The following is a 57671-nucleotide window of genomic DNA, read 5'->3' on the forward strand; positions in this document are numbered from 1 at the left end:
CATGAAACAGTTTGATTCCTCTGTTTACTAAATAATCCAAATCAATTTGATCAAGCCCAGCGCCGGCTCTTCCAATAAATTTCAAATTGACAGCTTTCTCCAACAGGGGTTGATCCATCGGAGTTTTGGATCGGATAATCAACCCATCATATGCAGATACTTGATCTAATATTTCTTCTCTGGTAATTTTTGGAGAATAGGTAACCTGATGACCTTTCTTTTCCAGCATAGAGATGATACTCTTATGCATTTTGTCAATTATCAATATTTTCATGGAATCCTCTTAAATATGTAAAAGAGACATGGCCACTAAAAAATATACGGCAAGTCCCAGTAAATCATTGGCTGTAGTAATAAACGGGCCTGAGGCTAGGGCAGGGTTTATTCCTATTTTATCTAAAAGAATTGGGGTAATCGTCCCCATAAAAGATGACAGTAATACCACTGAAAACAAGGCTATGGAAACGACCAAAGCAAAAGAGACTTCACTTTGATAAAATAAGACTACCACTGCAAAAACAAAGGTGGCCAAAATCAATCCGTTGATGACCGCAACCGAAAGTACCTTAAGAAATCTCTTGGAAAAAGAATCGTCAAATGCAGATTTACTAGCTAAGGATTGAACTACCAAAGAAGAGGATTGGATCCCTACATTCCCTCCTGTAGCAGTGATCAAAGGAATGAAAAATGCCAACGCAGTCACTTTGCTTAATCCTTCCTCAAAAAAACCGATAAACCCGGCACCTAAAAGCCCCCCTACAATCCCGATCAACAACCAAGGAAGTCGGGCTTTAGTCAAACGGATCACGCTATCATATTCATCTACTGTATCCGAAATACCAGTCATAGCCTGAATATCTTCTTCTGCTTCTTCTCGGATAATATCCAAAATATCATCAAAGGTAATTCGACCCACCAGCTTGTTTTTCACGTTTACTACAGGAACAGTTTCCAAATCATACCTACGCATAATTTCCGCTACTTCCTCCTGATCCATGTAAGTGGGTACGGAGATCACTTCATCTTCATAAATATCCTCGATTTTGGTTTGCTCAGATGCAAGGACAATTCTCTTTAATGAAACCCTTCCTAGTAGCTGCTGCTTATTATCAACTACATAAATGGAGAAGATTTTATCTACATTTTCGGCTTGTCTTCTGATTTCATTGATGGTCTGAACCACATTCCAGTTTTTATTAGCTCGAATGTATTCCTTCGCCATAATACCACCGGCTGTATCCTCTTCGTAGCGTAATAGCTCCAGAATTTGCTCTGATTTCTGCCGATCTGTAAAATACCCGATGACTTCTTCCCTCTCCCGAAGAGAAAGCAAGTTTAAAATATCTGCTCCATCATCAGAGTCCATGCATTCAATTAAGCTGGCTATTTCAGGATTTTCCATTTCCTTCAACACCTTGGTCAAGGTATCTTCATCCAGCTCAATAAGAATATCAGCAGAAAACTGATTATCCAGAAGTCGAAGCACATAGATAGATTCCTCCATGGAGAGCTCGTCCAAAATGGCAGCCACGTCAGCCACATTTGCTCCTTCTAAAGAATCTTGGATAAAGGCAATATTCTCCTCCTCTATCCCCAGTCTGAGGCTCTCTAAATATTCTTTCGAAAGTTCAAATTGCTTAATGATTTCCACGGGAAGCTTCTATTTGTTGAGCTATAAAAACAAAATCTGATACGTCCAATTGCTCGGCACGCTTATCCATTAAAGGGTTGGTCTTTAAATCTTCTGGAAGTTGGAAGGATTTCAATGAATTCCTCAACGTTTTCCTTCTATTTCCAAAACCTCCTTTTACCACCTGAAAAAATAATTTTTCATTACAGTCCAGGTTCTTCACTTTATTCCTAACCAATCGGATTACACCTGAGTTCACTCTTGGAGGAGGATCAAATACTTCAGGAGGAACAGAAAAAAGGTATTCTATATCATAATAAGCCTGAAGAAGCACAGACAAAATTCCGTAATCTTTATTCCCTTTTGGAGATGCAATTCTTTCTGCTACCTCTTTTTGGAGCATACAAACCACTTCTGTTACTTGATCTCTCACTTCCAGAACCTTAAAGAAAATCTGTGAAGAAATATTGTATGGAAAGTTTCCTGCTATGGCATATTGATCTGGAATTACTTTTTTAAAATCGTATTTCAAATAATCCCCATAGATAATTCTATCGCCAAGCTCAGGATATTTCTTATTTAAGTACTCTATTGACTCTTTATCAATATCAATAAGGTACAACTCGAGGTCTGATTTTAGTAAATAATCTGTGAGCACACCCATTCCAGGCCCAATTTCCAAGACCTTGGTCACTCCTCCATGCCCTTTGACCGCCAAAGCTATTCGCTCTGCTATACTTAAATCGGTCAAAAAGTGCTGGCCAAGATGTTTTTTGGCTCTGACTTTTTCCATCGGTTAGCTCTGATTATTTTTTATAAATTGCAGCTTCAAAAATAAGAGAATATTCCTAAAGGACTACAGTGTACTTTGGCATGCAATTAAAAGCCAATTATCGCAAAGCCCAAAATTATATGAACATAAGAAAGAGTAAACCCATCATTGGGATAAGTATCGGAGATATTAACGGAGTCGGGATTGAAGTAACGCTCAAGGCTTTATCTGATAATCGTATCTTCAAAAACTTTACCCCTCTCATTTATGGGCATGGCAAAGCAATCTCATTCTATAAGAAGATCCTGAATATTGATGATTTTAATTTTGTTCAGATTAAATCCATGAATGAAATCCAACACAAGCGTGTCAATGTCATCAACGTCATGGAGGAATGTCCAGAAGTGATACCAGGAGTAGAAACGCAAGAAGCTGGAAAAATGGCTATCGAGGCGATTTCTCAAGCTTTGGAGGATCTTAAAAATGGTCATATTCAAGCCTTGGTAACTGCTCCAGTCAATAAAAATAACATCAATTCAGAGGAATTGCATTTTGTGGGACATACTGAATACATCACAGCCTCCGTTGGAGCAAAAGAAAGTTTGATGTTAATGGTTTCGGACTCACTTCGAGTAGGATTGGTAACAGGCCATATTCCTTTGGCACAAGTCGCTCAAGCAGTGACCAAAGAAAAGATCATTCAAAAATCGAATTTGCTATTAAACACCTTGGTAAAGGATTTTGGCATTACCAAACCGAAGATTGCGATCCTAGGATTGAACCCACATGCTGGAGAAGATGGATTACTGGGCAAAGAAGAGGAAGAAATCATCAAACCTGCCATTCGTGAATTGAAAGACCAAAATAAAATGGTGTTTGGACCTTATCCTTCGGATGGATTCTTTGGAATGATGCACCAATCAAAATTTGACGGGGTTTTGGCCATGTACCACGATCAAGGCTTAATCCCTTTCAAATCCATTGCATTCAGTTCTGGAGTGAATTTCACTTCGGGCTTGCCGATCATAAGAACTTCCCCTGATCACGGAACTGCCTATAATATTGCAGGCAAAAATGTGGCGGATGAAGGTTCGATGAGGGCGGCAATTTTCCTTGCATCAGACATTATTTCCCAGCATGAACAGGAAAACCAAGAGAGTTAGATAAAAAATTGGCTAGATTTCCGCAGCTAACCAAATATTATTTTACAATCTATTTTATCCTATTTAAATAATTCCCTAAATTTGCGGTCTTAAATCGAGAGGAGGAATCGTGAAATTCTGGAGAACCTTTGATATTGAGGTAATTAAGTTCGTTGAGGGAAGACACGAAATCGACTTCGAAATCGACGATTCGTTCTTTCAACATTTTGAAGACAATCATCTTGTCGAAAAAGGCAATTTGACCGTACGGGTCAATATGAAAAAAGGTGCCAATTTGATAGAAATGGATTTCCTTATTCAAGGAAAAGTCAGACTGACTTGTGACAGAAGTCTTGAGGAGTATGACCAGCCCTTAGATATTCGTGAAACCATGATCTATAAATATGGTAGTGAAGAAGTAGAAATCAATGAAGATGTCATAATGATTACGAGGGACACTCCTTCAGTCAATGTGGCTCAATTGATCTATGAATTCATTCTGATCAACCTTCCTGCAAAAAAAATCCATCCTGATTACCGTAATGAATTGGATGATGATGATTTTGAAGGAGAAGGTGGAATTGTCTATTTGGATGATGATTTTGACGAAGATGAACTTGAGGACAACTCAGAAGAAGAAACAAAAGAAATTGATCCCCGCTGGGCATCATTAAAAAATTTAAAAAACAAGGAATAATCATAAACCACATATAAAATGGCACATCCTAAACGAAAAATTTCGAAAACCAGAAGAGATAAAAGAAGAACTCATTATAAATTAGAGGCTCCTGGTTTGGCTAAATGCCCAACTACTGGCGAAATGCACTTGCCGCACAGAGCGTTCTGGTTGGACGGTAAATTGTACTACAAAGGACAAGTTATCATTGAAAAAGAAGTACTAGCTTAATAAGCTATTTCAGTAATATTAAAATCCATTCTTGGTTTAAGAATGGATTTTTTGTTTTAATAGGAATTCAATTCCCTGTCTTTCAGTATATTGATAACCGTTGGTAGTTTTTGTTTTGGTGGTCAGAGACAATTATAATATTTTTGGCAATTCCCAAAGGAAGTACACCAACCTTTCATCCCATTTTAAGGAGTTTTATATTTGGGGCTCCTTACTATAACCAAAAAATAATGGACAAAATCAGAGCCATGGTAACCGGAGTTCAAGGATATGTTCCTGAATACCGTTTAACCAATAAAGAACTTGAAACTCTGGTAGATACCAACGACGAGTGGATTTACACAAGAACAGGCATTAAAGAGAGAAGAATCCTTAAAGGTGAAAACCAAGGTACTTCTGTCATGGCAGTAGAAGCAATCAAAGGCTTGCTTGAAAAAACGCAAACCGATCCTCTAGATATTGATTTGATTATTTGTGCTACAGTTACTCCTGACATGCCTTTCCCGGCAACTGCAAATATTATTGCAGACAAAGTCGGTGCAAAAAATAGCTTCAGCTTTGATATTGCAGCTGCTTGTTCTGGCTTCCTGTATGCTATGCAGGTAGGAAGTCAGTTTATCCAAACTGGTCAACACAAAAAGGTAATCGTGGTAGGGGCTGATAAAATGTCTTCTATAGTGAATTACGAAGACAGGACTACCTGTATTCTTTTTGGTGATGGAGCTGGTGCTATTTTATTGGAACCTACCACTGAAGAACTTGGAATAATGGATGCCTTGCTTCACGCTGATGGATCAGGAGCTCCTTATCTCAATATGAAAGCAGGAGGAAGCATGAAACCTGCCACCCATGAAACTGTAGATGCGAGAGAGCATTTCGCAGCCCAAGAAGGGTCTACAGTTTTCAAATTTGCGGTAACCAATATGGCTGATGTTAGTGCTGAAGTAATGGAGAGAAATAACCTTACCAGTGATGATGTTGCTTGGCTGGTACCACATCAAGCAAACAAGAGAATCATTGATGCGACCTCAAGCAGAATGGGCATCGGATCTGACAAAGTGATGATGAACATTGAAAAGTATGGCAATACTACTGCAGCTACACTTCCGCTTTGTCTTTGGGACTACGAAAGCCAATTGAAAAAAGGAGATAATTTGATTCTTGCTGCATTTGGAGGCGGCTTTACTTGGGGTGCACTTTATTTGAAATGGGCTTACGACCCTAAGTAAATTGATTAATAAATATAATAATTGAATATATGGCTAGTACTGCAGATTTTAAAAATGGGCTTTGTCTGGTAATGAACAATGAAATTTATTCCATTGTTGATTTCCAGCACGTAAAACCTGGAAAAGGTGCTGCTTTTGTGAGAACAAAATTGAAAGGATTGACCAATGGTAAAACCTTGGATAAGACTTTTAATGCTGGTGAAAAAGTAGAAACTGCGAGAGTTGAAAAAAGACCTCATCAGTTCTTGTACAAGGATGATATGGGGTACCATTTCATGGATACCAACACCTTCGAGCAAATACCTATTGAGGAGAAATTGATCGAAAGACCAGATTTATTGAAAGATGGACAAATGGTTGATATCCTTATTCATGATGAAACTGAAACTCCTATTTCTGTGGAATTACCTCCTTTCGTAGAATTAATGATTACCTACACAGAACCAGGGATTAAAGGAGATACTGCAACCAACGCGCTTAAACCGGCTACCCTAGAAACTGGAGCAACTGTAATGGTTCCTTTATTTGTAGAACAGGATATCATGATTAAAGTGGATACCAGAGATGGATCCTATTCTGAAAGAGTAAAATAATTAACTTAGCTGAAATCAATACTGATTGAATTCAGCTATTTTTATTTAAACCCAATTCTGAACTGTCCTAGGACATTCTTTAAAAAACGAGACTATGAAACCTAAAGAGATTCAAGAGCTAATCGATTATATCTCAAATTCAGGCTTAGCTGAAGTAAAAATTAAAACAGATGAGTTTGAGTTGTCTATTAAAAAAGATTCATCCAATGTACGTGTAGTGGAAGCTGCTCCAGCTCCTGCACCAGTTGCAGCTGCGCCTACCCCAGCACCAGCTGCTGCACCGGCACCTTCTGCACCGGCACCTGCGCCTACAGAAAACTCTAATTTAGTTGAAATAAAATCACCAATGATTGGTACCTTTTATTTGACTCCTAACCCAGACTCTCCTGCATTTGTTAATGTTGGAGACACTGTGAAACCTGGACAAACAGTTTGTATTATCGAAGCAATGAAACTTTTCAATGAAATTGAATCTGAAGTTTCAGGAAAAATTGTAAAAATCTTGGTTACTAACTCTACTCCTGTAGAGTATGATCAACCTTTATTCCTAGTAGATCCTGCTGGTTAATAATTTTTCCAACTAAACTATAAAACCGTGTTTAACAAGATACTTATTGCCAATAGAGGTGAAATAGCATTACGAGTGATCCGAACTTGCAAGGAAATGGGGATCAAAACGGTTGCTGTTTATTCTACTGCTGACAAAGACAGTCTTCATGTAAGATTCGCTGACGAAGCGGTTTGCATAGGTCCTGCTCCAAGTCGGGATTCTTATTTGAACATACCAAGAATCATTGCTGCTGCAGAAATCACCAATGCAGACGCCATACATCCAGGCTATGGATTCCTTTCAGAAAATGCTGAGTTTTCCAGAATTTGTGAAGAATATGGTATTAAATTCATTGGTGCCAGCCCTGAAATGATTGGCAAAATGGGTGACAAGGCTACTGCCAAAGCTACTATGAGAGAAGCTGGTGTGCCAACTGTCCCAGGTTCTGAAGGACTATTGGAATCCATTGAGCAAGGTATAAAGCTTGCAAATGAAATGGGATACCCTGTAATTCTAAAAGCTACTGCTGGTGGCGGTGGCCGAGGAATGAGAATTGTCAAAGAAGAAAGCGGCTTCAAAAAAGCTTGGGATGATGCAAGAATGGAATCAGGTGCTGCCTTCGGAAATGATGGTCTTTACTTGGAAAAATTCGTAGAAGAACCAAGACATATTGAAATCCAGATCATTGGTGATAAAAATGGAAGAGCTTGTCACCTTTCCGAGAGAGATTGTTCTATTCAAAGAAGACATCAAAAACTGGTAGAAGAAACTCCTTCTCCATTTATCACTGATGAATTAAGAAAAGCCATGGGTGAAGCGGCTATCAAAGGCGCCGAAGCAATAGGCTATGAAGGAGCCGGAACCATTGAGTTTTTAGTGGACAAAAACCGCAACTTCTACTTCATGGAGATGAATACCAGGATTCAGGTAGAACATCCGATTACCGAGGAAGTAACAGATTTTGATTTGATCAAAGAACAAATCAAGGTGGCTGCAGGAGATGTCATTAGTGGCAAAAACTACATTCCTAAACTTTATGCCATGGAATGTCGAATCAATGCAGAAGATCCTGCGAATGGATTCAGACCTAGCCCGGGAAGAATTCAAAACTTACATATCCCTGGAGGTAGAGGAGTCAGAGTGGATTCACATGTTTATGCTGGGTATGTAATCCCTCCTAACTATGATTCCATGATTGCTAAACTTATTGTAAGCGGTCAGTCTAGAGAAGAGGTAATTGTTAGAATGAAAAGAGCCTTGGAGGAGTTTGTCATTGATGGTATCAAAACCACCATTCCTTTCCACTTGGCCCTATTGGAAGACCCTGAGTTCAAAGCAGGGAATTTCACCACCAAATTCCTGGAAACATTTGATTTCTCTGTGATAAAAAAATAAACCAACCTTTTACCAAGTAAAAAGCTGTCCACAGGGCAGCTTTTTTGTTTACTTGATATATTTAAATACCAGAAAAACCCACGTCGAAAGTAATTGTTTTGCTCCAAAGCCAAAGTACTAATGGGACGGAAATCACAGTCAGCAATGTAGCACCCTTATTCAACTTCTTTACTTTTATCATATTGATTTCAGAAATAGGAACACCTGTTTCAATCGGAACTCTTAATCTTTTATTGTTTTTCTGTGTAAATAAACCTTGGATTGAATCATTTCTAACTTCGGAATAGGTAATATCATAACTGACACTATCCTTGGTTAGAACAAACAAGTCATCGCCTTCAGAAATACGTGAGAGTTGTCTTGGCTCAAAATACTTGCTCCTTTCTTCTACGGCTAGATTTGGTTTGATCCAATCTACCTTCTGATAAGTTTTGCATGAGGTTCCAACTAAAAACACCATCAAAAAGAGCCCCATTTGGCATCTAAAAGGGAACAGTCTAAATCGATATTTAGGAAGATTAAATGTCATCTAAATAATCTACTAGATCAGACATACCTTGATTAAATATCACTCCCCAAAAAATAAATAAAGACATCACTGGCACCCCAATACCTACTCCTAAAGTTGTACCCAAATTAAACTTTCTAACTCTTAACTCTTCTATTTCCGAAAATGCAACCCTTCTGGAGCTCGGAAATTCAATAGTTTGATTTTCAAACTTCCAAAATAATCCTTGAATGGAATCATTTACCGATTCAGAATAGATCAAATAGTATTTTTTAGAATTACTGGCTATCACCTTTAAGCTATCTCCTTCCTTGATTCTTGAAATCTGTCTAGGTTCAAAAGACACACTCCTTTCTTCTTTTGGTACCTTGGGTTTGATCCAATCGATATTCTGATACGTCTTGCAATTGGAAAAGCAAAATACCAAAAGAATTGACATACAATATTTTGAAAATATAGGACGCATATTTTTCCTTTGGATAAAGCTCGAAAAATGTCTCAAAAGCTTAAAATTTTTGATTTTAATTTTTTTGTAATTCTTACTAAAATCAAGCTTTTTATTAGGCAAAAACACTAATTTCCAATACATTAGACAATAAAAAAATGAATTCAATTATTCTTTTTTTTATTAAAAATCAACCGACTTTTATAAAAATTTTTTATAACTTAAGGCCGTAAAACTTTCTCAAATGACCATTAAAAAGTCACATATTCTGGCTTTCCTGCCGATTTTCGCACTGTTTTTTTCCTGTCAGGAAAAAAACAAAGAAGCTAGCTCTTTGGCCAAAATCGATCAAGTCAGTTATAATTTTCATGTCCGTCCCATTCTTTCTGATAAGTGTTTTGCTTGCCACGGTCCCGATGCAAACAAAAGGGAGGCAGATTTAAGATTAGATACAGAAGAAGGTGCCTTTGCAGCTTTAAAAGAAAGTCCGGGGAAATTCGCCCTTGTTTCAGGAAAAATTGAAGAATCGGAAGTGTATCACCGGATCACTTCTGAAGATCCTGGTGAACTGATGCCTCCTCCGGAGTCTAATCTAGCATTGACTGAAAATGAAATTGCGCTTATCAAAAGATGGATCGAAGAAGGGGCTCAGTACGAACCTCACTGGGCATTTACAAGGGCGGAAAAACCTGTCGTTCCTAAAGCAACTGAATGGGCCAACAATGAAATAGACCAGTTCATTTATAATAAATTGCTCGAGAAGGGGTTGAAACCGAACCCTAAGGCTCAACCCTATGAATTGATCAAAAGGGCAAGTTTGGATTTGACAGGATTACCTCCTAGTCCAGAAGTATTGGATAGATTTAAGGATTTTTCAGGAGAATATTCTTACGAAGATTTATTAGATGGACTTTTATCAGATCCTTCCTATGGGGAAAAACTAGCCGTACTATGGATGGATATTTCTAGATATGCGGATAGCTATGGGTACCAAGATGATAATATTAGAACCCAATGGCCTTATCGGGATTGGGTGATCCATGCATTTAATGAAAACCTTCCCTATGATGATTTTATCACTTGGCAGCTAGCCGGTGATCTATTGCCCAATGCAAACAAAGAACAAATTCTTGCTACCGCATTTAACCGAAATCATAAATACACAGAAGAAGGTGGTGTGATCGACGAGGAGTATAGAATAGAATACGTGCTAGATAAAACCAATACCTTCAGTAAGGGTATTTTAGGCATTACAATGGAATGTGCCCAGTGCCATGATCATAAATATGATCCTTTTTCCCAAAAAGACTATTACGAGTTTTTTGCCTTCTTCAACAATACTCCTGAAAAAGGATATGAAGGAGATGTTTCGATTTCCAAACCTGCCAAAACTCCAGTTTTATGGATGGATCATGAAGACCTTTCAGGGATCATGGAATTTATTAATTACCAAGACAGCTCTAAACTTAGCGTTTCTGTGATGGGGGAATTGGAAGGAGAGGAAAAAAGGACCACTTATATCCTAGATAGGGGAGTTTATGATGCTCCAACCATTCCGGTTTCTGCTTCTACACCCGCTTCTATACTTGAGTTTCCAGAGGATTTAGAGGCAAATAGACTTGGATTAGCAAAATGGACAGTAAATAGAGACAATCCATTGACAGCAAGAGTATTTGTTAATTTAATTTGGCAAGAAATCTTTGGTACGGGAATCGTAAAATCAGCAGGTGATTTTGGAATGCAAGGGGATTTACCGAGTCATCCTGAACTTCTAGATTGGTTGGCTGTGGACTTTATGGAAAATGGTTGGGACATCAAGCGATTACTGAAACAAATCTTAAGTTCCGCTACCTATCAGCAATCTGCTGAAATCACAAAAGAACACCTATCGATTGACCCCGAAAACATTTATTTGGCGAGAGCACCAAGATTGAGACTCACTGCGGAAAATATTCAAGACCTGGTTTTGGCAAGTAGCGGACTCTTACATCAAGAACTGGGTGGACCAAGTGTTAAACCATACCAACCTGAAGGAGTATGGGAAGCGGCATCTTCCGGAAGAGGAGTCTTGGCAACTTATATTCAAGACACCGGTAAAAATCTTTATAGAAGAGGCCTTTACAACTTCATCAAACTAACCGTTCCTCCTCCAAAAGCTATCATTTTTGATGCCAGTAATCGGGATCAATGCGAAGTAGGAAGAGGAAGAACCAATACCCCATTGCAAGCCTTGGTGATGCTCAATGATCCTATGGTTTTGGAAGCATCCAGAGTACTCGCAATGAACCTTGGATCTCAATACGACAATGACTTGGAGGCCATCGAAAACGCATTTAAAAGAATCCTATGCAGAAACATGAAATCTGAGGAAAAAGATCTTTTGGAATCTTATTTTGAGGATCAATTAGAGCGATTTGAGAACAATAAAGACCAGATAAAGCCCACCTTGGAAGTTGGGGAATATCCTATTGATCCTAGTCAGGAAACCGCGAGAAACGCTGCTTTAATGCAAGTGATAGTTAGCTTATATAATTTGGAAGAAACGATTACAAAGATTTAAGATGGAAAAGGAACTATTAGAGCAAGGATTAAATCTTAATAGAAGAAAATTTTTGTCCAAGTTGAGCTTGGGTGTAGGAAGTGCTGCTTTAGGATCACTCCTTATACCGGATTTATTCAAAGGGGGAAGTCCTGACGAGGAAGCCATTATGGCTGCCCTCCCCCATTTTGCGCCAAAAGCAAAACGGGTAATTTATTTATTTCAAAATGGTGCCCCAAGCCAATTGGAATCTTTTGACTACAAGCCACTTCTCAATAAAAATATGGGACAGGAACTTCCTGAGTCCATTCGAAAAGGGCAACGTTTGACCGGAATGACGGCTGGGCAAAGCTCTTTCCCTTTAGTTGGTTCTTATTTCAAATTCAATCAATACGGAGAATCCAGGGCCTGGATTTCTGAAATATTCCCCCATACAGCAAGTGTCGTAGATGATATTTGTATTGTCAAATCCATGCATACAGAAGCGATCAATCACGATCCTGCACTTACCTTTTTTCAAACAGGAGCCCAAGTAGGGAACAGACCTAGTATGGGTTCATGGTTGAGCTATGGATTAGGAAGTGAAAACAGCAATCTACCTGCATTTTGTGTACTTCTCAGTAGAGGAAAAGGGAATGGTCAAGGAGTTTACTCTAAACTATGGAGTAATGGATTTTTAGATGCCACCCATCAGGGAGTCCAATTTTCAAATTCAGAAGATCCTGTATTGTATTTAAAAGACCCTAAATCCATGTCTAGAGATGAGCGAAGAAAAATGCTCGATCAAATCTCTGCCATGAATGATTTGAGTTATAGGGAATTTAACGATCCTGCCATCAGTGCAAAAATCCAGCAATACGAAATGGCTTTCAGAATGCAAACGGCGGTACCTGAAATGACTGATGTTTCCAAAGAACCGGATAGCATTATTAAAATGTATGGACCAGATTGCTTAGTTCCCGGCACCTATGCTGCCAACTGTCTTTTGGCGAGAAAACTATCCGAAAGTGGAGTTCGATTTGTGCAATTATATCATCAAGGATGGGACCAACATGGGGACTTACCAGACCAAATGGCCATGCAAGCCAAAGATGTAGACCAAGCTTCAGCTGCACTCATCAAGGATCTTAAGCAACGTGGTTTGTTAGATGAAACCCTGGTGATCTGGGGAGGAGAATTTGGTAGAACCAATTATTGCCAAGGTAAAATCCAGCCAAACAATTATGGTAGAGACCATCACCCTAGAGCCTTCTCTATCTGGATGGCTGGCGGCGGAGTTAAGTCAGGAATGGTATATGGAGAAACTGATGAATTTGGATATAACATTACAGAAAACCCTGTACATGTACATGACTTTCAAGCTACCATGCTCCATTTAATGGGAATAGATCATGAAAGGCTTACCTACAAACACTTGGGAAGGAGATATCGATTGACAGATGTTTCTGGAAAGGTTGTCAAAGATTTACTTGCCTAACCCCTTATGATTCATACAAAACGCTTTCAACAACTTCTCGAAAACGCTCTTTTCGTATGGTTAGGGTTGGCATTGATATTATCAATTGCAGGTACCCATTTATTAATTCCCGGCTGGCTTCAAGTAATTGGAAGAGCTCATCCGCTTTTACTCCATTTCCCAATTGTATTGATACTTATGGGTATTGTGTTTTTTTGGATTCCGAATATTAAAGAGGAATTCAAAAAAGTTGGGACCTACTGCTTGTTGATAGGTAGTAATTTTGCAGGCATCACGGTGATCGCGGGTCTCATTCTAGCACAAGAAGATTATGAAGGTGCTGAACTCAACTGGCATCAATGGATGGGTTTTGCAGCCTATTTACTTTCTGTATTGATCTATTTCCTTAGTCAAAAGAAAGGCCCAATTTTCAAACCACTTTCTTTCATATTGGCTGGAACGGTAGTTCTTACAGGACATTTTGGTGCCAATTTGACCCACGGTAGTGATTTCCTCCTGGCCCCTATCAAAACTGATGAAGTCCCTCAAGTTCAATTAGCGGATGCCCAAGTCTTTAGGGACATGGTTCAACCCATATTGGAAGCTAAATGCCAAAGCTGTCATAAAGAAGGAAAGATAAAAGGCGAATTGCGCCTAGATCATCTGGAAGGGATACAAAAAGGCGGTAAATCTGGACCATTCATATTACCCGGTGACGTGAATGAATCCATGCTAACACAACGAATTCACCTTCCAAAGGAGGAAGAAGAACATATGCCTCCTAAAAATAAGGAGCAACTAACTGATGAAGAAATTGAAATTCTCACAGCCTGGGTTCTTTATGGCGCTGATTTTGACAAAAAAGTAGTCGAATTAGCTCCAGAAAACGAGCTATTTGTCTTTGCTTCAGAAAAATTCAGTAAAACAAAAACTTATTCTTTCAAAGCTGCAGATCCTGAACTTATTCAAGAACTCAATAACTTTTTCAGGAAAGTGAATCCGATTTATCCAGAATCTCCGGCTTTGGAAGTATCCTATTTTGGAATTTCAGCATTTGATCCGGAATCACTCATAGATTTAAAAAAGGTAAAAGAACAAGTGGTAAAACTCAACTTGAATAAAATGCCTTTGGAAAATGTAGACTTTTCATTTTTAAGTGATTTCAAAAATCTGGAAGAAATCCAGCTAAATTTTGCTGACATATCCAACTCACAAATCGAAAGTCTGACAAAAGTAGAAAACCTTCAAAGCTTAGCCATCTCTGGGAATCGTGTGGGAGATGAAGCCATTCCAAGTTTGTTAAAACTTAAAAACTTGAGGAGCTTATATGCTTGGCAAACAGATTTTACGGAAAATGGGAAAAGGCAGTTGTTGGATAATTTAAAAGAAGTAACCATAGATTTTGGTTTTGATGCAACCGGTCTTGTTTATGAATTGAATGCTCCCAAATTAATATTTGATAAAGTATTATTTCAGGATAGCACCTTGTTAGAAATCAAGCATCCAATAGGTACAGTAGACATCCGTTATACATTAGATGGTTCCGAGCCTGATAGTATACAAAGTCCAATGTATACTGAACCTATTTGGATCAGCAATACCTCAAAAATTTCAGCTAGAGTATTTGCCAATGATTGGAAAGGAAGTGATACAGAAAGTATCCTACTCTTCAAATCAGGAGTTCATCCTTCCGATATCATATTGTTAAAGAGCCCGAAAGAAAAATATAGTGCAAATGGCGGGGCCACATTAAAAGATCAAATTAAAGGAAAAAACAACCACACTACAGGAGAATGGCTTGGCTATCAAGATGATCCTGCTGATTTTGTGGTCAAATTTCCAGGTGACAAACATATTTCTAGAATTGTTCTTAGTCTTCTTTATAATGAAAGTGCCTACATATTCCCTCCTAGTCTGGCAGAAATTTGGGTTAAAAAAGGAGATGATTGGACCTTAGTAAAAAAAGAGGTTCCTACTCAAAGCGAAGAAATTAAGTTGCCTAGATTGGAAGCTCTTGCATTCGATCTTCCAAAGGAATCATTTGAGGAAATTCGAGTAAGACTCACTCCTATTCCAAGACTTCCTAAATGGCATCCAGGAGCAGGAGAAAAAGGATGGGTATTCATTGATGAAGTATTGTTAGAAGAATAAAATCTGAAAAAACGATCTCCTTCAACTTCAAAAAAACAAAACCCCCAGCTATTTGCCGGGGGTTTCGTTTTTATAAACCTAATCCAATTTTATCTAGATGCTATTTTATAGCTGATACCGTTGATTGTAATAGTTCCGGAGGATCTTGGAGCACCTCGGGTGGCATGCACAATTCCAGCCATTATTCCAGCAGACATAGAGGTTCCCGACATGATTTGATACACATTTTGTCCATCTCCATTTTGACTTGGCCAAGTTGAAAATACCTTTGAACCTGGCACAAAATAATCAACCCCTGAGCCAAAGTTAGACGCATCATATTTGCTTCCTAAAGCACCACAGCTGAAATCTAAGGCTCCTACAGTGAAAATGTTAGGGCCATTGATACATCCAGGCAAATTTTGAGCGGCATTTCCATTGTCGTTTCCAGCAGACATAACCACAAACATTCCACTATCAGCTATTGTCCTAATAGCTGATGTTAACTGAGGGTTAGAAGTAGCACAATTGGACACATCAAAACTACCCAAACTCATTAAAACCACATCCCCAGGTTGGCCATAATTTGCAATATGATCCAAAGCCAAAAGTATTTTAGCCCAACTACTAATCCCATTATTGTCAAACACTTTTATAGGAATAATTTCTGCTCCAGAAGACACTCCAGTGGCAGATAAACTTCCTGATCCTTTTCCTGCTGCCAACCCAGCTACATGGGTACCATGTCCCAATACGTCATTAAATGGTTGGCCATCTACAAAGGAAATTGCAAGTCGAGAAGACTGATTCACATTCAAATCCCTATGGTTGGCATCCACCCCTGTATCAATCACCCAAATACTTTCTCTCCTGTTATTACTATCTGTTGAACCATTCACTAGGGCTATTGCGCAACTGGCTTTATTCCCTTCATCATATAGCCAAGAAGATTCAATTTCATCGGATTGCATAATTGGTCTTCCTTGCATAATCGGCCTTCCTTGAGAATCAGGTATACCTTGCATAATTGGCCTACCTTGAGTCTCAATATCTTCGTCCACGCTTTCTACCTGGGGATCATTCAATAGACTCTCTCGCTCCTGGTCTGTCAAGGGTGCAACAAAGCCTACTTTTAGATCAAAAAATTGATTTTTGACATTTCTGATTCCTTTGTTATTAAGGAATTCCTGGAGTCTTGCTTTTTTCTGATTTCTCCTATCTTCATTTAAATCAGATTGCCTGATTCTATCAGAATTTGTTGCCCGGTTTTCAAAAACTGGAACTTCGAAAGAAGCTTTCATGGTGACCACATAGGTTTTTTGACTATAACCTGTTAGGCAAATCATAAAAAATAAGAATGCAATCAATAACTTTTTCATAGGGTATATGTTAAAACAATACAAAATCAGCTCAAATGAGTAATGCCAAAATACTCTTTTTATTGTTTAAAATACATTTATATGGTAAATAAAATAGTGTACCTTGAATAATTTCAAGAATCGGAATAAATTGATTCTTCAATTTGATTTAATTCAGCAGAATTTACAAAAAGTAACTAACACAAATTGCTATTTTATGAATGTATATATTGAATGATTGAACAAAATCTTTTAACAAGCCCATATAATTCCCGTATTATTATTTCAAATACAACTTTATTTCGCTTAGTTTAATTGGCTGGGAAAAAATGCAAACTACAAAGACCCCAACTTCTGTAATTTTTTATGGATCAAGTTTTAAATAGGAAACATTCAATCGTCTACTTTTCTGATATTGTCGGATATACCCTTTTGATGGGTCAAGATGAAGATCATGCCTTCGAATTAATGAAGCAGAATTTGGTTCTTCACTCAAAGGTATTCGAAAAATATCAGGGTGAAATCATCAAAGAACTTGGTGATGGAATTTTGGCAATTTTTGAAACTGCAGAGGACGCGTTAGCAGCCAGCCTAGAAATACAAAAAGAATGGGGGAAATCAAGTGAATTAGAGCTTAGAATTGGTCTTCATTGTGGCGGTATTATCCTTGACCACGGAGACGTCTATGGGGATGCGGTCAATATTGCTTCTAGAATTCAAAGCATTGGGGTTCCCTCCTGTGTTTTATTCTCATCAGATGTATTAGCCAACCTCCCAAAACAAACCAGATTTACACATATTAATTTAGGACTTTTCCGACTGAAAAATGTCGCGAAAGAATTGGAACTACATGCTCTGACCAATGCTCCTTTGGCCACTCCAAAAAGGGCCGATATGATCAAGAAGGTGAAAATCCAAGAGCGGGAACCTTGGAAATTCTGGGTGGCTCTGGCTTCTATCCTTACCATTCTTTTATTTTTAATTTATTCCCTGTTATGGAACAATTATACATGGGAAAAAGAAAAATCCGTGGCCGTTTTACCTTTTACCAATATTATAGCCAATCCAGATCAAGCATTTTTTGCAGAGGGTCTTACTGAGGATGTAATTTCTCATATTTCTAAAATTGAAAGTATTAAAGTAATTGACAAGCAATCAGTCTATGCCTTTGAAAACTCCAAAAGCCCTCTTGATTCCATCGCTAGAGTCTTAGATGTAAGCACTATTTTAAAAGGGTCGATACAATGGATAGGAGATAATATTCGAATTGATATTCAATTAATAGACCCTATTGAAAATAAGAATCTCTGGAATCAAACCTATAATAGAGAAGTTAAGGACATTTTTAAAGTTCAAGCTGAAATAGCCTCAAAAATTGCCAATGTGCTTAATAGTAATTTAAGTTCAGAGGAGAAAGCTCAAATTTCAAAAGAACAAACTATTAGTTTTGATGCATACGAACTCTATCTCAAAGGGAAAGAGAGTTATGGATTAAATAATGTTTCTGAAACTTTAAATGCGATTGACTATTTCAAAAAAGCATTGGATATCGACCCGAATTATGCCGCAGCTTACATTGGTTTAGCAGATTCCTATGCTAGGCTAAGTTTTTATGGCGAAGGTGAAAAATGGCTTGATTCAAGTTTTAATGCGAGTGAAAAAGCTTTATCCATCGACCCGTATTATGAAGGTGCCTACAAATCCAGAGGAACCGTATTTTATTATAATGGGCAAATTGAATATGCCAGAATCTCTTTGGAAAAAGCACTGGTACTAAACCCTAATTTCAGTAGTGCAATGGGTAATTTGGCTACTGTTTACATGACTCAAGGAAATCTGGTTAAAGCACTTCAGCTTCAAATAAAATCCAGCATGTATAATCCTGCAGTATACATACCATTTCAAATTACTGGTTGGATTTATAGAATCCTAGGACAACCCAAAGAAGCTTTGGACTGGCTGGATCAAGCCAATTCCATCACCTATGATGCAGTGACTTCAGAACAGAAAGGTTACTTGTTGCTGGACCAAGGAAAATCGTCGGAAGCGATTCAATTAATTCAGGAAATTTTAATAAGTGATTCCTCTGACTTTGGAAAAACTTCTGCTGGTTACCTAGCTTTTTACGCCAATCAGCATGAACTATCTACCACCATATTAGATGAAGTACTACAAAACAACCCGGATGCTTTGTATGACAGATATAGTTCCGCACCAATATATCAAGCATTCAATTATCAATTATTAGGGAATCAAACTCAAGCAGACATTTATATAAAATCTGCCCTATCTGTTCGGGAAGAAGAAGCTAGGAATGTATCTGATGATTTTAATTTATGGTTAGATCTTGCTCAGCTTGAATCCTTAAAAGGAAACAAAACTAAGGCCCTAGATTATTTGACTTTAGCAATAGACAATGGTTTTAGAGATGAATTTATTTTAAGATTTAATCCAATCTTTAAGACGTACCTTCAAAATGGTGACTTGACTCCTTTTATAAACAAATTGGAAAACATCCGTTTTGAACTTAATAAAGAATTAGAAACTTTTGATCTACAGCGTGCAAATTAACTACGCAACATTTATTCCTTAATTTCCTGTTTTGCATACATCAATTCCCAATTTTCCCAATTGGATAAGAAGGGTCTGGATCTCCAGGTGCTGCTCCTCTTTTGATCGTTGTTATATTCCCTACAGGTGATTGATGGTAAAGAATTCCTGAGAAAATTGCTGTGGAAAAAGAAGTCCCTGAAACCATCACATACATGCCACCGGGAGCAGTAGTGAAAATATTTTCACCAGGTTCTAGGTAATCAAGAGATGGCATTCCATAATTTGAAAAACTGGAGAACAAATAGGACCCTGAATTTAATACCTCAACAGAACCTATTGTAAATAATTTAGATTTGACAGAAGTAGGTTTAGTAGAAAGATCAATACAACCTGGGAAGTTCATTAAGGATTCTTCCGAACTATTACCAGCAGACATTACGACATAAATACCTTTTTCTGCAAGTTCAAGTATTTTTTGATAAACAATACCGCTTTCGCAAGCGCTTGGGTTCACTTTATAACCCAGACTAAGATTTACAATATCGCCGGGCTGCCCATTCGCTAAAACATGCTCTAATCCAGATTTAATCCTTGATGTATTAGAGTTACCATCCGCATCAAAAACTTTTATTGACACCATTTTAGCACCAGGATAAACTCCGTTGATGCCATAACCAAATTCATATTCAGGCTTTGTAGATGCTTCCCCTCCCACTATTCCTGCAATGAATGTTCCATGGCCCAATTCATCATTAAAGGGATTAGGATCAAGTTTAGCGAAGGATATAGATAAATCTTTTTCACTCAATTCGAATTGGATATCTTGATGAGTGGAATCAATACCCGAATCAATAATCCAAATTCTATGGGAAGGATTACCGCTGGCCGGAGCCCCTCCTCCTATTTCCTGAACCATTCTACTTGCCTTATTAGTAGAATCATATCGAAGCTGCTCTTGCATAATGGGCCTCCTCGCCTGTAGAATATATTCTGATTGCATTATTGGTCTCCTCGCTTGGACACCAATACTCTGTACTAACTCATAGTGGTAAGTGCCTTTTTCTCGTTCAAGGTTTATCAACTCGGAAGCAGTCAAATCATCAAGGTAAACAGAAACCTCAGAATAAAGTCGAATTTGATTTTCATCTACATTGATAGAACTATCAATACTTTTAATAATCTCTATTACTCGGTCCTTCAATTCTTTAATTAAAGGCAAGCATTCTTCTGAAGTTAATCCAAGACTACAACCCGGGGAATTCATTAAAGGAGTTAATAGGCTTTCTTCCTTGAAAATCAATTCATAGTTGATTTCCTCTTTGCTGGTATTGCTTGCAATTTGTTCACCATTTGAATCAGAGGTCTTTTGCCTATTACAAGAGGTTAAAAAAAAAGCAAAACCAAACACTAAAAGAATCAAATATCTTTTCATAACAACAAAAATTTAACCCATTAAAAATCAACTCATTAAAAGTTTTTAAGTTAAAAAAAATCAACGTTATTCAAAAATAATCCTATTTAAATATCACAAATAGTGCTTTTTTAAAAGCATTTTTAGAACTACAAAATTTTACTCTTTCTGCAGTTCTTCCCTATATAGATGAATATTTTCTTCAATAGATTCTTCTAATTCAGGTTCTTTAATATCCTTGTATCGCGTCACTTCATCTAAAATAGTCTTGGCAACCAATACCCTGGCAGTTTCTTTATTATCCGCAGGAATAATATACCATGGGGCATGGGGCTTGGAGGTTCTATTGATCGCTTCTTCGTAGAACTCTTGATATTTTTCCCAATACCCTCTTTCTTTCAAATCTCCCGGCGAGAATTTCCAATTATGTTTCTTCTTATCTAGTCTTCTAAGCAATCGTTGTCTTTGCTCCTCTTTACCTAAGTGCAAGAAAAACTTTAAGATGATCACTCCATTTTGGCTAATATGATTTTCAAAATTATTGATTTGCTCAAATCTATTTTCCCAAAAATCTGGAGTAATATCTTCTACTGAGTTTATCCCAGGGAGATTCTCTCCCAGAATATATTCAGGATGCACTCGAGTTACCAACACGTTTTCATAGTGAGTTCGATTAAATACAGCATATTTTCCTCTATCTGGTAAAGCAATATAATGTCTCCATAAATAGTCATGTTTTAATTCATTGGATGTAGGAGTTTTAAAACTATGAACTACAACTCCACGAGGATTGAATTCTTTAAAAACCTCTCTAATCAAACTATCCTTCCCAGCTGTATCCATCCCTTGCAGACAGACCAACACCGAATATTTACTGTGAGCATACATGATGTCTTGATGCTCACTTAATTCCTCTCTAAACTCATTCAGCTTTTTTGATTTTTTCTTTTCTGAAGTTTCCAAATCGTAGGATGTTGAAATTTTACTTAACTCAATAGGAGTTACCACTTTAAACTTTTCGGAATCTATATTTTTCATAAGGAGAATTTTAATTCAATAAAAAATTGGCTGAAGGCCTTAATCCAAGATAATATTTTATATTGAGGCAGGAATACTTCCTTCATTTTTTTTAAGTTTAAACCCAAACGATCAAACCTTAATTATGACTTTAAAACAAGATACAGGAATCTTAAGCAATCGGTATCTAGCATTAGATGTTTTACGTGGCATGACCATCGCCTTTATGATCATTGTGAACACCGCGGGTGATTGGTCAAATTTATATGCTCCTTTGGCTCATGCCAAATGGCATGGTTTCACCCCTACCGACTTGGTTTTTCCAACATTTCTATTTGTAGTAGGCAATGCTATGAGCTTTTCCATGAAAAAGCTACAAGACATGTCTGCCAAGAATTTCTTTAAAAAAGTAGGAAAGCGAGCCCTATTGATCTTTTTAATAGGGTGGCTACTAAATGCATTCCCCTTTTATGAACTCACAGAAAATGGCGGATTTAGTTTTATCAAACTGTCTGAAGTTAGATTATTTGGGGTTCTTCAGAGAATTGCCCTCAGCTATTTCTTTGCTGCCATCGTCTTGTATATTGGTGGGATTAGATTAGGCTGGATTTTTAGCGCGATTGCCTTGCTTGGCTATTGGGGCATCATGTATATTTTCGGAGATCCGACAGATCCTTATGGATTGACAGGAAATGCTGCTATTCAATTGGACCTTTCTTGGATTGGTGCTGAGAGAATGTATGGAGGTGAAGGAATTCCGTTCGATCCAGAAGGAATTTTAAGCACCCTTCCAGCCATCGTGAATGTAATAGCTGGTTACATCGTTGGGCGGATGATCCAGAAACTGGGGAATAGCATGGAATCCATCAAAAAACTGCTCATTGGTGGAGCAATACTAATTGTTGCAGCATATGTCTGGGACCTTGTTTTCCCGATCAACAAAAAGATTTGGACCAGCTCCTATGTATTGTTGACTGTCGGAATTGATATGTTGATTTTGGCTGTTTTGGTATACATTATAGAATTGAAAAAAGTAAATAATTGGACTTACTTTTTTGAAGTTTTTGGAAGAAACCCATTGATATTATATGTCGCATCCGGATTGGTAATTACTCTTTTTGGAATGATCCCTATTGGGGAAATGAGTTTAAGAGCCATTATTTATCAAAATTTGTTTACCAGTTGGTTAAGCCCTAAAAATGCATCGTTCTTTTTTGCATTCAGCTATATGCTCCTGATTTGGATCATAGGCCTTTGGATGGACAAAAAACGTATCTACATCAAGGTTTAAAGTAGTTGCATCGAATTTGTATTCTATACTCTGAATTTTGTAAATTATCCCTGCTTTTTAATTAAACAGGGATTTTTTATGATATTAAAAATTGGAGTATACAATGTGGAATGGATGAGGGAGCTCTTTGACCCTGAAGGAAATCCGATCACCACTGGAAAAGAAGGAGAAAGAAGTCAACAATTAGCAGAGGTGATAGAGGCCATGGACCCAGATTTTCTAGGTATCGTGGAAGGCCCAAACACATTGGTCAATCTTTCCAAAACAGCTAGTATCCAATTGGAAGCCTGGGTTCAAGAATTTATACCTCACAAAAATCTGAAGGGTATACATGGTTTTCCATCACCTGGTCAACAGGAACTTTGTGCTTTATATAATCCAGACAAAATAAACGTACTTTTTACCCCTGAAGTAAAGGAAGGGAAAAGGTTTGATGAAGCTTTCCTATTGGACACGTTAAATCGACTCATTAAAGAGCAGTATAAACATTACAGGCCCCCATTAGAACTTAGCATTTTAGGGTTAGATGACACTTTATGTACTAGGGTGATTATTGCTCACACTAAATCAAAAGGGATTTTTGACATGGTGGACTATGCTAGATTTGAACAAATTTCCCAACGAGATCGCCTCAAGTTATTTGCAGAATGTATGTCCATTCGCCAGCGCTGTGATGAGTATTTGGAGAAAGGACAGCAAGTCATGGTCATGGGAGACATTAATGATGGATTTGAACTTGACTTTTACGAAAATAAGTTCAGCAAATCAGCAGTTGAACTTTTGCTTGGAGATACTTGGTATCCAGAATTCATCCTAAAATCTGTTTTGCCTAAACCCAAATTAAATTCTTATGGATGGACTCCCAATTCGAGTAGATTCAAAGACCGAATTACAGGAGACCAAGTCAATGTACTGATTGACCACATTTTGGTCAGCCAAGGAATTCAAGTGCTCCATGGAAAAGTATGGAATCCCTACCTGGAAAAAGATGATGATCTGATTCAACATGTTAAAACGCAATTGAAAAATGCTTCGGATCATTTTCCAATAGTATCTGAAATCGAATTTTAATACCTAGTACAATGGACCAAGCAGAACAAACCATGATGGATAACCTTCAAAAAAACACAGGAAAAAGCCTGGATGAATGGGTATCAATTGTTAAAAAAGAAAATTTTTCAAAACATGGTGAAATCCTCAAGTTCTTAAAAAGTGATCATGGGTTTACCCATGGTTTTGCCAATCTAGTCGCCCACAAAACATTGAAATCTGATGCAGGATCTGCTAGTGGATCGGATGAATTGATTTCCAAACAATACAAAGGAAAAGAGCACCTATTACCGCTATATGAAAAATTAATTACTGAAATTAAAACCTTTGGAAACGATATAGAATTTGCTCCAAAGAATGCCTATGTGAGCGTCAGGAGGAAGAAACAATTTGCAATGCTAATTCCTGCTACGAAAACCAGGTTTGACATTGGAATCAATTTAAAAGGCCAAGAACCCACTGGCATGCTTGAATTAGACACTAAATCTAATGGAATGGTAAGCCATAGAATCCTAGTCAATCCGGAAGAGCAATATTCAAAAGAAGTAATTAGCTGGTTAAAAATGGCTTACGATGCCGCTGGTTAAAAACCATTTATAAAATAAGTTTACTATTTATCAATTTTAGAAGAGTTTCTCTAGATTTTAGGTTCTAACTTGATATCTGTAAAATACTCTTAATTCATGCTTCCTTCATTACGTTCAAATCCCATTAAAAAGTATTTTTTCTTGCTAGCTTTTGTGGCACTAATTTGTAATAGTGCATTTTCTCAAATCACTGAAGAAACCTATCATAAAGCCGAATACTTTCTAAGTAATAATATTCAAAGGGAGGTATACCACTTAGATGTAAACCCAAATTGGCTAGAAGGAAAAACCAGCTTTTGGCATCTAACCCATACCCAAGATGGTAAAAGGTTTTTCTTGACGGATATATCCGAAAAAAAGACAGTTGAGGCATTTGATCATGCAAGGCTTGCAAAATTGCTAGAGGAAAAATCTGGCCAGCCCATAGATGATCGTAATCTCCCCTTTAACCGAATCTCCTTCAATAAAGACCAATCTTTGAGTTTTCAATGGCGAAATAAAACCTGGACATTCCAAGAAGAAAAACTCGAATTTAAAAGATTGGAAGATTCCGAAACAAGGGACCGCTCTATTTCCCCCGATGGAAATTGGAAAGCTTACACCGAAAATTTTAATTTATTTGTCGAAAATCTAGAAACCGGAGAAGAAATACAGTTAAGCTTTGATGGAAAGAAAAATTATGAATATGCCTCTTTTTGGGGATGGTCCGACATGATCTACGGAGAAGATGGAGAAAGACCGGAACATTTTACCGTCAATTGGTCCCCAGATTCAAAAAGAATACAAACTCAAATAGTAGATCTGAGATTAGCTGAGAAAATGTTGCTCTTGGACAACAGCCAGGATGATAAGTTTCGTCCTCAGTTAAAAGGTTATTATCGAGGCTCCCCAGGGGATACTACTGTGGTCACCTATACACCCGTTCTATTTGATATAGAGTCCAAACATTCCACCAAGTTCACGGAATTCACCTCTCCACATTTTATTGGAATGTACTTCAATTGGAATCCGGATGGCAAGTATTTATTCGGGACTTATTTACATAGAGGTTTTAAAGCTTTTGATTTGGTAGAGATCAATGCGGAAACAACTAAAATCCGAAAGGTATATTCTGAACCCTCTCCTACTCATATCAACAATAATAATATCATCCGAAGATTGGATAATGGGCAATTCATTCTTGGAACAGAAAAATCAGGCTGGAACCAGCTTTACTTAATGGATTGGGCCTCTGGAAAGCTGGTAAATAGAATAACCAATGGGGATTATGTAGTGAAAAACCTACTCTCAATTGATGAAGAAAAGGAGATAATCTATTTTGAAGCAGCAGGCGTAGATAAGGATGTAAATCCTTATTATTCCTTTGTATACAAAGTCAATTTTGATGGGACTGGACTGCAGCTTTTAACCCCTGAGAAATCATTTCATGATATTTCGTATTCTGGAGGGAGCAAGTATTTTGTAGATAATTACTCCACTGTAAATGAACCTACAGTCTCTGTTGTCAGGGAATTAGAGACAGGTAAAATTGTCCATGAAATTTCAAAAGCAGATATCTCAAACCTTTTAAAGAAAGGGTATCAAAGCCCTAAGCAGTTTGCCGCCACCGCCAAAGATGGCAAAACTACCATTTATGGAATCTATTATTTACCTACCACCTTTTCAGCAAAGAAAAAATATCCGATTGTAGACTATACCTATACTGGGCCACATATTGACATTACGCCAAAAACCTTTCGTGCAGGTCTCATAGGGCTTCAACAGCCTATGGCGGAACTTGGATTTATTGTGGTTACCGTAGATGGACTTGGGACCCATGGAAGAGGAAAAGCTTTCAACGATATTTCCTATAATAATCTTGGTGATGGTACTACTGACCATGTATTAGCCATTAAAGAGTTGGCTAGTAAAAACTCATTTATGAATGTAGAAAAGGTGGGAATATTTGGTCATTCTGCAGGTGGTTATGATGCAGCCAGAGCTATGTTATTACATCCTGATTTTTATAAAGTAGGGGTTGCTTCTGCTGGTGATCATGATCATAGAATGGAAAAGGCTTGGTGGCCTGAAATGTATATGGGATATCCTGTGGGGGATTTCTATCATAAGCAATCCAATGTTACCAATGCCGCTAACTTGAAAGGGCATTTGTTATTAGCCCATGGTGGGGTCGATGAAAATGTCAACCCTTCAGCAACCTTCAAACTAGCTGAGGCCTTAATCAATGCAGGCAAGGATTTCGAGCTGTTTATTTGGCCAAGTAGAAATCACAGTTTCGGTAGAACAAGCGGAGATTACTTCACAAAAAAACGCTGGGATTACTTTATTGAGCACCTGCTAGGTGAGGAACCAATCAGGCACTACCAAATAAAAACTGATTAGAGCTCAAATACCTGAGGTTTCCAATTGAAATTATGGGTGATTACATGACTACCAAATCCAAATTTCCTTGGATGAAGTATAGTCTGATTATCCTTCTATTTCTTTTACCAATTCCTCATACCATGCTTCTCCATATTTTCGGATCAATGCATCTTTTAAGAATTTATAGATAGGTACTTTCAAACTTGATCCCAATTGGCAAGCAGGGTCACAAATATGCCATCGGTCGTAATTAAGCGCATCAAATTCATCGTATTTGGTCACACGGATGGGATACATATGGCAACTGATCGGCTTTTTCCAGGAAATTTTCCCATCCAAATAAGCCTGTTCGATACCGCATTTTAAAATCCCTCGCTCATCATACAATGCATAAGCACACTCTCGGTTATCTCCAATGGTAGGGGTTCCTTTATCGCCATCTTTATCAATCACCCAAGTTCCCTGAGCTTCAATTACCTTTCTACCCTCCTCGGTGATATAATCTTTTACAATTGGATAAATATCCTCAATGATTTTAGTTTCCTCATCTTCCAATGGAGCACCTGCATCTCCTTCCACACAGCATGCCCCTTTACAGGCTTCCAGGTCACAGACAAAAAAATTCTCTTTGATATCATCAGAAAGAACCGCATTTCCTACTAAAATCATAATTAATAAATTTTCTCATCAAAGGTAAGCAATGCTTTGGAAAAGGAGTTTAGGAATTTAACTTTTGAAAGTCCTTCTTTTTTACATATACCCCTTTTTTCAACTTTGCTATTAAATTTCCATTGACATCTTTCACCTCACAAGGAAACTCGAAAATATGCCTTCCTTGATCGTCTATGATATTCTTGACCTGATTAACCTCTTCCTCAGTCATTGAAAAAATTGCGAAAACAGTTCCCTTACCTGGTTTTACAAATTCTATATGTGCGTATTTATCCCAAACAATATATTCTTCCCCAAGATTGGAAAGTAAAATAAACATAAAGAACGGATCACACATGGAGTATAAAGAGCCTCCAAATGCTGTCCCAATCAAATTTCCATTATACCAAGTTAGTTTCAATCTCACTTTAAACATCCGGAAATCCGGAGAGTAGTCAATCACCTTGATTCCTGAAAAAAGATAGGGTGGATACCAGTTTATTGCACGAATTAATTTTTTGAATCTATTGCTTGCATTCATTCCTAAAAGTTACAGCAATAAAACGAAAAGAACCGCTCACGTTTGAGCGGTTCAACCCAGCACTATGAAAATCAGCTATTTTATAGCTTATCAATTTAGAAACCCTCAAGTTCTTGAATTGTTCAATAATTATTAAAAATAAAGGACGATTCCTTTATCATCATTTATTACAGACCATTTAACAAAGAGATGAAACCCTTTCGGTATAAAATTCCGTACTTTACGTCGTGCAAGTCGTCTTGTCGCTGCCCTGGTTATCATCGGGGGAGAGGAAAGTCCGGGCAACGTAGAGCTCCATACTTCCTAACGGGAAGGGGGCTGACTGGTGACGGTCAGTTTACAGAAAGTGCCGCAGAAAATATACCGCCTACTTCCGATTCGTCGGATTGGGTAAGGGTGAAAAGGTGTGGTAAGAGCCCACCGCCTTGGCAGTGATGCCAGGGGCATGGCAAACCTTATGGGTTGAAAGATCAAATAGGCCTCGGGCAAAGTGCTGCTCGTACGATTCTCGTATTTTACGGGATTCCGAGGTGGGTAGATCGATAGATCCTGACCGCAAGGTCAGGGCTAGATAAATGACAAGAATCTTTCTGATTTTAATCAAAAGGAAACAGAACCCGGCTTATAGACTTGCACTTTTTTCTTTTATATTAGAGACATGTCAAAAATCTTGATTATAGATGACGAAAAAGTCATCCGCGCTACATTACGCGAAATTTTAGAATACGAAAAATTTGATGTATCTGAAGCACAAGATGGTGCGGAAGGACTTAAAAAATTAACCGAGGAAGACTTTGATTTGGTGCTTTGCGATGTCAAAATGCCGAAAATGGATGGCATAGAAGTGCTGGATCAAGCAAAAGCTTTGGACAAATCCCCTCAGTTCATAATGATTTCTGCACACGGAAGTATCGAGACTGCCGTAGAAGCCACCAAAAAAGGGGCTTTTGACTTCATACCCAAACCCCCGGATTTAAACAGACTTTTACTTACTGTCCGAAATGCCTTGGATAAAAAGAATCTTGTCACAGAGACCAAAGTATTAAAAAAGAAACTATCCAAAAAGCTGGACATGGTGGGAGAATCCCCAGCCATCAAACTAGTAAAAGAAACCATTGAAAAAGTAGCTCCGACCGATGCCAGGGTATTGATTACCGGACCAAACGGAACAGGTAAAGAATTAGTGGCACACTGGGTGCATGCAAAAAGCAATAGATCTTCCAATCCATTTGTGGCAGTAAACTGCGCAGCAATCCCTTCAGAATTGATTGAAAGTGAACTGTTTGGTCACGAGAAGGGAGCTTTCACTTCTGCACATAAACAACGGCAAGGAAAGTTTGAACAAGCCCAAGGGGGCACCCTTTTTCTGGATGAAATCGGTGACATGTCCCTCTCAGCTCAATCAAAAGTTTTAAGGGCTCTTCAAGAAAACCTAATCAATCGAGTAGGTAGTGATAAAGACATTAAAGTGGATGTAAGGGTACTTGCTGCAACCAATAAGGATTTAAAACAGGAAATCAAGGAAGGTAAATTCAGGGAAGATTTATACCATCGATTAAGTGTGATTCTGATTCAAGTTCCAGCCCTAAAAGATAGAAAAGAAGATATTCCACTTCTTGTGGAGAAATTCCTAGGAGATATTGCCTCAGAAAATGGAGATGCAAGTAAAACCATTTCTGCAAGTGCACTGAAAAAACTACAGGAATTCCCTTGGACAGGGAATATTAGGGAACTCAGAAATGTAATTGAAAGACTCGTGATTCTGGGTGAACCAGAAATAAGCTTAGAGGATATAAAAAAATATGCTGACTATTAGGGTCAGCATTTTTTTTAACTATTCGGTTTTTCAGTAGTAGAAGCTTTTGCGTAAGCTGGACAAGGTTTACTGGAAGCACATGCTCCAAGGGCCAATACTCCTACCAATAATGCGATTGTTGCTAATTTTTTCATAGTTGAGATTTTATGCTGATCAAATATGTTTAATTATTCTTAAGATAGCAATTACTGAACCAGAAGATTACACCCCCTGATTTCACTATTATCAAACCTTCCTAAAACTTGGAGGTATCCATTTTCATCAAAACTCCCCAAATCTTGGGTTTCCAAGAATGCACAAGAATGGAAATTTGCCAAATCAATGACATTAATCCCTCCTTGACTTTTTGTACTCCAAGAATACGGATCATTTACATCCCTTAACATAACGCGCATGGTGGTGGGCAAGGTATATTTCCCCTCCCCTTTTGAATAAGCTTGAGACATTAATTCGGTCATTCCATATTCAGAGTGAATCGTTTTAACTCCAAAATAGGGCTTCAATAACTCATGAACTTCTTCCCTAATCATTTCTTTTCTCCTTCCCTTCATTCCCCCAGTTTCCATTACAATCAAATTTTTCATTGTTGGAAATCCCTTTTTAGATTCCGCTAAATCCAGGAGTGCGAAGGTCACTCCCAATAGCAATACTTTTTTAGGGGAATGTTGAAGAACTCTTAGCTTATCCAGCAATTCATCTTGGTTGTATAAATAAAAACCAGAATGTTCAGAACCGCTTTGTTCAATAAAAAAATTAGCCATACTGACCAAACTACTTCCTTTTCTTTCCAAATAAGCGGGTAGCAATGCCAAGACATGAAAATTACTTAATTCCCCAAATTCCTTTTCAAAAATCGATTGGGCATGATTTAAATACCAAGCCTCAGACCAGAAATAATGTTTGCTAGTAATCATTCCTGTAGTCCCACTGCTGGAAAAAAATCCGGGGAACTGAGCCAAATCTCCTGAAATTATGAGTTGATCCTTGAAAAAACGAATGGGTAAAAAAGGAATTTCTTCCACTTGACTCACCGCCTCAATTTCAATGTTACGTGCTTCAAGGTATTTTTTATAGATTTGGTTTTCCGATGCCTGAAACCGAAAAAGCTCTAATGCTGTAGAGTCAAAGTCCTCAGATTTTAAATTCTTTATGACTTCTGAAAAACTTTTAAAATCCTGCATCGTTTTATATTTTGCAAAGTCCAATAATGGAACTGTTCAACTTGGATGTAAATTTACTTTCGCCCTATGCGTTTCAAAAACTATTCAGGAATATTCTTTTTAGCTGTAGCAAGTTTTTCTTGTGTCAACTCACCTGATAATTTCCCAAGTACACCTGAAATTGAATTTTCCTCCATTGAATATATCCCTACTGCTGGGCCAGATTCTCTGATTGTTTCCTTAAATTTTAAAGATGCTGAAGGAGACTTAGGACTGGGAGCTACAGAAATCAATCCACCCTTTAATGCGGTGGAATACCAACGAAACAATGTCGGTGAATTAATTACTTATTCTACAAGGCCTCCAGAAGCTCCTACTTACAACCCAATTGATTGGGTGATTGATCCGATTATCAATAATGCAATTGTCAAAGACACCATATGGGTGGTTCAAAACCCTAATCAATACAATATTTATGTAAAGTTCTTTGTGAAAAGAAATGGACAATACACAGAGTTTAAGTGGCAAGACCCTCCTTTTTACACCACGTTTAATGGACGTTTCCCTAGAATATTGAATAATGATCAAACTCAGGCTATTGAGGGAAATATTCGATATGCCATGCTTTCTTCTGGTTGGCAGTCTATCTTCCGAACAGACACCTTAAGGGTAGAACTTCAGATTCAAGATCGAGCGTTGAACAAAAGTAATGAAGTAACAAGCCCCGATGTCACCTTAAGTACCATTACAAAAAATTAAGAAAAGCCCTTCAATTTGAAGGGCTTCATTTTTTTTACAATGCTGGGAAAGATTTAGGATCTACTTCGTTCATGACCCCATAAACTTTTTCGACTATATCTTCTAAACTTGGTTTTGAAAAATAATCTCCGTCAGAAGAATAAGCAGGTCTATGTGCTTTAGCTGCTATCGTCAACGGTTCAGAATCCAAATAACGAAACACTTCCTGACCTTCTATTACTTGCTGCATCATGTAAGCAGATGCACCTCCTGGCACATCCTCATCTGCAAAAATCACTCGATTAGTTTTCTTGATTGAGTTTCCTATTACCCCATATGTATCGAATGGTAAAAGCGTCTGCACATCGATCACTTCTACATCAATTCCAAGTTCATTTAACTCACTTGCTGCTTCGAGTACAATTCTACACATCGAACCATAAGTAACAATAGTAATATCTTTTCCTTCTCTTAAAACTTCAGGTTTACCCAAAGGCACATTATACTCACCCAAATTGGAAGGCAATTTTTCTTTTAATCGATAGCCATTTAGACATTCTACCACAATAGCAGGCTCATCAGATTTCAATAAGGTAGAATACATACCAGCTGCTTGAGTCATGTCTCTTGGTACACATACAACCATACCACGTAGTGTAGATAAAATCATGCCCATCGGAGAACCGGAATGCCAAACTCCTTCTAATCGATGCCCTCTTGTTCTTATGATTAGTGGGGCTTTTTGACCACCTTTGGTTCGATATTGAAGGCATGCCAAATCATCAGAGAGCATTTGTAGACCGTATAACAAATAATCTATATACTGAATTTCAGCAACTGGTCTCAAGCCTCTTAAAGCAGTACCAATTCCCTGTCCCACAATGGTTGCTTCTCTAATGCTGGTATCAGATACCCTCAATTCACCATGCTTAGCTTGCAAACCAGCAAAGGCTTGGTTTACATCGCCTATTTTTCCTACGTCCTCTCCAAAGGCAAAGAACTTAGGATTATGTTCAAGGGTATAATCAAAATATTTTTGAAGTACCTCTCTTCCATCTACCAAAATAGATTTTTCATCATACTCTGGTTTAACCTCCTCAATATTCTGGACACTCCACTTAGATTCACTATACAAATGACTATTGTATCGATCGTGATTCTTTTCTGTTTGTTCCTTATACCATGATTTTAATTTATTTTTGGTTTCATTGGAATCAAACCGAAGGGCTAATAGTGCTTTTCTAACTGTAGAGATGACATCTTTTCTAATAGGATTAATCGTCCTAGAAAGCTCATCTGCCATCTGTGTTAAAATCACTTTTCTAGTACTATATTCGGCTGCCCCTTTAATTAAAGAGATTGCTTCTTGAAGTTCTACCTTGATCTCTTTAGAAAATTCCTGCCAAGCAGTTTCTTTTTGTTTTCTTACATCTGCTTTAACCTGAGCTTCAATCTTATCTAAGGTTTCAGGAGTAGCAATTTTGGATGAAAGAATGTATTCCCTGAATTTATCTATACAATCCCATTCCTTTTCCCATTTTAATCGTTCTGCTGATTTATATCTCTCATGGGATCCTGAGGTAGAATGTCCTTGTGGTTGAGTCATTTCATCTACATGAATCAATACAGGAACATGTTCTTCTCGAGCGATTTTGCCCGCATTGAAAAAAGCTTGCATCAACCCTTCATAATCCCAACCCTTCACTTTAATAATTTCAAAGCCTTTCTGGGAATCTGTTCTTTCAAATCCAGCAAGCGCCTCAGAAATACTGCCTTTCGTTGTATGATATTCTTGAGGCACGGAAATACCATAAGCATCATCCCAAATAGAAATTACCATGGGAACCTGCATCACACCGGCAGCATTAATCGCTTCAAAGAAAATCCCCTCAGAAGTAGATGCGTTACCAATTGAACCCCAAGCAACTTCATTTCCATTGATGGATAAATCGGTAAAACCTTTCAATCCTTTATTCTCCCTAAATAATTTAGATGCAAATGCTAAGCCTAAAAGTTTGGGCATTTGAGCTGCTGTGGGAGAAATATCTGCAGCAGAATTATACATCTTGGTCAATTCCTTCCAGCTACCATCCTCATTAAGAGAGCGAGTCGCGAAATGACCATTCATTAATCTTCCCGCACTAGCAGGCTCCATCTCTACATTGGTATGGGCATATAATTGTGAAAAATACTGCTGAACAGTCAATTCACCAATTGCCATCATAAAGGTTTGATCCCTATAATAACCAGATCGAAAATCGCCGAGTTGGAAAGCGCGAGCCATGGCAATTTGAGCAAGCTCCTTACCATCTCCGAAAATCCCAAACTTAGCTTTCCCCATAAATACTTCTTTCCGCCCAACCAGGGAAGCTTGCCTACTCAAAAGAGCCACCCTAAAGTCCTCAAGGACAGCATCTTTAGATAAGTCTGGAGATATTACGGTTTTTCTAATGGGTTGTACTTCAGGCATAAATTTTTTATCTAAAATTATTTTGGGCACAATTCTACTTCTAATAAGGATACTCCAAAAATAGCCAATTCCAGATTTTATCCAAATTTCTAAGTCATTATTTTTCCGTCAAAAATTTGGATAAAACCTGATTTATATGCAAAAAACAAAATATTATTCTTTTACTAAAAAAATAACAATTCAAAAATCTGTTTTTCAACAGTTTAAGTTCTAGAATATAGTAATTCAAGAACCTGAAAAAAAATTTCCAAATTAAACTTGTCTAAACGCTTTTCTTTAAAATTATTTAAACGTTAAAATTTTTTAACAGAACTATGTTCTGATTTTTTAAAATTTTCCAAATCACACCAAATACTATTTGCTAGGAGACTTTTCAGTTTGTTTTTGCTTAGTATCTTTGTGGTAATATATACAAATCCAAATATATCTATCATGATTATAGGTGTTCCAAAGGAAATTAAAAACAACGAAAATCGAGTAGCCCTCACTCCTGCAGGTGCAAAAGAATTGGTTAAAAGAGGCCATACTGTATACGTTCAACATACAGCTGGCGAAGGATCTGGTTTTCCAGATGAATCCTATGTAGAAGCAGGAGCAAACATACTTCCTACCATCGAGGCAACGTATGAAATTGCCGAAATGATCATGAAGGTAAAAGAGCCTATTGAACCTGAATATAAGCTTATCAAAAAGGATCAGTTATTATTTACTTATTTCCACTTTGCATCTTATGAACCATTAACCAAAGCAATGGTAGAGAGTGGTTCGGTTTGTCTTGCATATGAAACAGTTGAAAAAGCAGACAAAAGTTTACCTCTATTAATTCCTATGTCAGAGGTTGCAGGTAGAATGGCTGTTCAAAAGGGAGCAAACTACCTTGAAAAACCATTAAAAGGAAGAGGCATCTTATTAGGTGGCGTTCCTGGAGTCATACCTGCTAAAGTCTTGATTTTAGGTGGAGGAATCGTTGGTACTCAAGCAGCTTGGATGGCAGCAGGACTAGGTGCTGATGTCACGATTATGGATGTCTCACTTCCTAGAATGAGATACCTTGCTGATGTAATGCCAGCAAATGTAAAGACCATGATGTCTAACGAATACAACATTAGAAAAATGATCAAAAATCATGATTTGATCATTGGTGCAGTGTTAATCCCTGGCGCAAAAGCTCCACATTTGATCACGAAAGACATGCTTAAAGAAATGCAACCAGGCACCGTGCTCGTGGATGTAGCAGTAGATCAAGGAGGATGTATTGAAACTTGCAAGCCTACAACACACCAAGACCCTACTTATATTATAGATGACGTGGTTCATTATTGTGTGGCGAACATGCCTGGTGCTGTACCATATACCTCCACTCTTGCATTGACAAATGCTACTCTTCCTTACGCAATTCAACTTGCTGATAAAGGATGGAAAAAAGCAGCTCAAGAAAATCCAGAATTGGTTCCTGGTCTGAATGTCATCAATGGGGACATCGTTTACCAAGCAGTCGCAGAAGCATTCGACTTGGATTACACTCCTGTAATTAAATACTTGGCAGATTAATACTCATATCCATCAAAAAAATCCCTCTTGTGAAAACAGGAGGGATTTTTTTTCAAAATTTTTTGGAGCCAAAAAATTTCTACTTTCTGAAGTAGTTTTAATTGCCCCATTTAGTTCAGGCACAATGATGATCGAATTCACAACAGATCAATTCAATGATAAATTAAACACGGTTTTTGTACCAACTACCCCTAGCCTACCAAAGAAAATACATACCATGTACCTAAAGAAAAAATTACTTCCTTGAATGCAAGTACTCATGGTGCGATGCGTAGCATTATGGGAACGTGTACTGTAACTTGTGACCGGATTGCCTCAGCTAGAAAAAGAATCCTCAGCTCCTGACCTGAAGAACACAAAAAACAGTTGGACCCAGATTTTCCCACTGAATAACCTATTCTGCAAACCTGAATATTTAAATTTATTTAGATAAAGGAAATGACAACGCTAGTCCAGTGGGATGAAAAGATACCTGTTCAAAAAATGCCGGCAACTCTTTGGAGTGGTTCACATGAAAAGTATACAATAAAGCATCAAAAGTAAATAGGAAAGCCCCTTGAAGAATTATTGATTTTCCAAATCCTACGAATTTATCTTTTGAAAGTCTTAACCCACGTTCTTTTAGATATAACCCACCCGCCATATAAGCGATGTCCAATGCGGCATTTACCAACAAAATCTTTTCAATACTAGCTTGAGATTTCATTGTTTCCAGTAAATCAGTACTTGGTATTTCACGAGTTGCTTGCCAATATCCTATCCCTGCAATAATTAAATTGACCGAATTCCAATATAAATTCATCTGGTGAAATGCTTTCGTTTGGCCAGATGTGCTACTGGCGCCAATTCCTACCCAAACCATGTTTCCCAAAGCCCATGCACCCAGAATGATCATTCCTGATTCATTGTATTGAGTCCTAGTTTCATTGTATAATCCTAAGGCTGGAATTTCCTGGGAATTTGCCTCCGAATGGATAAACAACACCATCGAAGTCACGAGAAAAAAAAGTGAAATATATTTCATGGCAAATAAACAGCAGTAGAAAATAGTTGTTCATTAAAAGTACGACAATTCTCAAACCTATCCCTAAACCTTTATGTGATCATAAGCACAGACTGGAAGAAAGAAACAACTTAACTTAAAGAATCAAATTTAAATCATCATGAATTACTATCAATCCAAACAAGTAGAAGCTAAATCCATTCAGGAAGTTCGAGAAAAAGTAGAAGAAAAACTTAAAAACGAGGGATTTGGGATTTTGACAGAGATCGACATCCAGGCTACCATGAAAAAGAAATTGGATAAGTCCTATCCTCCATTCCTGATTCTAGGAGCATGCAATCCCGTTTTTGCAGATAAAGTCCTGTCTATTGAACCTCAAATTGCAACACTACTACCCTGCAATGTGGTCATCCGAGAATTAGAAAAAAATAAATTCGATGTATCTCTGATGGACCCGTCAACAGCTATGAGCGTAGTAAAAAACCCGGAAATAGAAGGATTTGCCGAAGAGGTGAGAGAAAAATTAATGCGTGCCTTAAATGGTCTTAGCTAATTTGTAGTTAATCAGACACCCCAGGCGTAGATCAACATTCGTATTCCAAAGCCAATCATTATAAACCCGACTCCTTTATTCATGATTCTCATCATGTTTGGGGTCACCATATGAGAAAGCTTTTTAGCGATAAAAGATTTTAATAAATCAATCAGGAAAACTGTGCCTAAGATTCCGGAATAATAAAGCCAAATATCCCAGTTAGATACGTTTTCCTTCAAATGAACAATACTTGCAATTGAAATCCAAAACAGCAACACAAATGGGTTGACTCCATTGATGCTAAACCCTTTTATAAAAGCAGACCTCTTTCTCACTTGGGGAAGCGTAATTCCTCCCGAGTTGGGTCGGTTGGTCTGCTTTCTAATCAGTGAAGACAATCCAAAACCGATTAAAATCGCTCCTCCAACATATCCTAATACCTCCTCAAAATAAGTAGCTTCTGCTAAAAACTTTATACCGAGGTAAGTGATCAGTACATAGAATGTATCACTACACAATATTCCAAAAGCAAGTACAGAAGCATATCTGAATCCATGAGTTAAACTACTTTGAATAAGTGTAAAAAACACAGGTCCCACCATAATGGAAAGGAGTAATCCCATACTGATTCCTTCCATCAATGATGCAATCATGAACTAGCATTTTTAGATTTTAGAAATTCTTGCCAACTGAAAGCCTTATCCCCTTTCAATACCCTTGGAAATTTATTCTGTCCACCTTCTTTTCCTTGCTCTTTCATCCATTCATAGAATAGAGAAGATGGCAAAATATCAACTATCACTTCTTTAAGGGCATGCCTTCTTTCCACAGCATAATCATCATTCAATTTCTTTAGATGAGCGTCCAGTGCTTCCCTAAATTTAACTGGATCAACTTCCTCCCCACTCCCTATGAACCAATGATGGCCAAACAAATTATCATGAGGCACGCCTAGAACTGTAAACTCCCTGACATTGATATTCAAATCTTCAGAAGCCAATTCGATTGCTTTGTTCATGTTATCTACTGACAAGTGTTCTCCGCAGAGGCTTAAGTAATGTTTCGTTCTTCCAGTAATAATAATTTCAGATTCTTCTTTGGAAACAAACCTCACTACATCACCGATTAAGTAACGCCAAGCTCCAGCGCAGGTACTAATTAACAAAGCATAATCTTTTCCTTCCTCCACTTCATCAATTTTCAAGGTCACTGCATGCTCTTTGATAGTACCTTCCTCATCAAAGTTATCCTCAGTAAAAGGCACAAATTCATGAAATATTCCATTGTTTAATACCAATCTCATGGATTTTCTGTTTGGCAAGGCTTGGAAGGCAATGAAACCTTCAGATGCCAAATAAGTCTCAATGTAAATGATAGGTCTAGCTAAAAGCTTCTCAAAACCCTTCTTATAGGGTTCAAATGACACTCCCCCATGAACAAAAATCTGCAGGTTGGGCCAAATATCATGAATGGTCTTCAGTTGATACCTCTCTATAATTTTTTCAATCAGGATTTGTAACCAAGCAGGTACCCCAACAATTATTCCTATGTCCCATTTAGGAGCTTTCTCAACAATTTGATCCAGCTTATCCCCCCAATTTTTATTTCTGGAAATTTCTTTCCCTGGCCTATAAAAGCGTTGAAACCAAATCGGGAGTTTTCCAGCAGTAATTCCACTCAAATCACCTGAAAAATAGGTGCCATTGAATTCCAGATCCGTGCTTCCTCCCAACATCAAGATTCCTTTGGAAAACAAAGAATCCGGAAGATCATATTTAGATAAGGACAAAATCTGTCTTACTCCAGTTTTCCGAATTGCTTTCACCATCTCTCTGGTAACAGGAATAAACTTAGAGGTCGCTCCAGAAGTACCGCTGCTCAAGGCGAAGTATTTAACTTTTCCAGGCCAAGTAACATTCTGCTTTCCTTCCTGCAATAAATGCCACCACTCGGCATGAATTTTATTGTAATCATAAATAGGAACTTGAGCTTTGTACAATTGGTAAAACTCATGGTCTCCTTTTTTGAAGCTTTTCAAAATAGAAGGAAAATCATATTTCGACGAAATCAGAGTATGATTCGCTTTTATCAAAAGTTTTCGAAGCGTATTTTTCTGTAATTCAAGAGGTTTAGAATATTCTTGTTCCAAACTTTCTCTCAGACGGATACCTCGTTTTAGTAAAGTACTGATGATCGCCATATCTTTGTTTTAGGCCTAGGGCAAAAAAGTGAAGCATAAAAATAGAAAATGGACATTAAAGCCAATCTCGAAACAGTAAAAAAAACTTTTAAAAACCCGGATTGCTTATTGGTAGCAGTAAGCAAAACCAAGCCACTTGAAGACTTGAAAAAGGCTTACGAATGTGGTATCAGGGATTTTGGAGAAAATAAAGTACAGGAACTTCAAGCCAAACAACCGGAAATGCCAGAGGACACTCGTTGGCATATGATTGGGCACCTTCAAAGCAATAAAGTAAAATACATCGCTCCCTATGTATACCTAATCCATGGAGTGGATTCCTTTAAACTTTTGAAAGAAATAAATAAACAAGGAAAAAAAATAGACCGAATCATCTCGGTATTACTTCAGATCCATATTGCTGATGAAGAGTCTAAGTTTGGTTTTGACAAAAGCGAATTATTGGAAATGTTTGAAGATCCTATTTTTAAGGGATTAACACATGTGCAAATAAAAGGCTTGATGGGAATGGCTACTTTTACTGAAAATGAATCCCAAATCAGAAAAGAATTCAAAGGGCTGAAGAATCTTTTTGAAGAATTGAAAAATGAATCCCTTCCTGATTTTGTTCAAATGGAGGAAATTTCCATGGGAATGAGCGGAGATTATTTAATCGCACAAGAAGAAGGAAGTACAATGGTTAGAATTGGTTCTGCCATTTTTGGAGTGAGAAATTATCCTCATTAAAAAGTGAACTCAAATTGTTCCCTTCCCTTTTTGGAGTACAAAAAAAGGAGGGATTTTAATTAAGAAAAAGTGGAATTTTCTATACAATGAACGGAAGACAAATAATCATGATCGCTGCACTTTCTGGAGCACTTGCTGTAGGAATTGGGGCATTCGGAGCACATGCTTTGCAGGAAACTTTAGTAAATAACGGAAGAACTGCCACCTTTGAAACTGCAGTTAAATATCATTTTTACCATACGTTTTCTCTGGCATTCATGGGGTTGATTTTGATGATTAGACCCAATTGGAAAAGTCTAACCTTCAGTATTTGGAGTATGATTTTAGGGATCATTATATTTCCAGGATCACTTTATATTTTATCTTTGACAGGAATCAATTGGTGGGGAGCGGTCACTCCTTTAGGTGGAGTATTTTTTATTTTAGGATGGTTAGGCCTCTTTTATTCAGCCCTTAGAAATGATCAAATTGTTGTCGATTAAAAACTTAATTCTAGTACTACCTTTCTTCTGTTTAGTTTTTCGTTCCACACATGCACAGTTAAACAGAGATCAATACCTAAAACTCGAAGAAGCTGTTGGAGATCAGAGCTTCTTTGGCAACCATTTATCCGGATTTGTATTATATGATTTGGACAGCCAAATTGTCCTCTATGAAAGAAATAGTGAACAGCGATTTATTCCTGCCTCTACTACAAAATTATTAACGCTTTTCTCCAGCCTGATCATTTTAAATGACTCCACTCAAACCTTAAGGTACACTACCAGTAACGATACCATTCGGATCTGGGGATCAGGAGACCCTAGCTGGAATTATAAAGAATTATACCAACCAGATATCCAATCTTTCATTGCACCTTTTAATACGGTACTTTTTTCTGATGCGAACCAAGATTCGCCTGCTTTTGGATATGGTTGGCAATGGGATGATTATTATTATGATTATTCTGCTGAGCGTAGCCCATTACCTATCTTCGGTAACCTGGTCCAGATTAAGAAATCCGGAAATCGTCCCATCGTAACCCCAAAAAGATTTCAATCGGCAGTCTTCACGACCAATAGAAGTATTCGGGAACTTGAAAGAGAATTCCATTCCAATAAATTCTTTTACAATCCCAACAACTTTAGAGGCTCGGAGGAATTTATACCATTTATTTCATCCCCAGAATTGTTTATTGAACTGGCAGCTGAGGCTACTGGAAAAACCTGGATCTATCAACCTGATTCATTGCCCAAGAATCATTCAGAATGGAGAGCTGCTCCCCTATTCCCGATATTGGAGGAGATGATGTTGGAAAGTGATAATTTTTTGGCGGAGCAACTGATGTGGATGGTTTCTGACAGACTGTTTCAAAGATTGGATACAGAAAGAGCAATTGAGTATATTCTGAAAACCTATCTTAATGATTTACCGGACCAACCTCAATGGGTAGATGGAAGTGGATTAAGTAGACACAATTTAGTGACTCCACGTTCTATGGTAACGCTCTTTGAAAAAATCTACAGAATGATCCCTGATGAACAGTTATTTGACTTGTTGCCAACAGGTGGAGTATCTGGAACTATCAAAACAAGCTACCAAGCTCAAACACCCTATATTTTTGCCAAAACAGGCACCATGAGTAACCATCATAGTTTGGTTGGACTAATTAAGACTAAAAGAGGAAAACTGTACTGTTTTGCATTTATGAACTCCAATTATCCCTACAAAGCATCTGTGGTAAGGAGAGAAATGGAAAAAGTCATGGTAATGATTAGAGACATGCTTTAATTAGTAGGCAGTATCAGTGGAAAGTTAGCAGTATTATTAACCTTTGAGGTTGAAATAAACATCAAAGGTTTTTTCATTTTAACCGGAAATAGGCAGAGCCTTCCGCATTAAAGTGAAGGTTTTAAGATTAAGTTCTTTTGTCAAATGCCATTGGGATTTTTCTTTAGCAATCAAAGACAATTAGGGAGAGTTGGGTACTATTCTTGTAAAACAGTTAGTGTATTAGAATGCTTGAAAACTAACTTGCCCCTCTACTCAGCAAATAAAAAAACCGTATTTTCACAATTCGGATATAACACTTATCGAATGCAAAAACGAGAATTTCTTAAGTCACTTGGATTACTAGCGGGTTCATTTTCCGCTCTTTCTTTTTCATCCCCATCAGATAAAGAATTTGCGAAGATCATTCTTCCAAAAGCGATAAAAAAAGGGGATACAGTGGGCTTGATTTCCCCTTCCGCAGCCACAGCTGACCGGATGCAATTCACTTTCGCCAAAGAAGCCCTTGAAGGGTTAGGTTTTCAGGTCAAATTCGGTAAAAATTTGATGAACCGAAGGGGGCATCTTGCCGGCACTGATCAAGAAAGAGCAGACGACCTAAACGAGATGTTTGAAGATGATAACGTAAAGGCAATTATTAGCATTCGTGGAGGCTCTGGCGCAGCCAGAATTTTACCTCTAATCGATTATAAGAAGATCTCCCGTAATCCAAAACCACTATTGGGCTACTCTGATATTACTGCTTTACATTGTGCCATTCATTCCAAAACGGGATTAATCACTTTTCACGGTCCCATGGGTTCCGGAAACTGGAACAGTTTTAATGTGGAACAGTTTCAAAAATTATTCTTTGACCAGGAACAAATGACTTTTGAAAATATCCATCCAGAAACGGATGACTTAGTAGTGAAATCTAACAGAACACAAACGCTTAAAGGAGGCATTACAGAAGGTAGAATCTTAGGAGGGAACCTGACAGTATTGACTGCAATTTCTGGTTCAGAGTACTATCCTGACTTCAAAGATGCCATCTTGTTTATTGAAGATGTGGGAGAAGATCCTTACAGAATGGATAGGATGATGAGTACTTTAAAATTAAATGGAACCTTGGACAAAATAAAAGGATTTATTTTTGGCCAATGCACGGATTGCGAACCCGGAGGAGGTTACGGTTCACTCACCTTAGACCAAGTACTGGATGATTACATCCTACCTTTGGAAATCCCTGCTTACACTGGTGCCATGATTGGGCATATTTCCAAGCAATTTATCGTCCCAGTGGGAGCAAAAGTATCTATGAATGCCGATCAAGGTACTTTTAAGCTATTGGAGAATGTATTTGAAAGTTAATATCCTATGAAGCTCTTTATAATACCCCTTTTCATTAGTGGATTAATGGCATGCAATATGGGGACAAAATCTCCTGAAAATAAAATTCAAATGACTACAAAAGAATCACTTACATATTTGGCTTTAGGTGATAGCTATACCATTGGGGAAGGTGTGGAAGAAAAAGACAGATATCCCAATCAGTTGGTCAACTTACTAAATAAAAATAGCGAAAACACCTATGCCCAAGCTAAGATCATTGCCAAAACAGGATGGACAGTGGATGAGTTGGATGAAGGGATCAAAAACGAATTTATTGAAGGCCAAACATACGATCTGGTTACACTTTCCATAGGTGTCAACAATCAGTATCGAGGAAGATCGGTAACAGAATACAAAAAGGAATTTGAACAGATGCTCTTAAAGGCCATTGGCTTTGCAAGAAATCTTCCTGATCATGTGAGGGTTATTTCAATACCAGATTGGGGAGTTACACCCTTTGCAAGTGCTAATAACAAGGATTCCAAGAAAGTGGCACAGGAAATTGACGCATATAACTCCGCCAAAAAACAAGTCTGCGACCGATATGGCGTTATATATATTGATATCACCGAAGAATACCGTCAAATTGGAAGGGAGCCCAAGATGCTAGCCGAGGATCAATTGCATCCCAGTGGATTGATTTATCAAAGCTGGGCAGAAAAACTGTACCAATCTATTGTCAATAGTATACCATGAAACCATTGGTCATTTTCTCTTCTATCCTTCTGAGTATTGCTGGGTGTCAACCGGAAGATCATCAGGTAGAGTTGTGGTGGGTCAATTCTTCAAAGGTAGACTGCATGGGAGTCGGGCCTATGAAATGTCTACAAATTCAAAAGGGAAGTGAAGTAGAACCTGAAGCTTGGAAGTTGTTTTATGATCAAGTGCAAGGGTTTGATTTTGAGCAAGGGTATCTTTACCAAATTCAAGTCAAAGTCACGGAAAAATCTGGCCCCATACCAGCAGATGCTTCATCTCTTCAATATGAATTAATCAACATGATTTCTAAGGAAAAGGATTCTTAAAGAAAGAGATTCACAAACCAATTTGGTAAAAAAACCTTTCGAATCTTTTTGATTTAAGGTAAGCCTTAAAGTATAGAATTAAATTGTAATGCGATAGAAAATGGAAAAGACTATTGCAATCATAGATTCTAGCTAAATCTGGAACTTGGGCTGATTTAATTTGTTGGATTATTAGATTAGAAAATGCCCATTAAAATAGAATAACAGAGGCAAAAACTTACCAAATTGCAGAGAATCAGTTTTCTTTGTTTGATGTATAAGGAGAAACGCTCATTCTCCCTCAAGTTGTAGATTAATACCCTATGAAGATTATTTGCATTGGCCGTAATTATGTGGCCCATATAGAAGAATTACAAAATGAAAGACCCACCAATCCGGTGGTGTTTCTTAAGCCAGAAACGGCAGTATTAAAAAAAGGTGCACCGTTCCTTTATCCAGATTTTTCCAAAAATATTCATCATGAAGGAGAATTGGTTTTGAAAATAAATAAAGAGGGAAAGTATATTCAGAAAAAGTTTGCACACCGATACTTCGATGAGATTGGTTTTGGAATTGACTTTACTGCTCGAGATCTACAAGATCAATGTAAGGCAAAAGGTCTGCCATGGGAAATTTCAAAAGCTTTCAATGGCTCTGCTCCAATAGGAGATTTCATCCCAGTCTCTGAGCTTCCCGATTTAAATAATATTGATTTCCACCTCTCCGTCAATGGAGAAGTACGCCAAAAAGGAAACACCAGTTTATTGCTTTTTGACTTTGGAACAATCATAGAGTATGTTTCTAAATTCTTTATGTTGAAGAAAGGTGACCTAATTTATACAGGTACGCCTGCTGGAGTTGGACCTGTCAAACCAGGTGATAGATTGGAAGGGTTTATTGGAACAAAAAAATTGCTTGATTTTGAAGTTAAATAAGTACCTCATACTTTTTCTTTTAGTAGTTCAATCCATCTCAGTTTTTTCTCAAGAGATTGACAAAGGATACTTTATATCTCCCATCAAGCCCGGGGTCAGAAATTACTTGGCTGGAAACTTTGCAGAGTTGAGACCCAATCACTTTCATACTGGACTGGACTTTAAAACAGGGGGTCAAGAGGGTGAGCCTATTCTTGCCGCTGCTGATGGATGGGTCCATAGAATTAAAGTTTCTTCCTTTGGGTATGGCAATGTGATTTACCTCAAGCATCCAAATGGTAAAATAACGCTCTATGGCCATTTAAGGAATTTCAATAAGGAGTTGAGTGATTACATGAGACAAAAAATGTATGAGGCTCAAGTAAATGAATTAGAAGTATACCCAGAACCTGGAGAACTTCCTGTCAAAAAAGGAGAGCGAATAGCTGATAGTGGAAACACGGGAGGATCAGGTGGCCCTCACCTTCATTTCGAAATTCGAGATAGCCTTGATCGGGCCATAGATCCATTACTCTTTGGTTTTCCTGAAATCGAAGATAATACTCCCCCTACCCCGCAAAAAATCGCCATAGTTCCATTAAATGTTGACTCGCGAGTCAATGGGAAATTCCAACGAATTGAAGTAACTCCCGTGTATTCCGGTGGAGCATATTCCTTGCCTTCAACCGTAAAAATCACAGGTAAGGTAGGTTTAGAAATTCAAAGTTACGACCGTTTAGATGGGGCTAGTAACCGTAATGGGTTTGCGAATTTTGACATCTCAGATGAATCTGGCTTAGTATATTCATTAGTGGTGGACAAGGTAGACTTCAATTACACCCGGCAATTTTTGCTACATACCTACCAAAATAAATTTACCAAGCTGTACAAGCAGGATGAGCTGAAATTTGATTTTTTTAGTTCTAAAGCTCCCGACACAGGACATTTGGAATTAGAACCAGGTGTTAAGAAAACCTATCAATTGGCATTGACAGATGCCTATGGGAATACTCGGAAAATTTCCATCCCTCTTCAAGGTCAGGATTTAGAACATAATGTCAATGATGGCTCCGCTCCTTCGAGGGCAGTAGTTTCCTATATAGGGAATATCCTCAAGGTAAAAGCGCCCATATCTCCAAATGGTGGACTCGCTAAGTTTTATGTAGGTGCACATATTTTTGAGATGCTCCCTGCTTATCAGGACTCCCAAAGCCGAACCTATTTATGGGATATGAACTTTGGGATTCCAGAAGAAATCGATGTTTGCTCTGAAGTGGTAATTGTAGGAATTAATGCAAAAATACCAGTCGATTCAGAACAGCTTTTTGCGGATAAAAATGTAAAAATACGATTCACTGAAAGAACTTTATTAAATGATCTTTTCCTCCGCGTCAACCAAAGCGGAAGTCCTACTTCTCCTAAGCTGGAAATCAACGAACCTTCAGAATATTTGTGGAGTGACATGGAAGTTACTTGGAACGTGCCGGGCTATTCAGGAGACAAAGAGCGAGTTCATGTATACCTCCAGTCTTCCAATGGGAAGAAGTCATTTGTAGGAGGAGTTTGGGAAGGTCAATCAATCCGTTTTAAAACCAGAAATTTTGGTACTTTTGTCCTAGCCACCGACGAAGAAAAACCTACAATCACACCAGTAAGAGTCAATTCTTCTGGATTGCGATTTACAATTCGAGACAATAATTCTGGAATTGACAGCTTTGAGGCCCATGTCAATGGCGAATGGCTATTGATGCGCTATGAGTACAAACAAGCAGTCATCTGGTCAGAAAAGCTTACCAATGAAGCTTTAAAAGGTCCGGTTATTTTAAAAGTGAAGGACCAGGCAGGAAATGTATCCGAATGGAAAGGCACTTTATAAGTTAATTGTTTCATTCAAAAAGAAGAAAATATGAGTTTAGAAGTAGGCCAAATGGCCCCCGATTTCGAAGCAAAAATAGAAACAGGAGAAACGATCAAACTCTCTGATTATAGAGGTAAAAAAGTAGTTCTCTATTTTTATCCTAAAGACAATACTCCTGGATGTACTGCACAGGCATGTAATTTAAGAGACAATTACGAAGCATTACAGAACGCAGGATATGTGGTATTGGGAATCAGTTCGGATGCTGAAAAATCTCATGCAAAATTCATAGAAAAACAATCTCTCCCATTTTCCTTAATCGCTGACCCGGACAAAACTGTTCATGAAGCTTATGGCACTTGGGTAGAAAAATCAATGTACGGCAGAAAATACATGGGCACAGCCAGAACCACTTTCATCATTGATGAAGAAGGAAAAATTGCCGAAATCATAGATAAAGTAAAAACAAAAGATCACACAGCTCAAATCTTAAAATAAACCTCCGTAATGGAAAAAAAATCAACCGAACAGCTTCAAGAAGTAGCTTCCCAGGTGAGAAGGGATATCCTACGAATGGTCCATCAAGTACAATCTGGGCATCCAGGAGCATCATTAGGCTGCACTGAGTTTTTTACAGCCTTATATTTTGACCAAATGAAACATGACAACAGTTTCAAGATGGAAGGAAAAAATGAAGATTTATTCTTCCTATCCAATGGTCACATTTCACCAGTATGGTACAGTGTCCTTTCAAGATCTGGTTATTTTCCAGTATCTGAATTGAGCACCTTTAGAAAATTGAATTCCAGATTGCAAGGACATCCCGCCACTGAAGAACACCTTCCAGGTGTCAGAATCGCCTCTGGTTCATTAGGTCAAGGCCTATCTGTTGCCATTGGTGCTGCGCAAGCAAAGAAAATTGACGGAGATGATAAATTAGTATATGTCTTAATGGGAGATGGTGAGCAAGAAGAAGGTCAAATCTGGGAAGCAGCCATGTATGCAGCTCACTGGAAAGTTGACAATATGATTGCTACAATTGATCTCAACAGACAGCAAATTGACGGTCCTACAGAGAAAATCATGAATTTGATTGATCTAAGAGCAAAATACGAATCTTTTGGATGGACAGTGATCGATACCGAAAATGGAAACGACATGAAGTCTGTAGTAGAAGGATTAGAAAAAGCAAAAAGTCTGACAGGCAAAGGAAAGCCAGTTTTGAATCTACTTCACACCGAAATGGGATTTGGAGTGGACTTTATGGTCGGTACACACAAATGGCATGGTATTGCTCCTAATGACGAACAGCTTGCAGATGCTTTGGCCCAGCTTCCAGAAACTTTGGGAGATTATTAATCAAAGCAATTTTTGACCTTCAATTGACAAAAAAATGGAAAAGACATTGGATTTAAAATTCAACTATACAGATAAAAAAGATACCCGTTCCGGATTTGGTGATGGCTTATTGGAAGTTGGTCGCAAAAACCCTAACGTAGTTGGCCTTTGTGCTGACTTAATCGGTTCCCTAAAAATGGGAGCCTTTCAGAAGGAATTCCCTGAGAGATTCTTCCAAACAGGAATTGCAGAAGCAAATATGATGGGGATTGCAGCCGGTCTAAGTATCAGCGGTAAAATTCCTTTCACTGGAACATTCGCTAACTTCTCTACAGGAAGAGTCTATGATCAGATTCGTCAATCTATCGCCTATTCTGAGAAGAATGTAAAAATATGTGCTTCTCATGCCGGTTTAACCTTAGGAGAAGACGGAGCAACACACCAGATTTTAGAAGATTTGGGAATGATGAAAATGCTTCCAAATATGACCGTGATTAATCCTTGCGATTACAATCAGACAAAAGCCGCTACCATGGCAATTGCTGAACACGAAGGACCGGTTTATTTGAGATTTGGACGCCCTGTATGGCCTATCTTCACCCCTGCTAATCAGAAATTTGAAATTGGTAAAGCTTGGAAAATGATCGATGGAAAAGATGTGACCATCTTTGCAACAGGTCATTTGGTATGGGAAGCAGTCATCGCTGAAGCAATGCTTCGTGAGGAAGGCATTTCTGCTGAAGTAATCAACATTCATACAATTAAGCCTTTAGACGAAGAGGCAATTCTAGAATCTGTAGCAAAAACAGGTTGTGCCGTTTCAGCCGAGGAACATCAATATAATGGTGGTTTAGGTGACAGCATCGCACAAACATTAATCAGAAACAATCCTGCTCCATTGGAGTATGTGGGTGTCGATGATAGTTTTGGCGAATCAGGAACTCCAACTCAGCTACTTGAAAAGTATGGCTTGAATGCCGATAATATTGTGAGAGCTGCAAAAAAAGCGTTAGCAAGAAAATAAGAATAAAAGCAATTATTGCTTCGAAAACCACAGTCATATGGCTGTGGTTTTTTATTCTTTAATCCTTGCTTATTCCATTTTACCTTTAGCAACTGTTTTATGGTTTGAAAACTCCTCAATGTAAACTTCCGCTTTCATAATGGCTTTATCCAACTGCGTTTCTAAATTACTGGAATTGGTATAAGTAAAATAATGCACATGCTCCAAGGCTATTACGTCTTGGAACATTGGGTAAATGGTATCATGTTTATCGCAATGAATCCATGCTATTACCGGATTCCTGAAGTTTGAGGTAATTTTTGCAAGTTTGGCAGGCACTGAATTTCCTTCTAAATTCGAATGAGCCATATTATACCAAACACACATTTTTGAAAAAGCTGTTTTTTTTTCTAGTCTTGGGGGTTAATATGGAAATATCTAAAATCATCATGGATGGGATTAAGCTTACCCCTATTAAGATTTCTGACCATGAGAAGCTCTTTTACTTGATTCAGAAGGTGTATAAAGAAGCTTATCAGCATTTCTGGATAGATCAAGGGAACTGGTATGTAGATTTATGTTATAATCAAGACAACCTTCAAAAAGAACTGTCAAGGTCAAGGAGTCATTACTTTTTTATAGAATCGAATGGGAAATCAGTAGGCATCCTGAAATATGACTATCCTTTTTCTCCAAGAGAAATTGAAATTCCAAATGCGTTGAAATTACACCGACTTTATCTGGATCAGTCCGTACATGGCAAAGGAATTGCTCAAAAGCTTCTAACTCATGTTGAAAAAATCGCTCAGGAAAACGGAATCGATTACATCTGGCTGGAAGCTATGATACAAAAACCCCAAGCAAAACGATTTTATGAAAAAATGGGGTTTAAAGAAGTATTGACCTATCAATTGGAATTTGAACGATTAATTCCAGAATTTAGAGGTATTCAAATCATGAAAAAGAATGTAAATAGGATAACATGAACCATAGCCAGTAGAACAAAAACCACCCCTATTTTTATGAAAAGACCGTTTTACTTCTTATTCCTACCCTTTTACTTCTCCATTTTTCTGATGGTCTCTTGTCAAAAGAAAAACACCTTCTCAGAACCTATTTTAAATGCAGGAATCACCAACTTTCAATTCGCCAAACATCAAGAGGAAAGTGAAGAATTGATTGGGGTTTACTTTATGCCTTCATGGAATACTTCACCTGACCCATCTATTGATCGAGATAGTTTTTGGTCCTGTATCACCGGAAAAGAAAATTGTTCCAACTTACAAAACCCAGGGATCTGGGGTCCAAAAGGAAGAATTTATAATAAAAAATATCCTTATGAGGGCCCATATTTAGAAAGGAAACCCATTGCTGAATTAAAAGGATTTTATAAAAGAGATGATCCGCAAGTGATTAAAAAGCAGTTGGAATATATGAAAAACTACGGGATTGACTTTTTTGCCTACGATTGGTTTTACGGCCGCCATTATTATTACCACCTATATTTTGGCCCCCAGTCTAAAATATATTACCCAAAAGGCTGGAAGATTGATACCAATAGAGATGGTCGAGTGGCAGTTCCCGGATTGGTAGAATGGGGTGATCAATTGAAAGTAATGCTGGAAGTCAACGCAAAGCTTCCAAAGGAAAAACAAATGAAATGGGCGATCAATTGGTGCGATGATAGCCATGAACGATGGATGCATTGGTTAGAAATTGGTTCTCCAGATGCGAAAGCGCGAAAGGCGAATTATGAAGGCGAAAAACCAGATAAGGAACTTTATTTAAAAGTTCATGAAAAAATCACCCAGCTTTGGATCGATGAATATTTCAAGCGTGGAGATTATCTCAAAGAAAAAGACGGAAGACCCATTGTGTATTTCTATTTTCCTCAGGATGCAGAATCTCGGGCAGCTTTTTATGGATTAAAATTGAAGGATCTGTTGGATTTGTCTCAGGTCACCGCCAAAAAAGCAGGTTTCCCTGGCATCAAATTCATTGCAGTAACTGCCGGACCTATGTTGGAAAGAGAACGTACATATGGCCTTCCTACCAAATGGGTTGCTAAAAACCCCTCAAAACCATGGGAAGGAGGATCCTACCAAAACAAACAGTTACTACAAGAATATGTCCCTAGACTGAAAAGTATGGGTTTTGAGGGCATGACGGCATATGTCTATCATAATTTTATGGAGAAGGATAATAAATCTTATGCAGATATGCGAGAGACCTACAAAGGACATTGGAACATGTGGAGTGAGAAATTTAAGTCAGACCCTGATTTTGAATACCAAGTTCCAGTAGCTATGGGATGGGATATGAGACCTGCCGGAGGCACCTGGCCCCAGCAAAATGGAGTCCCCAGTGAACCGATTAAGGATCAAGTCCATAGCGATAAAAAATCATTTTTAGCAAAACTGATGGATGCTCAAAAAGTATCAAAAAAATACCGATCCACTAATGGAAATACCGTAATGATTTGCTGCTGGAATGAATATTTAGAGGGTAATTACATCGAACCAACAGAAGGGCATGGATTTGATTATCTGGAATCCATTCGAGAGGTATTTGGAAAAAAGTAACCTGTCCATTTCTCAGAACGAAAATCCTACCCTATTATTTTTCGATAAAATGGGTTAATAATGCCTATTAACATAGTTAAATAAATTAAATGATTAATTTTTTTCCTATCATGAAAATCATTTGATTTGATTTTTGACATAAGAAGTATGACCAAACCTGACTACCTGACTATACAAATAGGCAACAAAATCAAAAGCATTCGGAAAGAAAATGGATGGAAGCTGGGTGAATTTGCCGAGAAATCGGGCTTAAGTATCGCTATGCTCTCCAAAATTGAGAATGGTCGTGTGATACCTACCATTCCTTCCTTATTGCAGATTATTCAAACGCTAAATTTGAATGTAGCAGAGTTCTTTTCAGATTTGAAATCGAATGAAGAATTTAAAGGGTACATTTTTCGAAAAAAATCAGAATATACCTCTGTCAATAAAGAAGAAGAGTCTATTGGGTATAATTATCAATTAATCCTCAACTACCCGATTGAAAAATCTTCAATGGAAATCTCATTATTAACATTGAATAGTCAAGCCAAAAGAAGTAGTGTTTCCACTTCAGGATTTGAGTATATTTTCTTGATCAAAGGAAGTTTAAAATTCGAACTCGGTAAAGAGGTTTTCCATATGGAAGAAGGAGACTCTCTATTTTTTGATGGGAATATCCCTCATGTTCCTAAAAATGAACAACCGAATGAAGCAGTTCTTTTAGTGGTATACTTTATTACTATGAATTAATAGCTAATTCTGTTGCCAATTTTGTCTTTCGTTGAAGTAGACCTAAGGTAATGATACAAACAAGCAGCATGACGATACCTGCAACTTGATTGAGGTCTCCTAGAAAATTAACCCAAGTTACCTGAGAGTTGCTGAATTCTTTAAATAATAAAATTCCCACACTTCCTGTATAACCTAGGGCATCTGCTGTATAAAACAAAAAGCCTACGTTCCCTTTAAATTTTAAAAGGGCTAAAAACCGTTCAAAAATCATACAGTGGAAGAGTATATAGGGTAAATACAACCCAATCCCATTGATAATCATCCACCAAATTGGGGAGATAATGGCTGCTTCAAACAACCAGGTTATTAATACAATTGTAATGCAGCAGCTCATGCATAAATAGATTCCCCATTTAAAGGCTTTTTTATTATCCTGAATCAAAAAACCCACTGCCGCTATAATTAAAACAATAATTGCAACCGGAATTTCTGTAAGTGTGATGAGCTCTGGTTTACCTTCTGCACCTAATTCAGCCCAAAATTCAACCATAAAATTGTCTCTAAAGTCCCTCACCACAGTCAACAACACATAAATCACCACAAGACCAAGAAAAACCAACCCATGCTTCTTTAGAAAATCAAATCGTTGTTTCCTATCCATTGGAACTCTCTCAGAACGCAATTCCAAATCTTCTTGAGTTCTAACCTGTGCCTTATTGAGCATTTTGATGGCCATCAAGAAGACCGGAAAAAATAACAAGGCAGTTAGGAACGGCATGATAAACTCCCCTACTCCTGTCAATTGCATTAGCCATAATCCAACTGATTTTACAAATCCAGTAGAGAAAATAAAGGTAGCGCTTAAAGCTGCAGCAAGAAGCTCGGTATTTTTCCTTCCTTCCAAATATGAGAAAACAAGACCAAATACGATTCCCAAAGGTAGCCCATTAAAGAATAGAGCAATCGGCTTCAGATTCATAGGTAAAAAAGCGAACATCAAAAGCATGGCTAATCCAAAACTGACCAAGCCAAAAAGGAATTGGGAACGTTTTTCTCTTTTCATTTCCGAAACGAGTTTGATTCCCAGAAATTTTGACAGCATGTAGCCCAATACCTGACTAATCACCAAAATTGTTTTAAAGTCAAAGCCATAAAAATCCACCTCAGCGTATTGCCCTGCTAGAAATGACTTACGTACTGCATACATCCCGGTATAACATAAAAATGCCCCCAACATTAGCCAAAATGTGGAAAAACGACTTGTGGAAGGAAGTTCAAAGGATCTGCTTTTTTTCATTTCAAGAAATTAATCAATGCATAAATCGAAATCCTACACTCAATTTTAAATTCCTTCAAATTTAAATGGAAGTATAATAAACTATGGTCAAATTCTAAATACCAACTGAAAAGTGTGTTCAATTTATATTTTAGGCTCATAACAAGCCTGATTTATTCGAAGCGACAAAGGTAGTATGGTCATTTAAGAAAAATTTAATTATAACATTAATAGATTATTAACTTTTCTGAAACAGAAATTAATTTTCTTATTTGGAAAATAATTGATTTTCTTTGTTCTAGAATTAATGCTCTTACAGGAAAAGTAAAGAATCAATTTTCTACAAGTTTTAAAGCATGTGTAACCAAGAGGCCACCGCCATGGTATTTCAAGAAATTGAAAAACCTTTCAACTCTCAAACAGTGAAGTTCCCTGTACTTAAAAAAGGGGAAGTATTAATTCAAATTACATACGCCACCATATGTACCAGCGATCTTCATACCTACTATGGCAGAAGAAAATCGCATGCACCCAGTGTCTTGGGTCATGAAGTTATTGGTATAGTGGTCGACATCGCTCAAGGAGGTGTTAGGGATTATGTCGGAGAGCAGCTTCAATTGAATGATTTGGTCACCTGGTCGGTTTACGCACATGATCACGATGGGAAAATGGCACAAAAAGGTTTTCCCCAAAAATCAGAAGATCTTTTCAAATATGGCCATGAGAAAGTTAATGGAGAAGATATCTTAAGTGGTGGGTTTGCTACCCATTGCCATTTGAGAGCCGGTACAGATATTTTTAGAATTCCCGAGGGAATATCTCACAAAGAAGCTACTCCCTTAAATTGTACACATGCGACTATAGCGGGAGCTATAAGGCTTGCTGGAGAATTAATCCACAAAAATGTATTGGTTATTGGGGCTGGAATGTTGGGAATTTCTGCCTGTGCAATGTCCAAATACGCAGGTGCAGATCAAGTTTTTTCAATGGATATCAATCCAGACCGAGTGGAAAACACATTACACTTTGGTAGTGACCTCGGCTTAGATGCTCAACTTTCCCTAGAGGAAATTAGACAACTCACCCAGCCCCTTGGAGGGATTGATGTGTTGATAGATACAAGTGGTTCCGCAGAAGCCATGGAAAAAGGATTGAGTATTTTAAATATTGGAGGCATTTCTATTTGGGTTGGGGCAGTGTATACTCAAAGAAACCTATCCATTAGCGCAGAATATATTGTACGAAACCTTCTATCTATTAAGGGTTTACATAATTATATGCCAGAAGACCTGGCCTATGCTATACAGTTTATAAGGGAAACCAATAAAATATATCCATTTGAATCTTTGGTATCCAAAGACTACCCTCTTGCTCAATTGGATGAAGCATTTGATAGTGCGAATTCGGAGGAAAAGTATAGAGTAGGAATCAAGCCTATTTAAATAAGATCATTTAAAAAAAGTAAAATGAATAACAAACCAGAAATCAACATGGTCATTTTCGATATGGCAGGAACCACTGTCAACGAAAATAATGTAGTGTACAAGTCACTTCAAAATGCCATCAATAACCTTGGACATAATTTTTCTTTGGATACGGTCTTATTAAATGGAGGAGGAAAAGAAAAACTTCAAGCTATTAAAGACATCTTAAAACCAGCCTATAGTTCTCAAGAGGAACTAAAAAAGGATGCCCAGGTCGCATTTGAAGAATTTCTAAAGATTCTTAAAAAAGCATATACTGATCTAGAGGTAAGCACTTATGAGGGGACTGAAAGCCTCTTTAAAGACCTTCGATCCAATCATATCAAAGTAGTGTTGAATACGGGTTACAATGAAAAAACGGCTACTTCATTGTTAGATAAACTTCAATGGAAAGAAGGAGAAACCTATGATCTTCTTGTTACCGCTGATGACGTACAAAACAGCAGACCAGCACCAGATATGATCTTTGTGGCGATGGAAAAGATGGGAATTGATGATGCCAATAAAGTTGCCAAAATCGGAGATTCCATTGTGGATATTGAAGAAGGAAAATCTGCGGGATGTGGACTTACATTTGGAGTAACTACGGGTGCTCAGACAGCGAGCCAATTGGAAACAGGCCATCCCGATTACATCATCGACTCGTTATTGGAAATCAAAAACTATATATCACTTAAAAATTGAGCCTATGAATTGAGTTACAAAATCCAATTGGAACCTGATGATACCAGTTAAACTTGGCTTTATAAAAATCGAAGCCCTTCATTAAATGAATTATTACAAAAATTCAAAACAGAAATATATAATTAAGATAGCCACTTTGATCAAATTCAATGAAGCTTTTTAGACTATCATCTTGATTCTAAAACTCCAACTGTTTGAACCGAAAACAATTTAAAACAAGCCTGGTCTAACTTTTTGAAAGAAAATAAAGTTCTAAACAAGAATTGATTTTTAATCCTCTCAGCTTCTTTTGGTTTGAAATTCATGAATCCATTTATTAAAAATTTAATTTATTGGATTATAAGTTGATTTTACTAAATTTTAACCTTTATCAATTAATGAATTTTGCTGAAGATCCATCATAGTAAATGTTGGCAGGGATGAATCAAGCAACTCCCAAGTCTTCAGCTAGTGCTTTAAAAGAATCTATTTTATCAAGATAGGAGGAGGCAAAAATGGAGAGGGAATGGATTTATGAAAAGGGTTATTTAACTTAAAAGAAGATCAAAACTATTCACGCTTATATCAAGTTAACATCAAAATTTAATACTATGAATTTGAACAAATTTTTAATTGCCTTTGCAATGTTGGCCTTTGTTGGGTTGAGTGCTCAGGCACAAGGCCTAAAAATTCCAAAAATGGATATAGCTTCCCAAGTTTTAGGCATTTTAAATGACACCAAGGGTCTCGATTTGAGCTCAGATCAGCAAAGTAAGCTGGAGGTCAACAATAAAAGCTTTGTAGATGACTTGATGAAAATAAATGGGAGTTCAGCATCGGAAGACGACAAAAAAGCAAGTTTCCTCAACCTTAAGAATAGCAGAACCAAATTTCTGACTGATCTACTTGGGAGTGATTTATTTAAAAAATATTCAGGAAAAATCCTTCAGTCCATTAATCCACTTAAATCTAAATTAGGGTTGGCCGCATTGGCATTCTAGATAATTCATAGTTAAGAAAAGGCCAAGGAGTAATTCAATTCCTTGGCCTTTTTTCTTTTTAACCTAACAACCAATTAGTCCCAACGCTTTTTATTCAGGATTTTCATGAGCTCCTCTGCTAAATATTGTCCTTTCATTTGAATGATTTCTCTGGGGGTATTATCACCTACTTCAAAGGTCATGGATTCGGCTTGATGGACGAAAAAGAAATAGGAATTGGAAGTAACGCTTCTTTGATTTCCTTCGTTAGGACGTATATTGGGCACATAGCCTGGAATTCTTTTTGATGAATTTTTGATCACTTTAGGTATCAATCCCGGAAAATTTCCTTCCAACTCTTCATTATTGGTATAAAAAATATCCTCCCAAGTAGAA

Annotated in this window: 54 protein-coding genes and 1 other RNA gene (2 of these 55 only partly in view); 37 read left to right on the plus strand and 18 right to left on the minus strand. The window is 37.7% G+C overall.

All coding sequences use genetic code 11. From position 1 onward, the window contains the following. The 3 genes in view from JYB62_RS05840 to rsmA are tightly spaced (at most 9 nt apart) and all read right to left on the minus strand, a layout consistent with a single transcriptional unit that may run on beyond the window. Window positions 1-274, minus strand: the 5' portion of a protein-coding gene (locus tag JYB62_RS05840; protein ID WP_205644479.1) for a 2-hydroxyacid dehydrogenase. Its footprint begins 656 nt before the window's first position; 274 of the gene's 930 nt are visible here — the first part of the coding sequence; its start codon is at window positions 272-274; its stop codon lies off the left edge, out of view. A 9-nt stretch (window positions 275-283) separates the two neighbouring features. Next, complete coding sequence (gene mgtE / locus JYB62_RS05845) at window positions 284-1651, minus strand: magnesium transporter (protein ID WP_205644480.1); 1368 nt, start codon at window positions 1649-1651, stop codon at window positions 284-286. Continuing rightward, window positions 1638-2423, minus strand: coding sequence for a 16S rRNA (adenine(1518)-N(6)/adenine(1519)-N(6))-dimethyltransferase RsmA (gene rsmA / locus JYB62_RS05850; protein WP_205644481.1), 786 nt, complete (start codon window positions 2421-2423; stop codon window positions 1638-1640). The genes mgtE and rsmA overlap by 14 nt, the downstream gene beginning before the upstream one ends. A 119-nt stretch (window positions 2424-2542) precedes the next feature. Between rsmA and pdxA the strand changes: the two genes are divergently transcribed. The 7 genes from pdxA (at window position 2543) to accC (ending at window position 8218) form a co-directional block, all read left to right on the plus strand. After that, entirely contained in the window at window positions 2543-3565 is a 1023-nt protein-coding gene (gene pdxA, locus JYB62_RS05855) for a 4-hydroxythreonine-4-phosphate dehydrogenase PdxA (protein WP_205644482.1), read from the plus strand. Window positions 3566-3674: 109 nt separating this feature from the next. After that, window positions 3675-4241: a YceD family protein gene (locus tag JYB62_RS05860; RefSeq protein WP_205644483.1), complete on the plus strand. Its 567-nt coding sequence runs from the start codon at window positions 3675-3677 to the stop codon at window positions 4239-4241. 18 nt (window positions 4242-4259) lie between these two features. Continuing rightward, window positions 4260-4451, plus strand: a complete 192-nt coding sequence (rpmF, locus tag JYB62_RS05865) for a 50S ribosomal protein L32 (RefSeq protein WP_008201274.1) — start codon at window positions 4260-4262, stop codon at window positions 4449-4451. Window positions 4452-4681: 230 nt separating this feature from the next. Then, window positions 4682-5680, plus strand: coding sequence for a beta-ketoacyl-ACP synthase III (locus tag JYB62_RS05870; protein WP_205644484.1), 999 nt, complete (start codon window positions 4682-4684; stop codon window positions 5678-5680). Window positions 5681-5709: 29 nt separating this feature from the next. Then, a complete protein-coding gene (gene efp / locus JYB62_RS05875) occupies window positions 5710-6273 on the plus strand; it encodes an elongation factor P (protein WP_074223781.1) in 564 nt (187 codons plus the stop codon). Window positions 6274-6367: 94 nt separating this feature from the next. Continuing rightward, window positions 6368-6841, plus strand: coding sequence for an acetyl-CoA carboxylase biotin carboxyl carrier protein (gene accB / locus JYB62_RS05880; RefSeq protein WP_205644485.1), 474 nt, complete (start codon window positions 6368-6370; stop codon window positions 6839-6841). A 27-nt stretch (window positions 6842-6868) separates the two neighbouring features. Then, window positions 6869-8218, plus strand: coding sequence for an acetyl-CoA carboxylase biotin carboxylase subunit (gene accC, locus JYB62_RS05885; RefSeq protein ID WP_205644486.1), 1350 nt, complete (start codon window positions 6869-6871; stop codon window positions 8216-8218). Window positions 8219-8279: 61 nt separating this feature from the next. On the opposite strand, the gene JYB62_RS05890 is transcribed toward accC, so the two are convergent. Further along, window positions 8280-8693, minus strand: coding sequence for a hypothetical protein (locus tag JYB62_RS05890; RefSeq protein WP_205644487.1), 414 nt, complete (start codon window positions 8691-8693; stop codon window positions 8280-8282). A 43-nt stretch (window positions 8694-8736) separates the two neighbouring features. Then, entirely contained in the window at window positions 8737-9165 is a 429-nt protein-coding gene (locus tag JYB62_RS05895; protein ID WP_205644488.1) for a hypothetical protein, read from the minus strand. A gap of 250 nt (window positions 9166-9415) precedes the next feature. Between JYB62_RS05895 and JYB62_RS05900 the strand changes: the two genes are divergently transcribed. From JYB62_RS05900 to JYB62_RS05910, 3 genes are read left to right on the plus strand one after another with little or no spacing between them, the layout of a single operon-like run. Further along, window positions 9416-11731, plus strand: a complete 2316-nt coding sequence (locus JYB62_RS05900) for a PSD1 and planctomycete cytochrome C domain-containing protein (RefSeq protein ID WP_205644489.1) — start codon at window positions 9416-9418, stop codon at window positions 11729-11731. 1 nt (window position 11732) lies between these two features. Beyond that, the gene (locus tag JYB62_RS05905) at window positions 11733-13187 is read left to right on the plus strand and encodes a DUF1501 domain-containing protein (RefSeq protein ID WP_074223775.1); all 1455 of its coding nucleotides are present in this window, start codon (window positions 11733-11735) and stop codon (window positions 13185-13187) included. Window positions 13188-13193: 6 nt separating this feature from the next. Next, window positions 13194-15317 carry a c-type cytochrome domain-containing protein gene (locus JYB62_RS05910; RefSeq protein WP_205644490.1) on the plus strand — a complete coding sequence of 708 codons (2124 nt, stop codon included), beginning with the start codon at window positions 13194-13196 and terminating at the stop codon, window positions 15315-15317. Between the two features lie 89 nt (window positions 15318-15406). Here the strand turns inward: JYB62_RS05910 and JYB62_RS05915 are convergent, their stop codons facing one another. After that, window positions 15407-16675: a S8 family serine peptidase gene (locus tag JYB62_RS05915; protein WP_205644491.1), complete on the minus strand. Its 1269-nt coding sequence runs from the start codon at window positions 16673-16675 to the stop codon at window positions 15407-15409. A gap of 345 nt (window positions 16676-17020) precedes the next feature. Between JYB62_RS05915 and JYB62_RS05920 the strand changes: the two genes are divergently transcribed. Next, window positions 17021-19225 carry an adenylate/guanylate cyclase domain-containing protein gene (locus JYB62_RS05920; RefSeq protein WP_205644492.1) on the plus strand — a complete coding sequence of 735 codons (2205 nt, stop codon included), beginning with the start codon at window positions 17021-17023 and terminating at the stop codon, window positions 19223-19225. A gap of 40 nt (window positions 19226-19265) precedes the next feature. On the opposite strand, the gene JYB62_RS05925 is transcribed toward JYB62_RS05920, so the two are convergent. Then, window positions 19266-20639: a S8 family peptidase gene (locus JYB62_RS05925; protein WP_205644493.1), complete on the minus strand. Its 1374-nt coding sequence runs from the start codon at window positions 20637-20639 to the stop codon at window positions 19266-19268. A gap of 138 nt (window positions 20640-20777) precedes the next feature. Continuing rightward, entirely contained in the window at window positions 20778-21656 is an 879-nt protein-coding gene (locus JYB62_RS05930) for a PPK2 family polyphosphate kinase (protein WP_205644494.1), read from the minus strand. Between the two features lie 124 nt (window positions 21657-21780). Here JYB62_RS05930 and JYB62_RS05935 point away from each other — a divergent pair, with 124 nt between their 5' ends. From JYB62_RS05935 to JYB62_RS05950, 4 genes are all read left to right on the plus strand, one after another. After that, complete coding sequence (locus JYB62_RS05935) at window positions 21781-22926, plus strand: acyltransferase family protein (protein ID WP_205644495.1); 1146 nt, start codon at window positions 21781-21783, stop codon at window positions 22924-22926. A gap of 78 nt (window positions 22927-23004) precedes the next feature. Next, window positions 23005-23997, plus strand: coding sequence for an endonuclease/exonuclease/phosphatase family protein (locus tag JYB62_RS05940; protein ID WP_205644496.1), 993 nt, complete (start codon window positions 23005-23007; stop codon window positions 23995-23997). 11 nt (window positions 23998-24008) lie between these two features. Beyond that, window positions 24009-24563, plus strand: a complete 555-nt coding sequence (locus tag JYB62_RS05945; RefSeq protein ID WP_205644497.1) for a DUF4287 domain-containing protein — start codon at window positions 24009-24011, stop codon at window positions 24561-24563. Window positions 24564-24659: 96 nt separating this feature from the next. Further along, on the plus strand, window positions 24660-26945 hold the full coding sequence (locus JYB62_RS05950) for a S9 family peptidase (RefSeq protein WP_205644498.1): 2286 nt from the start codon (window positions 24660-24662) through the stop codon (window positions 26943-26945). A gap of 87 nt (window positions 26946-27032) precedes the next feature. Here the strand turns inward: JYB62_RS05950 and JYB62_RS05955 are convergent, their stop codons facing one another. Together JYB62_RS05955 and JYB62_RS05960 are read right to left on the minus strand one after the other, a co-directional pair. Then, window positions 27033-27596, minus strand: coding sequence for a DUF3109 family protein (locus JYB62_RS05955; protein ID WP_205644499.1), 564 nt, complete (start codon window positions 27594-27596; stop codon window positions 27033-27035). A 49-nt stretch (window positions 27597-27645) separates the two neighbouring features. Further along, window positions 27646-28119, minus strand: coding sequence for a DUF4442 domain-containing protein (locus JYB62_RS05960; protein WP_205644500.1), 474 nt, complete (start codon window positions 28117-28119; stop codon window positions 27646-27648). A 226-nt stretch (window positions 28120-28345) separates the two neighbouring features. On the opposite strand from JYB62_RS05960, the gene rnpB reads away from it, so the two are divergent. Both rnpB and JYB62_RS05970 read left to right on the plus strand, forming a co-directional pair. Then, window positions 28346-28760, plus strand: an RNA gene (rnpB, locus tag JYB62_RS05965) — RNase P RNA component class A. A gap of 17 nt (window positions 28761-28777) precedes the next feature. Then, a complete protein-coding gene (locus JYB62_RS05970) occupies window positions 28778-29935 on the plus strand; it encodes a sigma-54-dependent transcriptional regulator (protein ID WP_205644501.1) in 1158 nt (385 codons plus the stop codon). Between the two features lie 185 nt (window positions 29936-30120). Here the strand turns inward: JYB62_RS05970 and JYB62_RS05975 are convergent, their stop codons facing one another. After that, a complete protein-coding gene (locus JYB62_RS05975) occupies window positions 30121-31116 on the minus strand; it encodes a long-chain-fatty-acid--protein ligase (RefSeq protein ID WP_205644502.1) in 996 nt (331 codons plus the stop codon). 66 nt (window positions 31117-31182) lie between these two features. On the opposite strand from JYB62_RS05975, the gene JYB62_RS05980 reads away from it, so the two are divergent. Then, a complete protein-coding gene (locus JYB62_RS05980; protein ID WP_205644503.1) occupies window positions 31183-31854 on the plus strand; it encodes a hypothetical protein in 672 nt (223 codons plus the stop codon). Window positions 31855-31888: 34 nt separating this feature from the next. On the opposite strand, the gene JYB62_RS05985 is transcribed toward JYB62_RS05980, so the two are convergent. Further along, complete coding sequence (locus JYB62_RS05985; RefSeq protein WP_205644504.1) at window positions 31889-34303, minus strand: alpha-ketoacid dehydrogenase subunit alpha/beta; 2415 nt, start codon at window positions 34301-34303, stop codon at window positions 31889-31891. 432 nt (window positions 34304-34735) lie between these two features. Between JYB62_RS05985 and ald the strand changes: the two genes are divergently transcribed. Then, window positions 34736-35854, plus strand: a complete 1119-nt coding sequence (ald, locus tag JYB62_RS05990) for an alanine dehydrogenase (RefSeq protein WP_205644505.1) — start codon at window positions 34736-34738, stop codon at window positions 35852-35854. Between the two features lie 421 nt (window positions 35855-36275). On the opposite strand, the gene JYB62_RS05995 is transcribed toward ald, so the two are convergent. Beyond that, window positions 36276-36878, minus strand: coding sequence for a DUF6992 family protein (locus JYB62_RS05995; RefSeq protein ID WP_205644506.1), 603 nt, complete (start codon window positions 36876-36878; stop codon window positions 36276-36278). A 139-nt stretch (window positions 36879-37017) separates the two neighbouring features. On the opposite strand from JYB62_RS05995, the gene JYB62_RS06000 reads away from it, so the two are divergent. Beyond that, window positions 37018-37410, plus strand: coding sequence for a DUF302 domain-containing protein (locus JYB62_RS06000; protein ID WP_205644507.1), 393 nt, complete (start codon window positions 37018-37020; stop codon window positions 37408-37410). Between the two features lie 11 nt (window positions 37411-37421). Here the strand turns inward: JYB62_RS06000 and JYB62_RS06005 are convergent, their stop codons facing one another. Further along, on the minus strand, window positions 37422-38045 hold the full coding sequence (locus JYB62_RS06005) for a LysE family translocator (protein WP_205644508.1): 624 nt from the start codon (window positions 38043-38045) through the stop codon (window positions 37422-37424). Further along, window positions 38042-39592 (minus strand): GH3 family domain-containing protein, encoded by a 1551-nt coding sequence (locus tag JYB62_RS06010; RefSeq protein WP_205644509.1) that lies wholly within the window; start codon window positions 39590-39592, stop codon window positions 38042-38044. Before JYB62_RS06010 ends, JYB62_RS06005 begins: the two co-directional genes overlap by 4 nt. 48 nt (window positions 39593-39640) lie before the next feature. Between JYB62_RS06010 and JYB62_RS06015 the strand changes: the two genes are divergently transcribed. The 11 genes from JYB62_RS06015 (at window position 39641) to JYB62_RS06065 (ending at window position 49597) form a co-directional block, all read left to right on the plus strand. Then, window positions 39641-40318 carry a YggS family pyridoxal phosphate-dependent enzyme gene (locus tag JYB62_RS06015; protein ID WP_205644510.1) on the plus strand — a complete coding sequence of 226 codons (678 nt, stop codon included), beginning with the start codon at window positions 39641-39643 and terminating at the stop codon, window positions 40316-40318. 86 nt (window positions 40319-40404) lie between these two features. Further along, the gene (locus JYB62_RS06020) at window positions 40405-40800 is read left to right on the plus strand and encodes a DUF423 domain-containing protein (protein WP_205644511.1); all 396 of its coding nucleotides are present in this window, start codon (window positions 40405-40407) and stop codon (window positions 40798-40800) included. After that, window positions 40778-42088, plus strand: a complete 1311-nt coding sequence (locus tag JYB62_RS06025) for a D-alanyl-D-alanine carboxypeptidase (protein ID WP_205644512.1) — start codon at window positions 40778-40780, stop codon at window positions 42086-42088. Before JYB62_RS06020 ends, JYB62_RS06025 begins: the two co-directional genes overlap by 23 nt. Window positions 42089-42394: 306 nt before the next feature. Further along, complete coding sequence (locus JYB62_RS06030; protein ID WP_205644513.1) at window positions 42395-43438, plus strand: S66 peptidase family protein; 1044 nt, start codon at window positions 42395-42397, stop codon at window positions 43436-43438. Window positions 43439-43528: 90 nt separating this feature from the next. Beyond that, window positions 43529-44155: an SGNH/GDSL hydrolase family protein gene (locus JYB62_RS06035; protein ID WP_243431445.1), complete on the plus strand. Its 627-nt coding sequence runs from the start codon at window positions 43529-43531 to the stop codon at window positions 44153-44155. Further along, entirely contained in the window at window positions 44152-44484 is a 333-nt protein-coding gene (locus JYB62_RS06040) for a DUF4377 domain-containing protein (protein ID WP_205644515.1), read from the plus strand. The genes JYB62_RS06035 and JYB62_RS06040 overlap by 4 nt, the downstream gene beginning before the upstream one ends. Window positions 44485-44786: 302 nt before the next feature. Next, a complete protein-coding gene (locus JYB62_RS06045; RefSeq protein ID WP_205644516.1) occupies window positions 44787-45398 on the plus strand; it encodes a fumarylacetoacetate hydrolase family protein in 612 nt (203 codons plus the stop codon). Beyond that, window positions 45385-47253, plus strand: coding sequence for a M23 family metallopeptidase (locus tag JYB62_RS06050; RefSeq protein WP_205644517.1), 1869 nt, complete (start codon window positions 45385-45387; stop codon window positions 47251-47253). Before JYB62_RS06045 ends, JYB62_RS06050 begins: the two co-directional genes overlap by 14 nt. A gap of 30 nt (window positions 47254-47283) precedes the next feature. After that, window positions 47284-47733, plus strand: a complete 450-nt coding sequence (gene bcp / locus JYB62_RS06055; protein WP_205644518.1) for a thioredoxin-dependent thiol peroxidase — start codon at window positions 47284-47286, stop codon at window positions 47731-47733. A gap of 9 nt (window positions 47734-47742) precedes the next feature. Beyond that, window positions 47743-48594 carry a transketolase gene (locus JYB62_RS06060; protein ID WP_205644519.1) on the plus strand — a complete coding sequence of 284 codons (852 nt, stop codon included), beginning with the start codon at window positions 47743-47745 and terminating at the stop codon, window positions 48592-48594. A gap of 34 nt (window positions 48595-48628) precedes the next feature. Then, the gene (locus JYB62_RS06065) at window positions 48629-49597 is read left to right on the plus strand and encodes a transketolase family protein (RefSeq protein ID WP_205644520.1); all 969 of its coding nucleotides are present in this window, start codon (window positions 48629-48631) and stop codon (window positions 49595-49597) included. Between the two features lie 69 nt (window positions 49598-49666). Here the strand turns inward: JYB62_RS06065 and JYB62_RS06070 are convergent, their stop codons facing one another. Continuing rightward, on the minus strand, window positions 49667-49945 hold the full coding sequence (locus tag JYB62_RS06070) for a hypothetical protein (RefSeq protein WP_205644521.1): 279 nt from the start codon (window positions 49943-49945) through the stop codon (window positions 49667-49669). Between the two features lie 59 nt (window positions 49946-50004). Here JYB62_RS06070 and JYB62_RS06075 point away from each other — a divergent pair, with 59 nt between their 5' ends. The 3 genes from JYB62_RS06075 (at window position 50005) to JYB62_RS06085 (ending at window position 52890) form a co-directional block, all read left to right on the plus strand. Then, complete coding sequence (locus JYB62_RS06075; RefSeq protein WP_205644522.1) at window positions 50005-50562, plus strand: GNAT family N-acetyltransferase; 558 nt, start codon at window positions 50005-50007, stop codon at window positions 50560-50562. 36 nt (window positions 50563-50598) lie between these two features. Next, window positions 50599-52158, plus strand: coding sequence for a glycoside hydrolase family 99-like domain-containing protein (locus JYB62_RS06080; protein ID WP_205644524.1), 1560 nt, complete (start codon window positions 50599-50601; stop codon window positions 52156-52158). A gap of 126 nt (window positions 52159-52284) precedes the next feature. Then, window positions 52285-52890 carry a helix-turn-helix domain-containing protein gene (locus JYB62_RS06085; RefSeq protein WP_243431447.1) on the plus strand — a complete coding sequence of 202 codons (606 nt, stop codon included), beginning with the start codon at window positions 52285-52287 and terminating at the stop codon, window positions 52888-52890. Here JYB62_RS06085 and JYB62_RS06090 read toward each other — a convergent pair. Beyond that, a complete protein-coding gene (locus JYB62_RS06090) occupies window positions 52880-54169 on the minus strand; it encodes a DUF5690 family protein (protein WP_205644525.1) in 1290 nt (429 codons plus the stop codon). The genes JYB62_RS06085 and JYB62_RS06090 overlap by 11 nt on opposite strands. 335 nt (window positions 54170-54504) lie before the next feature. Between JYB62_RS06090 and JYB62_RS06095 the strand changes: the two genes are divergently transcribed. From JYB62_RS06095 to JYB62_RS06105, 3 genes are all read left to right on the plus strand, one after another. Beyond that, window positions 54505-55590, plus strand: a complete 1086-nt coding sequence (locus JYB62_RS06095; protein WP_205644526.1) for a zinc-binding dehydrogenase — start codon at window positions 54505-54507, stop codon at window positions 55588-55590. 24 nt (window positions 55591-55614) lie between these two features. Next, window positions 55615-56316: an HAD-IA family hydrolase gene (locus tag JYB62_RS06100; RefSeq protein WP_205644527.1), complete on the plus strand. Its 702-nt coding sequence runs from the start codon at window positions 55615-55617 to the stop codon at window positions 56314-56316. A gap of 590 nt (window positions 56317-56906) precedes the next feature. Then, on the plus strand, window positions 56907-57296 hold the full coding sequence (locus tag JYB62_RS06105; RefSeq protein ID WP_205644529.1) for a hypothetical protein: 390 nt from the start codon (window positions 56907-56909) through the stop codon (window positions 57294-57296). A gap of 74 nt (window positions 57297-57370) precedes the next feature. Here the strand turns inward: JYB62_RS06105 and JYB62_RS06110 are convergent, their stop codons facing one another. Further along, window positions 57371-57671 carry the 3' portion of a M14 family metallopeptidase gene (locus JYB62_RS06110; RefSeq protein WP_205644530.1) on the minus strand. Its footprint extends 962 nt past the window's final position, so 301 of the gene's 1263 nt are visible here — the last part of the coding sequence; the start codon falls outside the window, past its right edge; it ends in the stop codon at window positions 57371-57373.

This window comes from Algoriphagus lutimaris, from assembly GCF_017051705.1.
Lineage (GTDB): Bacteria > Bacteroidota > Bacteroidia > Cytophagales > Cyclobacteriaceae > Algoriphagus > Algoriphagus lutimaris.

Bases quoted from the DNA above. Each gene is read 5' to 3' on its own strand.
- rsmA (WP_205644481.1), bottom strand. From the start codon at position 2,423: ATGGAAAAAGTCAGAGCCAAAAAACATCTTGGCCAGCACTTTTTGACC.
- pdxA (WP_205644482.1), top strand. From the start codon at position 2,543: ATGAACATAAGAAAGAGTAAACCCATCATTGGGATAAGTATCGGAGAT.
- rpmF (WP_008201274.1), top strand. From the start codon at position 4,260: ATGGCACATCCTAAACGAAAAATTTCGAAAACCAGAAGAGATAAAAGA.
- JYB62_RS05870 (WP_205644484.1), top strand. From the start codon at position 4,682: ATGGACAAAATCAGAGCCATGGTAACCGGAGTTCAAGGATATGTTCCT.
- efp (WP_074223781.1), top strand. From the start codon at position 5,710: ATGGCTAGTACTGCAGATTTTAAAAATGGGCTTTGTCTGGTAATGAAC.
- accB (WP_205644485.1), top strand. From the start codon at position 6,368: ATGAAACCTAAAGAGATTCAAGAGCTAATCGATTATATCTCAAATTCA.
- JYB62_RS05890 (WP_205644487.1), bottom strand. From the start codon at position 8,693: ATGGGGCTCTTTTTGATGGTGTTTTTAGTTGGAACCTCATGCAAAACT.
- JYB62_RS05895 (WP_205644488.1), bottom strand. From the start codon at position 9,165: ATGTCAATTCTTTTGGTATTTTGCTTTTCCAATTGCAAGACGTATCAG.
- JYB62_RS05900 (WP_205644489.1), top strand. From the start codon at position 9,416: ATGACCATTAAAAAGTCACATATTCTGGCTTTCCTGCCGATTTTCGCA.
- JYB62_RS05905 (WP_074223775.1), top strand. From the start codon at position 11,733: ATGGAAAAGGAACTATTAGAGCAAGGATTAAATCTTAATAGAAGAAAA.
- JYB62_RS05910 (WP_205644490.1), top strand. From the start codon at position 13,194: ATGATTCATACAAAACGCTTTCAACAACTTCTCGAAAACGCTCTTTTC.
- JYB62_RS05915 (WP_205644491.1), bottom strand. From the start codon at position 16,675: ATGAAAAAGTTATTGATTGCATTCTTATTTTTTATGATTTGCCTAACA.
- JYB62_RS05920 (WP_205644492.1), top strand. From the start codon at position 17,021: ATGGATCAAGTTTTAAATAGGAAACATTCAATCGTCTACTTTTCTGAT.
- JYB62_RS05925 (WP_205644493.1), bottom strand. From the start codon at position 20,639: ATGAAAAGATATTTGATTCTTTTAGTGTTTGGTTTTGCTTTTTTTTTA.
- JYB62_RS05930 (WP_205644494.1), bottom strand. From the start codon at position 21,656: ATGAAAAATATAGATTCCGAAAAGTTTAAAGTGGTAACTCCTATTGAG.
- JYB62_RS05935 (WP_205644495.1), top strand. From the start codon at position 21,781: ATGACTTTAAAACAAGATACAGGAATCTTAAGCAATCGGTATCTAGCA.
- JYB62_RS05940 (WP_205644496.1), top strand. From the start codon at position 23,005: ATGATATTAAAAATTGGAGTATACAATGTGGAATGGATGAGGGAGCTC.
- JYB62_RS05945 (WP_205644497.1), top strand. From the start codon at position 24,009: ATGGACCAAGCAGAACAAACCATGATGGATAACCTTCAAAAAAACACA.
- JYB62_RS05950 (WP_205644498.1), top strand. From the start codon at position 24,660: ATGCTTCCTTCATTACGTTCAAATCCCATTAAAAAGTATTTTTTCTTG.
- JYB62_RS05955 (WP_205644499.1), bottom strand. From the start codon at position 27,596: ATGATTTTAGTAGGAAATGCGGTTCTTTCTGATGATATCAAAGAGAAT.
- JYB62_RS05960 (WP_205644500.1), bottom strand. From the start codon at position 28,119: ATGAATGCAAGCAATAGATTCAAAAAATTAATTCGTGCAATAAACTGG.
- JYB62_RS05970 (WP_205644501.1), top strand. From the start codon at position 28,778: ATGTCAAAAATCTTGATTATAGATGACGAAAAAGTCATCCGCGCTACA.
- JYB62_RS05975 (WP_205644502.1), bottom strand. From the start codon at position 31,116: ATGCAGGATTTTAAAAGTTTTTCAGAAGTCATAAAGAATTTAAAATCT.
- JYB62_RS05980 (WP_205644503.1), top strand. From the start codon at position 31,183: ATGCGTTTCAAAAACTATTCAGGAATATTCTTTTTAGCTGTAGCAAGT.
- JYB62_RS05985 (WP_205644504.1), bottom strand. From the start codon at position 34,303: ATGCCTGAAGTACAACCCATTAGAAAAACCGTAATATCTCCAGACTTA.
- ald (WP_205644505.1), top strand. From the start codon at position 34,736: ATGATTATAGGTGTTCCAAAGGAAATTAAAAACAACGAAAATCGAGTA.
- JYB62_RS05995 (WP_205644506.1), bottom strand. From the start codon at position 36,878: ATGAAATATATTTCACTTTTTTTTCTCGTGACTTCGATGGTGTTGTTT.
- JYB62_RS06000 (WP_205644507.1), top strand. From the start codon at position 37,018: ATGAATTACTATCAATCCAAACAAGTAGAAGCTAAATCCATTCAGGAA.
- JYB62_RS06005 (WP_205644508.1), bottom strand. From the start codon at position 38,045: ATGATTGCATCATTGATGGAAGGAATCAGTATGGGATTACTCCTTTCC.
- JYB62_RS06010 (WP_205644509.1), bottom strand. From the start codon at position 39,592: ATGGCGATCATCAGTACTTTACTAAAACGAGGTATCCGTCTGAGAGAA.
- JYB62_RS06015 (WP_205644510.1), top strand. From the start codon at position 39,641: ATGGACATTAAAGCCAATCTCGAAACAGTAAAAAAAACTTTTAAAAAC.
- JYB62_RS06020 (WP_205644511.1), top strand. From the start codon at position 40,405: ATGAACGGAAGACAAATAATCATGATCGCTGCACTTTCTGGAGCACTT.
- JYB62_RS06025 (WP_205644512.1), top strand. From the start codon at position 40,778: ATGATCAAATTGTTGTCGATTAAAAACTTAATTCTAGTACTACCTTTC.
- JYB62_RS06030 (WP_205644513.1), top strand. From the start codon at position 42,395: ATGCAAAAACGAGAATTTCTTAAGTCACTTGGATTACTAGCGGGTTCA.
- JYB62_RS06035 (WP_243431445.1), top strand. From the start codon at position 43,529: ATGACTACAAAAGAATCACTTACATATTTGGCTTTAGGTGATAGCTAT.
- JYB62_RS06040 (WP_205644515.1), top strand. From the start codon at position 44,152: ATGAAACCATTGGTCATTTTCTCTTCTATCCTTCTGAGTATTGCTGGG.
- JYB62_RS06045 (WP_205644516.1), top strand. From the start codon at position 44,787: ATGAAGATTATTTGCATTGGCCGTAATTATGTGGCCCATATAGAAGAA.
- bcp (WP_205644518.1), top strand. From the start codon at position 47,284: ATGAGTTTAGAAGTAGGCCAAATGGCCCCCGATTTCGAAGCAAAAATA.
- JYB62_RS06060 (WP_205644519.1), top strand. From the start codon at position 47,743: ATGGAAAAAAAATCAACCGAACAGCTTCAAGAAGTAGCTTCCCAGGTG.
- JYB62_RS06065 (WP_205644520.1), top strand. From the start codon at position 48,629: ATGGAAAAGACATTGGATTTAAAATTCAACTATACAGATAAAAAAGAT.
- JYB62_RS06070 (WP_205644521.1), bottom strand. From the start codon at position 49,945: ATGGCTCATTCGAATTTAGAAGGAAATTCAGTGCCTGCCAAACTTGCA.
- JYB62_RS06075 (WP_205644522.1), top strand. From the start codon at position 50,005: ATGGAAATATCTAAAATCATCATGGATGGGATTAAGCTTACCCCTATT.
- JYB62_RS06080 (WP_205644524.1), top strand. From the start codon at position 50,599: ATGAAAAGACCGTTTTACTTCTTATTCCTACCCTTTTACTTCTCCATT.
- JYB62_RS06090 (WP_205644525.1), bottom strand. From the start codon at position 54,169: ATGAAAAAAAGCAGATCCTTTGAACTTCCTTCCACAAGTCGTTTTTCC.
- JYB62_RS06095 (WP_205644526.1), top strand. From the start codon at position 54,505: ATGTGTAACCAAGAGGCCACCGCCATGGTATTTCAAGAAATTGAAAAA.
- JYB62_RS06100 (WP_205644527.1), top strand. From the start codon at position 55,615: ATGAATAACAAACCAGAAATCAACATGGTCATTTTCGATATGGCAGGA.
- JYB62_RS06105 (WP_205644529.1), top strand. From the start codon at position 56,907: ATGAATTTGAACAAATTTTTAATTGCCTTTGCAATGTTGGCCTTTGTT.